Annotated in this window: 59 protein-coding genes and 1 pseudogene (1 of these 60 cut by a window edge); 16 read left to right on the forward strand and 44 right to left on the reverse strand. The window is 62.6% G+C overall.

The window, feature by feature from the left end; genetic code table 11:
- The 6 genes from LGM71_RS29370 to LGM71_RS29395 form a co-directional block, all read right to left on the reverse strand.
- On the reverse strand, nt 1-66 hold the 5' end (the start) of the coding sequence (locus LGM71_RS29370) for a hypothetical protein (RefSeq protein WP_226117844.1). Its footprint begins 276 nt before the window's first position; 66 of the gene's 342 nt are visible here — the first part of the coding sequence; it begins with the start codon at nt 64-66; the stop codon falls past the left edge of the window.
- Nucleotides 67-238: 172 nt separating this feature from the next.
- Complete coding sequence (locus LGM71_RS29375) at nt 239-1144, reverse strand: hypothetical protein (protein WP_226117846.1); 906 nt, start codon at nt 1142-1144, stop codon at nt 239-241.
- Between the two features lie 147 nt (nt 1145-1291).
- Nucleotides 1292-1447, reverse strand: a complete 156-nt coding sequence (locus LGM71_RS29380) for a hypothetical protein (RefSeq protein WP_012367340.1) — start codon at nt 1445-1447, stop codon at nt 1292-1294.
- Between the two features lie 17 nt (nt 1448-1464).
- Entirely contained in the window at nt 1465-1815 is a 351-nt protein-coding gene (locus LGM71_RS29385; protein ID WP_226117848.1) for a type II toxin-antitoxin system ChpB family toxin, read from the reverse strand.
- A complete protein-coding gene (locus LGM71_RS29390; protein ID WP_226117850.1) occupies nt 1809-2060 on the reverse strand; it encodes an AbrB/MazE/SpoVT family DNA-binding domain-containing protein in 252 nt (83 codons plus the stop codon). Before LGM71_RS29390 ends, LGM71_RS29385 begins: the two co-directional genes overlap by 7 nt.
- A 202-nt stretch (nt 2061-2262) precedes the next feature.
- Complete coding sequence (locus LGM71_RS29395) at nt 2263-2943, reverse strand: tyrosine-type recombinase/integrase (protein WP_226117852.1); 681 nt, start codon at nt 2941-2943, stop codon at nt 2263-2265.
- 159 nt (nt 2944-3102) lie between these two features.
- Between LGM71_RS29395 and LGM71_RS29400 the strand changes: the two genes are divergently transcribed.
- The 5 genes from LGM71_RS29400 (at nt 3103) to LGM71_RS29420 (ending at nt 9797) form a co-directional block, all read left to right on the forward strand.
- Nucleotides 3103-3429 carry an H-NS family nucleoid-associated regulatory protein gene (locus tag LGM71_RS29400; protein ID WP_226117854.1) on the forward strand — a complete coding sequence of 109 codons (327 nt, stop codon included), beginning with the start codon at nt 3103-3105 and terminating at the stop codon, nt 3427-3429.
- Nucleotides 3430-3535: 106 nt separating this feature from the next.
- Nucleotides 3536-4453: an SOS response-associated peptidase family protein gene (locus tag LGM71_RS29405; RefSeq protein WP_226118139.1), complete on the forward strand. Its 918-nt coding sequence runs from the start codon at nt 3536-3538 to the stop codon at nt 4451-4453.
- 72 nt (nt 4454-4525) lie between these two features.
- Complete coding sequence (gene imuA, locus LGM71_RS29410) at nt 4526-5242, forward strand: translesion DNA synthesis-associated protein ImuA (RefSeq protein WP_226117856.1); 717 nt, start codon at nt 4526-4528, stop codon at nt 5240-5242.
- On the forward strand, nt 5163-6641 hold the full coding sequence (locus tag LGM71_RS29415; protein WP_226117858.1) for a Y-family DNA polymerase: 1479 nt from the start codon (nt 5163-5165) through the stop codon (nt 6639-6641). Before imuA ends, LGM71_RS29415 begins: the two co-directional genes overlap by 80 nt.
- Nucleotides 6642-6647: 6 nt before the next feature.
- Complete coding sequence (locus LGM71_RS29420; protein WP_226117860.1) at nt 6648-9797, forward strand: error-prone DNA polymerase; 3150 nt, start codon at nt 6648-6650, stop codon at nt 9795-9797.
- Nucleotides 9798-9832: 35 nt separating this feature from the next.
- On the opposite strand, the gene LGM71_RS29425 is transcribed toward LGM71_RS29420, so the two are convergent.
- The 3 genes from LGM71_RS29425 to LGM71_RS29435 are packed head-to-tail and all read right to left on the reverse strand — an operon-like array spanning nt 9833 to nt 15291.
- On the reverse strand, nt 9833-11164 hold the full coding sequence (locus LGM71_RS29425; RefSeq protein WP_226117862.1) for a type VI immunity family protein: 1332 nt from the start codon (nt 11162-11164) through the stop codon (nt 9833-9835).
- Between the two features lie 39 nt (nt 11165-11203).
- Nucleotides 11204-12499, reverse strand: coding sequence for a VRR-NUC domain-containing protein (locus LGM71_RS29430; protein WP_226117864.1), 1296 nt, complete (start codon nt 12497-12499; stop codon nt 11204-11206).
- A gap of 26 nt (nt 12500-12525) precedes the next feature.
- Nucleotides 12526-15291: a type VI secretion system Vgr family protein gene (locus tag LGM71_RS29435; RefSeq protein WP_226117865.1), complete on the reverse strand. Its 2766-nt coding sequence runs from the start codon at nt 15289-15291 to the stop codon at nt 12526-12528.
- A 630-nt stretch (nt 15292-15921) separates the two neighbouring features.
- Between LGM71_RS29435 and LGM71_RS29440 the strand changes: the two genes are divergently transcribed.
- From LGM71_RS29440 to LGM71_RS29460, 5 genes are all read left to right on the forward strand, one after another.
- The gene (locus LGM71_RS29440; protein ID WP_226117867.1) at nt 15922-16221 is read left to right on the forward strand and encodes an H-NS family nucleoid-associated regulatory protein; all 300 of its coding nucleotides are present in this window, start codon (nt 15922-15924) and stop codon (nt 16219-16221) included.
- 91 nt (nt 16222-16312) lie between these two features.
- Nucleotides 16313-16705, forward strand: a complete 393-nt coding sequence (locus LGM71_RS29445; protein WP_226117869.1) for a DUF2471 family protein — start codon at nt 16313-16315, stop codon at nt 16703-16705.
- Between the two features lie 173 nt (nt 16706-16878).
- The gene (locus tag LGM71_RS29450) at nt 16879-17808 is read left to right on the forward strand and encodes a tyrosine-type recombinase/integrase (protein ID WP_226117871.1); all 930 of its coding nucleotides are present in this window, start codon (nt 16879-16881) and stop codon (nt 17806-17808) included.
- 70 nt (nt 17809-17878) lie between these two features.
- Entirely contained in the window at nt 17879-18358 is a 480-nt protein-coding gene (locus LGM71_RS29455) for a hypothetical protein (RefSeq protein ID WP_226117874.1), read from the forward strand.
- Nucleotides 18359-18575: 217 nt separating this feature from the next.
- Nucleotides 18576-18740, forward strand: coding sequence for a hypothetical protein (locus LGM71_RS29460; RefSeq protein WP_226117876.1), 165 nt, complete (start codon nt 18576-18578; stop codon nt 18738-18740).
- Between the two features lie 183 nt (nt 18741-18923).
- Here the strand turns inward: LGM71_RS29460 and LGM71_RS29465 are convergent.
- The 3 genes and pseudogenes from LGM71_RS29465 to LGM71_RS29475 form a co-directional block, all read right to left on the reverse strand.
- Nucleotides 18924-19033: pseudogene (locus LGM71_RS29465) on the reverse strand (IS5/IS1182 family transposase); the annotation flags it as partial.
- Nucleotides 19021-19653, reverse strand: a complete 633-nt coding sequence (locus tag LGM71_RS29470; protein ID WP_226117886.1) for a TetR/AcrR family transcriptional regulator — start codon at nt 19651-19653, stop codon at nt 19021-19023. The gene LGM71_RS29470 and the pseudogene LGM71_RS29465, both read right to left, overlap by 13 nt.
- Before the next feature lie 99 nt (nt 19654-19752).
- Nucleotides 19753-19935: a hypothetical protein gene (locus LGM71_RS29475; RefSeq protein ID WP_226117888.1), complete on the reverse strand. Its 183-nt coding sequence runs from the start codon at nt 19933-19935 to the stop codon at nt 19753-19755.
- On the opposite strand from LGM71_RS29475, the gene LGM71_RS29480 reads away from it, so the two are divergent.
- Both LGM71_RS29480 and LGM71_RS29485 read left to right on the forward strand, forming a co-directional pair.
- On the forward strand, nt 19934-20827 hold the full coding sequence (locus LGM71_RS29480; protein WP_226117890.1) for an NAD(P)/FAD-dependent oxidoreductase: 894 nt from the start codon (nt 19934-19936) through the stop codon (nt 20825-20827). The two genes, LGM71_RS29475 and LGM71_RS29480, sit on opposite strands and share 2 nt — an antisense overlap.
- 94 nt (nt 20828-20921) lie before the next feature.
- Entirely contained in the window at nt 20922-21785 is an 864-nt protein-coding gene (locus tag LGM71_RS29485; RefSeq protein ID WP_226117892.1) for a class I SAM-dependent methyltransferase, read from the forward strand.
- 729 nt (nt 21786-22514) lie between these two features.
- On the opposite strand, the gene LGM71_RS29490 is transcribed toward LGM71_RS29485, so the two are convergent.
- From LGM71_RS29490 to LGM71_RS29525, 8 genes are all read right to left on the reverse strand, one after another.
- A complete protein-coding gene (locus LGM71_RS29490) occupies nt 22515-23861 on the reverse strand; it encodes a hypothetical protein (protein ID WP_226117895.1) in 1347 nt (448 codons plus the stop codon).
- 71 nt (nt 23862-23932) lie between these two features.
- The gene (locus LGM71_RS29495) at nt 23933-24130 is read right to left on the reverse strand and encodes a hypothetical protein (RefSeq protein ID WP_226117897.1); all 198 of its coding nucleotides are present in this window, start codon (nt 24128-24130) and stop codon (nt 23933-23935) included.
- A gap of 15 nt (nt 24131-24145) precedes the next feature.
- On the reverse strand, nt 24146-24328 hold the full coding sequence (locus LGM71_RS29500) for a hypothetical protein (RefSeq protein ID WP_226117899.1): 183 nt from the start codon (nt 24326-24328) through the stop codon (nt 24146-24148).
- A gap of 79 nt (nt 24329-24407) precedes the next feature.
- Nucleotides 24408-26729 carry an AAA family ATPase gene (locus LGM71_RS29505; protein WP_226117903.1) on the reverse strand — a complete coding sequence of 774 codons (2322 nt, stop codon included), beginning with the start codon at nt 26727-26729 and terminating at the stop codon, nt 24408-24410.
- The gene (locus tag LGM71_RS29510) at nt 26717-27373 is read right to left on the reverse strand and encodes a hypothetical protein (protein ID WP_226117905.1); all 657 of its coding nucleotides are present in this window, start codon (nt 27371-27373) and stop codon (nt 26717-26719) included. Before LGM71_RS29510 ends, LGM71_RS29505 begins: the two co-directional genes overlap by 13 nt.
- Before the next feature lie 66 nt (nt 27374-27439).
- Complete coding sequence (locus LGM71_RS29515; RefSeq protein ID WP_226117906.1) at nt 27440-28807, reverse strand: metallophosphoesterase family protein; 1368 nt, start codon at nt 28805-28807, stop codon at nt 27440-27442.
- A 171-nt stretch (nt 28808-28978) separates the two neighbouring features.
- Nucleotides 28979-30289: a hypothetical protein gene (locus LGM71_RS29520; RefSeq protein WP_226117909.1), complete on the reverse strand. Its 1311-nt coding sequence runs from the start codon at nt 30287-30289 to the stop codon at nt 28979-28981.
- Entirely contained in the window at nt 30286-30552 is a 267-nt protein-coding gene (locus tag LGM71_RS29525; RefSeq protein ID WP_226117911.1) for a hypothetical protein, read from the reverse strand. Before LGM71_RS29525 ends, LGM71_RS29520 begins: the two co-directional genes overlap by 4 nt.
- 619 nt (nt 30553-31171) lie before the next feature.
- On the opposite strand from LGM71_RS29525, the gene LGM71_RS29530 reads away from it, so the two are divergent.
- The 4 genes from LGM71_RS29530 to LGM71_RS29545 all read left to right on the forward strand — a co-directional run bounded on the left by LGM71_RS29530 (nt 31172) and on the right by LGM71_RS29545 (nt 33473).
- Nucleotides 31172-31789, forward strand: a complete 618-nt coding sequence (locus tag LGM71_RS29530) for a DUF1845 domain-containing protein (protein ID WP_226117913.1) — start codon at nt 31172-31174, stop codon at nt 31787-31789.
- Nucleotides 31790-31961: 172 nt separating this feature from the next.
- Nucleotides 31962-32708: a hypothetical protein gene (locus tag LGM71_RS29535; protein ID WP_226117915.1), complete on the forward strand. Its 747-nt coding sequence runs from the start codon at nt 31962-31964 to the stop codon at nt 32706-32708.
- Between the two features lie 10 nt (nt 32709-32718).
- Nucleotides 32719-33126 (forward strand): bactofilin family protein, encoded by a 408-nt coding sequence (locus tag LGM71_RS29540; RefSeq protein ID WP_226117916.1) that lies wholly within the window; start codon nt 32719-32721, stop codon nt 33124-33126.
- Complete coding sequence (locus LGM71_RS29545) at nt 33123-33473, forward strand: hypothetical protein (RefSeq protein WP_226117918.1); 351 nt, start codon at nt 33123-33125, stop codon at nt 33471-33473. The genes LGM71_RS29540 and LGM71_RS29545 overlap by 4 nt, the downstream gene beginning before the upstream one ends.
- Before the next feature lie 52 nt (nt 33474-33525).
- On the opposite strand, the gene LGM71_RS29550 is transcribed toward LGM71_RS29545, so the two are convergent.
- From LGM71_RS29550 to LGM71_RS29660, 24 genes are all read right to left on the reverse strand, one after another.
- Nucleotides 33526-35232, reverse strand: coding sequence for an ATP-dependent helicase (locus tag LGM71_RS29550; protein ID WP_226117920.1), 1707 nt, complete (start codon nt 35230-35232; stop codon nt 33526-33528).
- A gap of 18 nt (nt 35233-35250) precedes the next feature.
- Nucleotides 35251-36147, reverse strand: a complete 897-nt coding sequence (locus LGM71_RS29555) for an ATPase (RefSeq protein ID WP_226118141.1) — start codon at nt 36145-36147, stop codon at nt 35251-35253.
- A 222-nt stretch (nt 36148-36369) separates the two neighbouring features.
- Nucleotides 36370-36807 (reverse strand): hypothetical protein, encoded by a 438-nt coding sequence (locus LGM71_RS29560; RefSeq protein ID WP_226117923.1) that lies wholly within the window; start codon nt 36805-36807, stop codon nt 36370-36372.
- Nucleotides 36808-36831: 24 nt separating this feature from the next.
- Nucleotides 36832-37437, reverse strand: coding sequence for a DUF4400 domain-containing protein (locus tag LGM71_RS29565; protein ID WP_226117925.1), 606 nt, complete (start codon nt 37435-37437; stop codon nt 36832-36834).
- A complete protein-coding gene (locus LGM71_RS29570; RefSeq protein ID WP_226117927.1) occupies nt 37427-37711 on the reverse strand; it encodes a hypothetical protein in 285 nt (94 codons plus the stop codon). The genes LGM71_RS29565 and LGM71_RS29570 overlap by 11 nt, the downstream gene beginning before the upstream one ends.
- Nucleotides 37668-38186, reverse strand: coding sequence for a hypothetical protein (locus LGM71_RS29575; protein ID WP_226118144.1), 519 nt, complete (start codon nt 38184-38186; stop codon nt 37668-37670). The genes LGM71_RS29570 and LGM71_RS29575 overlap by 44 nt, the downstream gene beginning before the upstream one ends.
- 10 nt (nt 38187-38196) lie before the next feature.
- Nucleotides 38197-40065: a conjugative transfer system coupling protein TraD gene (traD, locus tag LGM71_RS29580; RefSeq protein ID WP_226117929.1), complete on the reverse strand. Its 1869-nt coding sequence runs from the start codon at nt 40063-40065 to the stop codon at nt 38197-38199.
- Nucleotides 40062-41408 (reverse strand): type VI secretion protein, encoded by a 1347-nt coding sequence (locus LGM71_RS29585; RefSeq protein WP_413226926.1) that lies wholly within the window; start codon nt 41406-41408, stop codon nt 40062-40064. The genes traD and LGM71_RS29585 overlap by 4 nt, the downstream gene beginning before the upstream one ends.
- Nucleotides 41408-42421: a type IV secretion system protein gene (locus tag LGM71_RS29590; RefSeq protein WP_226117937.1), complete on the reverse strand. Its 1014-nt coding sequence runs from the start codon at nt 42419-42421 to the stop codon at nt 41408-41410. The genes LGM71_RS29585 and LGM71_RS29590 overlap by 1 nt, the downstream gene beginning before the upstream one ends.
- 7 nt (nt 42422-42428) lie before the next feature.
- A complete protein-coding gene (locus LGM71_RS29595; protein ID WP_226118146.1) occupies nt 42429-43151 on the reverse strand; it encodes a type VI secretion protein in 723 nt (240 codons plus the stop codon).
- Between the two features lie 17 nt (nt 43152-43168).
- Nucleotides 43169-45646: a VirB4 family type IV secretion system protein gene (locus LGM71_RS29600; protein WP_226117939.1), complete on the reverse strand. Its 2478-nt coding sequence runs from the start codon at nt 45644-45646 to the stop codon at nt 43169-43171.
- Entirely contained in the window at nt 45640-45951 is a 312-nt protein-coding gene (locus LGM71_RS29605; protein ID WP_012367167.1) for a VirB3 family type IV secretion system protein, read from the reverse strand. The genes LGM71_RS29600 and LGM71_RS29605 overlap by 7 nt, the downstream gene beginning before the upstream one ends.
- A complete protein-coding gene (locus LGM71_RS29610; protein WP_226117941.1) occupies nt 45944-46360 on the reverse strand; it encodes a TrbC/VirB2 family protein in 417 nt (138 codons plus the stop codon). The genes LGM71_RS29605 and LGM71_RS29610 overlap by 8 nt, the downstream gene beginning before the upstream one ends.
- A gap of 16 nt (nt 46361-46376) precedes the next feature.
- Nucleotides 46377-47507: a CpaF family protein gene (locus LGM71_RS29615; RefSeq protein WP_226117943.1), complete on the reverse strand. Its 1131-nt coding sequence runs from the start codon at nt 47505-47507 to the stop codon at nt 46377-46379.
- A 275-nt stretch (nt 47508-47782) separates the two neighbouring features.
- The gene (locus LGM71_RS29620; RefSeq protein ID WP_226117945.1) at nt 47783-49039 is read right to left on the reverse strand and encodes a DUF2201 family putative metallopeptidase; all 1257 of its coding nucleotides are present in this window, start codon (nt 49037-49039) and stop codon (nt 47783-47785) included.
- 7 nt (nt 49040-49046) lie between these two features.
- Complete coding sequence (locus LGM71_RS29625; RefSeq protein WP_226117947.1) at nt 49047-49973, reverse strand: hypothetical protein; 927 nt, start codon at nt 49971-49973, stop codon at nt 49047-49049.
- A gap of 100 nt (nt 49974-50073) precedes the next feature.
- On the reverse strand, nt 50074-51102 hold the full coding sequence (locus LGM71_RS29630; protein WP_226117948.1) for an ATP-binding protein: 1029 nt from the start codon (nt 51100-51102) through the stop codon (nt 50074-50076).
- Between the two features lie 118 nt (nt 51103-51220).
- Entirely contained in the window at nt 51221-51472 is a 252-nt protein-coding gene (locus LGM71_RS29635; RefSeq protein WP_226117950.1) for a DUF3717 domain-containing protein, read from the reverse strand.
- Between the two features lie 279 nt (nt 51473-51751).
- Complete coding sequence (locus LGM71_RS29640) at nt 51752-53272, reverse strand: hypothetical protein (RefSeq protein ID WP_226117952.1); 1521 nt, start codon at nt 53270-53272, stop codon at nt 51752-51754.
- A 79-nt stretch (nt 53273-53351) separates the two neighbouring features.
- Entirely contained in the window at nt 53352-53759 is a 408-nt protein-coding gene (locus LGM71_RS29645; RefSeq protein WP_226117954.1) for a hypothetical protein, read from the reverse strand.
- An 87-nt stretch (nt 53760-53846) separates the two neighbouring features.
- Nucleotides 53847-53978 carry a hypothetical protein gene (locus LGM71_RS33235; RefSeq protein WP_264160633.1) on the reverse strand — a complete coding sequence of 44 codons (132 nt, stop codon included), beginning with the start codon at nt 53976-53978 and terminating at the stop codon, nt 53847-53849.
- Nucleotides 53975-54448, reverse strand: coding sequence for a hypothetical protein (locus LGM71_RS29650; RefSeq protein ID WP_226117956.1), 474 nt, complete (start codon nt 54446-54448; stop codon nt 53975-53977). The genes LGM71_RS33235 and LGM71_RS29650 overlap by 4 nt, the downstream gene beginning before the upstream one ends.
- 8 nt (nt 54449-54456) lie before the next feature.
- Nucleotides 54457-54849: a hypothetical protein gene (locus tag LGM71_RS29655; RefSeq protein WP_226117958.1), complete on the reverse strand. Its 393-nt coding sequence runs from the start codon at nt 54847-54849 to the stop codon at nt 54457-54459.
- 90 nt (nt 54850-54939) lie between these two features.
- Nucleotides 54940-55401 carry a hypothetical protein gene (locus LGM71_RS29660; protein WP_226117961.1) on the reverse strand — a complete coding sequence of 154 codons (462 nt, stop codon included), beginning with the start codon at nt 55399-55401 and terminating at the stop codon, nt 54940-54942.
- Between the last annotated feature and the right edge of the window lie 129 nt (nt 55402-55530).

The raw sequence follows: 55530 nt of genomic DNA on the forward strand, positions 1-55530 counted from the left end.
CGCGCGTAGCTTGTCGAACGTCTCGCTCGCATTCATATCACTTGCCCTCCCCGGCGCGGCCGGCATTTTCCTATCGAACAGTGCCGTTCTTGCAGTGACCGCACCACATTCCTTTGCTCGCGCTGGACAGCGCCGGGCGTCCGCAATGCGGGCAGCGGATCGTGATCGCTCCGAGGTTCATCATGTTCTCCTAGTGGACGGATGCGGGATATACGAAATCCGCGCGCGCCAACGATAGTCACGCGAGAGTCGTGAGGTAATCACTGAACATTCGCACATCCTCACCACTCGACACAAGGTGCGAAAGGCAGGACAAGTGCTCGACGCTAAGCAACCTGCGCCCGGACGTCACAACATCCTGGGCGCGTTGCAGCTTCTCCTCCACAGTGCCAACCCACTTCACCCAATCAGACAATTGCTGGTACGTCATCGCGTCGATGTCAAGGTCGGCCAGCTCCTTGCACTTCTCTTCCAGGTCCAGCACGAGGATCTCCCTGAGGTCATTCTCCCGGTAAAGCACTTGCAGATTCGTAATCTGTCCCACCGGCTCATCCACGTAGTGGGGACGCGGCAGTCCCCGCCCGAGTCGTGCCTCTTCAGCATTCACCTCGTCCTTGGTGGCCTCTCGTGAAATCGTAACGATACTCGCCCCCGTCTTGACCATTTCAATGACGCGTCGGACGATCTCCCCCGGACATCCCTTGTTGAGTTCGAGAAGCGGACGCGACCGCTTGTACACCCAGTCGGCACCACGATCGCCTCCCCGAACAGAGTCGATTCGCTGCAACACTTCGTCGAGACTGAAGTGGAAACTCCAGAGCGCCTCGCGGTTCTCCTTCTCAGTTACGTCCCGCTCGAACTGACGGGACATGTCGTTGAAGTCAACGCCGAAGTGCTTCTTTCCGCAGTCCTTTCCAATGTTCGTTTCCAGGCCACTCTGGGTAACGACAATATATCCACGGTTGTGGGGGGTGTGACAGCTCGCCAGTCCGCACCGCAGCTTGTCCTTGAAAGCGTAGCGCCCGATGATAGCCTTCAGTTCGTGTTGTTTGGGATCAAGGTTGTCGGTGAAGCCGGCCCGCTCAATAATCGAGGCCCAGTCGTCCACGCGAACGAGCTGCTTTTCGGTATTGATTGTGATCAACGCGCTGTTCCTCTATATCAGTCTGGTTATCGGTTAGTGGCCAAGAGCGCGGAGGACCGGCCGCATCGGCAGATCGAATGCTCCGACGACGCCTTGTCTAGTTCAACGCTACTTAGAATCTATTGCAGTTTTCCGACGGATGGAACTTCAACGCCATTCGGGTGTGTGACCGTTGAAACCGCAACGGTCGCAGGTCCAGAACTGACCGTTCCCGGACGTTTCCATGACGCTGCCTTCGACGTGTCCGTAGCGCTCACAAACCTCTTGCGGCGTGTGTGTCAATTCATAGAGCCACTTGAACATTGCTGCCTCCTGTTTTCCTACTCGATTGTCGTTTGCAACCGAGCCAGCGCATCGTCGACCACCTCGGCCGGAGCCCGCTCGATCTTGCGTGCACCCCGCGCGTCCAGATCGAGCATCCGGACCATGTTCACCAAGGCCACGCCCTGCGTCTCGGTGCCCGAGCCTGAGAGCGGCACGGCGAATCCTGCGAAGCGCGCAAACTCCCCACCCTGCGTGATCGGCGCAACGAGCGCCACCCCCAATGCATTGAATGCGGCGGGAGACAGCACGAGCGCAGGACGAAAATCGCCCTGCTGCTCGCGGCCAATGGTCGGGTTCAGGCTCACGCGAACAATGTCGCCCCGATCAAACTTGACCCGCCTCACCATGCTTCACGACCTACCGGCTTGATCTCACCCCATGCAGCCATGTCCGCCGGGAAAGGCGCGCTCGCGTCGCACTGAGCGACCAGATCGTCCAGTGCGTACTTACGGCGCGCGGGGGTCAGTAATACGCCGTCCGGCCGCACGTCGGCGTTTAGGGAGCCGCCGACCGAGGCGTGCATCTGCTCGAGTAACACGGCGGGGAGTCGCACCGCCGCACTGTTGCCCCATTTCTGAATTTTGAGTTCCATCGTGTCTCTCCGAATGTTGATCCATTGTAGAAACAGTACCTCGATACATCAAGAAAAATGTATCTACTTTGGATCTACGTAGGGCGAGGGGGAGCGCTCCGCATGCATGTCAAGTTATCGCCTAGGCGAGGCCAATCCTGAATGGCTCCAGTGAGGCGAGTGCCAGAGGCATTCGCGCGGCAGCCGGACTTTGCTCCGACAGTCAAATCGCCTCCTCCAAGAGGCGGCTGAGCACCTCTCGATCCACATCAATATAGCGCCGGGTGTCATCAATCGATTCATGGCCGAGCAGCAGCTGGACCTGCTCGATTGTCGCGCCACGACCGAGTAATCTGGTCGCAAAGGTACGTCGCCCGCTGTGGCTGGAGGCCTTGATGTCAGCCGCTTTGTAGAGGCTCGTCACATAGGATTTAAGTGAATCCGCCGCCCAGTAGTCCATCAGCTGTCCGTCGGCCGAGAAGCGCTTTTTACGATTCAGAGAATACGGATATCCCTTGCGGCTCAGGATCAACGGAAGGTCAGGGATCAGACCGCGAAAGCGAGATTTGTCCAGCGTGGTGCCGAGCTCGTGCGTGACTCGGAATGCCAGATACCGCTCGAGCGCATCGACCAGCGTTCGAGCCGTGAAATACATGGCGCGCTGGCGGCAGCCCTTGGTAATCGCCGAGCGAAGAGAAACTTCAGTGCGAAGCGCACCACTGCGAAACATGACATCCGCGACCGTAATTTGCGCGACCTCAGTGATTCGCATGCTGACGCTTAGGCCGAGCAGCAGGATCGCGGCATCGCGCGCCGGATGCCTGCTTGTCGCTTCAGTTACGCGAATCAGATGACGGATCTGGCCGGGCGACAGAACGGCGGCTCGTTTTGGGACGTTGGGCATGATGGCTCTCTGAACAGGATGGAAATCGAAATCGTTCAGAGAGAAAACCGTGCGGGCTCTTTTTCGAGCCTACCACGCTGTCCTACAACGCAACCTCGGAAAATTCGGCGCGGCGCTGACTATCCATTACCATCCTGTTGCAATAACTCGACAACGATCGTGACAACTGAACTACAAGACCTACAGGCTCAGCTCCGCGAATTGAGCATTCGACTCGCAGACGTGAAGAAGGACGAGAAGCGGGCGTTTTTGGCAGGTGTTCAGGAGCGCGTTGCGCTCTACGGCATCACCGAAGATGAACTGCTACGCGCGGCTGGCTTCCGGAAAGCGCGCAAACCGCGGGCGCAAGCGAAGTACTACGACCCCTCTTCGGGTAAGCAATGGTCGGGATTTGGGCCGCGACCGAAATGGCTGGAAGGCAAGAATCTCGACGACTACTTGATCGAGCGTGCGCCGAAACCGTGGTGGCCCGGTGAAGATGTTTAGCTGGCGGCCTGTTGGGGGGGCGATCACAGAGATTCCTCACTCCATGTCTTTTGCCCGGATCGCAAGTTGCGGTACGCTCGTCTGCAACGGCTTTCATGGGGCGACGATGTGCTACTCAGCCAAGATCCAAGCCAACTATCGTGAGTACGTGCGGCGGTACGGCGCCGACATGGACATCGAGACGTTCCGCCGGCTGTATTTTGCGCGCGCGGCGGCCACGAACATCCGGATTCCGAAGGCGCTCGACGCGGCTTTCCTCGAGGCACCTGTCAGCGACGACATCACGACCGCGATCGCGGACTATCAGCAACGCCGCACGGCCGAGCTCGAGGCCGAACTTTTCGCGCAGCGAGCACGGCTCGCGGCGGCGGAACGCAAGCTGCAGGTAAAGGTCACGAAGTCCGCCAACGAGGAGGTCCGGATCTCCACCGACAAAATCGCCGCGGCGCAGCGCGGCCTCGACGATCTCCGCCGGCGTAAGCTGAAAGAAAGCGACGCGCGGATCTTCCCGGGCTGGTACGCGCCCGTGCTGATCGAACTCGACGGCAAGCGCCTCGTCGTGCCAATGCGATATAGATGCCGCCTACCCGGCTGGACGGAGGCGGATGAGCGCATCAAAAATGGTACATATAATGCCCGCGCCGACGCGCTCCGCACGGCGTGGCGCAAGGTATTCGGCTTCACGCACGGCCTGATTCTGGTCGACGCGTTTTTCGAAAACGTCGACCGCGATGGCAAGAAGGTCGTGCTCCGCTTCGACCCGACACCCCCGAAGCCCATGCAGGTCGCCTGCCTGTGGACGCGCACCGAGATCCCGGGCGGCGACGACTTATGGTCGTTCGCGGCGATCACCGACGACCCACCACCGGAAGTGGCGGCAGCTGGCCACGACCGGTGTATCGTCCCCATTAAATCCTCTAACGTGGACGCTTGGCTCGCACCGAATCCAAGCCGGCGCGCGCAGCTGCGCGAGATCCTCGCCGATCGCGAGCGGCCCTACTACGAGCACCAGCTGGCCGCGTAAACGCGGGGGTTGGAGGGGCGGTTATCTCTGGCATATACTGTATAAACGTACAGTGTTTGCGTAACCGACCCCATGCGTCCCGCCCTCGCCCATCCTGAAGCCATTCACCCCGCTCTCTGGCGTGTCAGCCAACTGGCCCGCTCAAGCGTGCGCGGCATCGATACGGGCCATCCGGAACTGACGGCCGAACTGCCGGGCGGTGGCTGGCCAGCCGGCGCGCTGGTCGAACTGCTCGCGCCGCAGCCCGGTATCGGCGAGCTCCGGCTGCTGGCGCCCGTGCTTGCGCGCGCGGCCGGCAACCCGATCATGCTGATCCAGCCGCCGCATGCGCTGCAACCGCTGGCGCTCGCGTATTGGGGTATCGATCCGTCCGGCTTCGTGACGTTGCCGGCGCCGCGCACGGCCGACGCACTGTGGGCCGCCGAACAGGCGCTGCGCGCCGGCACATGCGCGGCTGTCCTGCTCTGGCAGCCGCATGTCCGTGCGGACGCATTGCGGCGGCTCAATCTTGCCGCGCAGAGCGGCCAGGCGCTGTTCTATCTCTTCCGGCCGGCGGCCGCCGCGCGCGACGCGTCACCGGCACCGTTGCGGCTCGCGCTTGCGCCGAAGCGCGACGGCATCGACGTCACGTTCGTGAAGCGCCGCGGGGCGGCACGCGATACGCCGTTGTTCGTTCCCTTGTCCCCTTCGCCGATTTTGTTGAACCGCCATGCAAGTCTGGATCGGCGTGCATCTGCCGCACCTCAACCTCGAAGTGTTCCGGCCGCAATCGCCGGCGCCGTCGCCTGACGATGCGCGCGGGCTCGTCGTGCTCGAGGGCGGTCGCGTCGTGGAGCTCGATCGCGCCTCGCGTGCGCTCGGCGTGGTCGCCGGCATGCGCCGCGGTGGCGTGCTGTCCCTCGCGCCGGACGCGCAGATCCGCGAGCGTGACGCCACGCGCGAGCGCGAGCTCGTGCTCGGCGTGGCCTATGCGCTCCTGCAGTTCACCCCGAGCGTCGTCGACGCCGAGGAAGCCGTGGTGGTGCTCGACGTGACGGCCAGTCGGCGCCTATTCCACGGCATCCGCGCGCTGCGCCAGCGCGTGCGCGACGTCGTCGCATCGTTCGGCGTCACGGCGGCGGTATCCGTCGCGTCGTCGGGCCCGGCCGCGTGGATGGTCGCCCGCGGCCTGCGCGGCGGACTAGCGCTGTCCCAACGATCGCTGCGCCGCGCGCTTGCGCGCGTGCCGCTCGTCGTTGCGCCGGCCGCCCGGCGCTACGCGAATTGGTTTGAGGATCTCGGCTGCGAAACACTCGCCGATCTGCAGCGCTTGCCGCGCGCCGGGCTGAAAAAGCGCTGCGGCACGCAGCTGCTCGACTGGCTCGACCAGGTCGCCGGCACCGCGCCGACGGCATACGACTGGATCGAAATGCCGCCGTCGTTCGACACACGCGTCGAACTGATGGATAGTGTCGAGCACGCCGAGGCGCTACTGTTCGTCGCGCGCCGGCTGATCCTGCAGCTGACCGGCTGGCTCACCGCGAAGCAGTTGGACGTCGCCGCGTTCGCCCTGCTGCTCGAGCACGAGCGCGGCCGTGAGGCGATCGCGCCGACCGAGATCGAAATCGCGTTGGGCGCGCCCACTCGCTTCGAGGAACACCTGACGCGGCTCGTCAAGGAACGGCTCGGCCACGTCGAGCTCGCCGGCCCCGTGATTGCGGTGCGCCTGGTCGCACGCAGCGTGCAGGAGGCGGCCGCGCCGAGCGACTCGCTGTTTCCGGAGCCCGGCGGAACGCCGCAGGATCACGCGCGGCTGCTCGAACTGCTGACTGCGCGGCTCGGCGCCGAGAACGTGCTCGTCCCGGCTCCCATGGCCGACTACCGTCCTGAGCCGGCCGCCAGATGGGTGCCGATGCGCGACGCGCCGAAACCCGCACCGTTGCCGGCGGATTTGCCTCGCCCTGCCTGGCTGCTTGCCAAGCCCGTGCCGCTGCTCACGCGCCAGCATCGACCGTTCTACGGCACGCCGCTGCGCATGGTATCGCCCGGCGAGCGCATCGAAGGCGGCTGGCAGGACGGGCAGACCGTGACGCGCGACTACTTCGTCGCCGAGGACGATAACGGCATCTGCTATTGGATCTACAAGGAGCGGCCGACAGCCAGCGACGAAAGCGAAGCGCGCTTCTTCCTGCACGGCCTGTTCGGCTGATCTGTCATGGACGCCGGCAGTTTCGGCGCCTTGCCCGCCTACGCGGAACTTCAAGTCGCCTCCGATTTTTCGTTCCTGCACGGTGCGTCACGCGCCGAGGAATACGTCGCGCGCGCGGCGCAGCTCGGCTACAGCGCGATCGCGATCACCGACGAATGCTCGCTCGCGGGCGTCGTGCGCGCGCACGTCGAAGCGAAGGCCGCGAACATGCCGCTGATCATCGGCTCGCACTTTCGGCTGACGGCCGCGGACGGCGCGCCCGCGCTCGCCTTCACTGCACTCGCGATGAATCGGGACGGTTACGGCAACCTCTGCGAATTCATCTCGCTCGGTCGCATGCGCGGCAAGAAAGGCACGTACCGGCTGGCGCCGCTCGATATCGAGCACCCGGAAGCGCCGTACACCCACCTCCGCGGCCTGCCCGACTGCATCGCGATCCTGTCGCCCGACTTCCCGGCCAACGAGCAGCGGCTCGACGCCCAGGTCGAATGGATCGCGCGCGTGTTCGGCGAGCGCGCATGGGTCGCGCTGACGTTGCACGCCCGCGCGATGGACGACATCCACCGCGGCGTGGTCGAACGCGTCGCTGCGCGCCACGTCGTGCCGGTGGTGGCCACCAGCTGGCCGCTCATGCAGTTTCGATCGCGCAAGCCGCTGCAGGACGTGTTGACCGGGATCCGGGTCGGCCGGCCGGTGTCCGAGTGCGGGTACGAGCTCGCTCCGAACGCGGAGCGGCATCTCCGATCGCGGCTGCGGCTCGCCAACCTCTATCCGGCCGGCGCGCTCGAGGAAACCGTGCGCGTCGCGCGGCGCTGCACGTTCTCGCTCGACAACCTCAAGTACGAGTATCCGGACGAACTGGTGCCGGCTGGTACCGACCCGGCGACCTATCTGCGCGAACAGACCTATATCGGCGCGCGCCAGCGTTTTCCTGCTGGCATCCCGGTCGACGTGCAGGCGCAGATCGAACACGAATTGCAGCTGATCGCGGATCTGAACTACGAGGCGTATTTCCTCACGGTGTACGACATCGTCCAGTTCGCACGCGAGCAAGGCATCCTGTGCCAGGGCCGCGGCTCCGCCGCGAACTCGTCGGTCTGCTACTGCCTCGGGGTGACCGAGGTCGACCCGTCGCGGCAGTCGATGCTGTTCGAACGGTTCATCAGCAAGGAACGCAATGAGCCGCCGGACATCGACGTCGATTTCGAGCATCAGCGTCGCGAAGAGGTCATGCAGTACATCTACCGCAAGTACGGACGCGATCGCGCAGCGCTGACGGCCGCCGTCACGACGTACCGGCCGCGCAGCGCGCTGCGGGAAGCCGGCAAGGCGCTCGGCGTCGATCCGGCGATCGTCGATCGCGTGGCGAAGCAGCATCACTGGTTCGACTCACGCACCGATCTGCTGCAGAGGTTTGCCGAGGCCGGCCTCGATCCCGAAGCGCCACTCAACCAGCAGTGGGCCGCGTTTGCCGCGCAGCTGCTCGGCTACCCACGGCACCTGTCACAGCACTCGGGCGGCTTCGTGATCAGCCGCGGCAAGCTCACGCGCCTCGTACCGGTCGAGAACGCAGCGATGGAGGATCGCTCGATCATCCAATGGGACAAGGACGACATCGAGGCGCTCGGCATCCTGAAGATCGACGTCCTGGCGCTCGGCATGCTGTCGATGGTGCGCCGCGCGCTCGACATGATCTCGGAGAAACGCGGCGATACGTTCGAACTGCAGGACATCCCGGCCGAGGACAAGGCGACCTACGACATGCTGTGCGACGGCGACAGCATGGGCGTGTTCCAGGTGGAATCGCGCGCGCAGATGTCGATGCTGCCACGCCTGCGGCCACAGTGCTTCTACGACCTGGTGATCGAAGTCGCGATCGTGCGGCCGGGCCCGGTGCAAGGCGGGATGGTGCATCCGTTTCTGCGCCGGCGCCAAGGACTGGAGCGCGTCACCTTTCCGTCGGAAGGCATGGAGAAGGCACTGGCGCGCACGCTCGGCGTGCCGATCTTCCAGGAGCAGGTGATGCAGGTCGCGATGCTGGCCGCCGGCTTCTCCGCCGGCGAAGCCGACCAGCTGCGCCGCGCGATGGCGGCATGGAAGCGCAAGGGCGGACTGGAGCCTTACCACGAGCGTCTGGTGAACGGCATGCTCGAACGCGGCTACGACCGCGAGTTCGCCGAATCGATCTTCGCGCAGATCAAGGGCTTCGGCGAATACGGTTTCCCGGAGAGCCACGCGGCCAGCTTCGCGCTGCTCGTCTACTCGAGCGCGTGGCTGCGTCGACACGAACCGGCCGTGTTCCTGACCGCCCTGCTCAATAGCCAGCCGATGGGCTTCTACACGCCGTCGCAGCTGCTGCAGGACGCGCGGCGCCGCGGCGTTGAGGTGCTGCCCGTCGACGTCAACGTCAGCACATGGGATTCGGCAATCGAAGGGCCGACGACGTCGGCGCCCGTGCGCCTCGGATTCTCGCTGTTGCGCGGCATGCGCGAGGTCGTCGCCGGCCGCATCGAGCTCGCACGCGCTGCGCGGCCGTTTGCCGACGTCGCGGATCTCGCGCGTCGGGCGCAGCTCGATCGTCACGACCTGCAGGTGCTCGCGCGTGCGAACGCCCTTCGCTCACTCGCCGGCGGCAACCGACGTGCGGCGCTTTGGCTCGCGGCCGCTGCCGTGCCTGACCGAGATCTGCTGCGCGGCACCGAGCGCGACGATGCCGTCCCGGCGCTGCCTCAAGCGTCCGAAGGCAAAGAGATCGTGACTGACTATCGCGCGATGGGCTTCACGCTCGGCCGGCATCCGCTCGCGCTGCTGCGCGATCGCCTCGCGCTCGATCGCCTGCAGTCGGCCGAGCAGCTGGCGACGTTGCGCAGCGGCCAGCTCGCGCGCGCGTGCGGATTGGTCACGGTGCGGCAGCGGCCGGGCACGGCGAACGGCGTACTGTTCATGACGCTCGAAGACGAGACGGGCCAGGTCAACGTGATCCTGTGGCCCGGTCTGCTGGAGAAGTTTCGGAAGGAAGTACTTGGCGCATCGCTGCTCGCTGTCTACGGCGTGTGGCAGGTCGAGGGAAAGGTGCGGCACCTGATCGCGAGCAAGCTTGTCGACCGCTCCGAACTGCTTGGAACGCTGCCGACGACAGCGCGCGAGTTCTGCTGAGTCTCGCAGCATTGGCGGCCAGATGCACCGAATTGTTACTCTTGGTTCGGCGACCAGTTCCAGTGCGTCTTGCCCCACGCGCTGCCCTCGATCACCGGCATGATCTCGCCAGCCTCAAAGTATCGCCGGCTCTCGGCCTTGGCCGGCGTTTGCCACCATCCAGCCACCGGACACGCGTTCCCACCCGGCACGCTTGCATAGCCCGGACTATCGTTTTTCGCGGACGGCACGATCGTCGGCGGATCCGGAATCGGTTGCGCGCCCGGCAGGTCGAAGCGAGCAACCCATGCGCGCGCGTTCTTTGTGTCGGCGCTGGGTAAGTCTGGAATGTACGTATGCAACGCGTCCGGCTTCGGATCGCGCAAGATGCGCAGGACACTGTTCACGAACACATACGGCTCGGGAGGACCTTCCTCCGGTGCGCCGAGGCGCGGAAAATCGCCGGCGCGAATGAGCAGGCTCGCGTTCAGGCGCTCGATGTTGATGTCCGAACGATTCAGCTGTTTCCGCACCTCCGCTTCGCCGCCGAGCCGCTCAATGAACAGCTCGCCTAGGATCGTGTACCAGTTCACGCCTTTGATGAAACCCCATCGGGCGACCTTGGCGCCCGGGTGCAGCCCCGGATAGAACGCTGTCATGGTAGACGTCGACTCACCTTCGTACGACGATGGATCGTATTCACGCGCCAGCAAATGTGCCGTGCTATCGATGTCCAGGCCACTGAAGCGTTCTGCCAGTGCCCATTCCTGTGGCATATACCGGTGGTAGCTGAACGGCAAGATTGGCGCCAGGCCGCCGTAGCCGCCATGAACATTCAATCGCTCGCACACAAAGCGAAGGAAACCCTCGTACAGAGCAAGGCCGTCTGCGGTCGTAACGAGAGCCATCGGGACGTTGAATTTCAGCATCGACAATCCGGACTCCTGCCCTTTGGGCGCAGTCCAACCTTGAGGCGAGACGTAGTCCTCGGGATTCGCCATGCTCGTGAGGACTTGCACGTTATATTCCGCAGCAGTGTCCTGATCGGTAGCGCTCGATCGAATCACGCTAACGGACAGATACGACGGTGTGTCCTGAATCGCCCGACGGATCTTTTCGACTCCCGCGGCATTTCGCTTCGAAAACTTGCCGGTGTCCGTGTCTTTCCCACCACGCAAGTGCGAACCAAAAAGCGCATCGAAACGGTCGAAGCAGTCGAGAATCGCTTGCCGGCCATCGGGGCGCGAGCCGCCATCAAAAAAAACGGTGCCAATTACGCCCGGCAGCAAACCCATCCGCTCGCCGTCGAGGTGTAGGTGCAGATGTTCGTGATAACGCGAAAGCGCTTGTGCGGGTGTGAGAATCGGTTTCGCGCTCTGATCCGTCATCTTTGCTTGTCCTGAGTGAGGTGGTTCATATGATACCGGTTAGCCCGCCGCCAGAGCGGGGGCAATCGCCACCGACGCCGCTGCTTCTGCCGTGGTGATTCCGAGTAGCGCAGCAAGTGCCGCCACCGCCTCAGCCCCGGCAGCAATAATGGCCACGAGCGCCGCCAAAATCGCCAGCAATGCCTCGGCGATCACGATTGCGATCGCGACGGCTGCGACCACGATCACGATGACGACCAGCGCCTTCACAATCGTTATGCCGACCTGCCCCCAATCGATAGCCTTGAGGGTTTCCCATGTCAGGTCCGCTTCTCGCTTGAGTGCTTCCCAACCGGCCTTCAGTTGTGCGGCCGTATACGCGGCGATTCTGCGGCCCTGTTCGTCAAACCACTCCCATGTTTCTGTTGCCTTGTTGAGAACCCAACGGCCTGCAGTGAACAGCCACGGCGCATGTTCATGCAGGAACCGGCTGGTTTCTTCAGAAACGTAGGCATATCCACGCTTCGTCGCGTCCCACAACGCCGCCGCGCCTTCTCCGACCGCTTCGCCGGCTTCTTCCCCATGACGTTCGACCCAGTTCCACCAGTCCTCGTACCAGACGGGATGAGGGATAGGCTCAACTGTCCGGATAGGCACGCGCTCACGCTTCTTCTGCTGCTCCGTTTCCCGCATCGGTACATCTTTGAGCACGCGTTGCCGAACCTTTTCGAGTTCTCCATTGCAATCGCTGACGTCGATGACGGACATGCGCTCTTTGAATTCGCCGGCGATCAGTTGATAGTCAGCCTCCTGACCCGGGCCCCAATCGTCACCAGGAAACTTGATCTCCACAAGGCGCAACAGATTATCAACGTGAGGGCCGCCTTCGCGGTCGATGACACCACGGCCGGGCCACCGATCCATCGGACGCTCTACCACAACGACGTCGGGTCGACGCAGAGCGCCAGGTCTCCGACCGGGCGGGAACGGGTTCGTACTGTGACGCCTGCCGCCGGGTTGAGGCATTGCCTCGTCGCTGAGAAATGGAATGGGTGGCACACCGCCACGGGTGAGACGGCTCTCCCACATGTCGAAATTTACTTCTGCCTTGTAGCGCCACCAAAACTTGGCAATCCGCTCTTCAACCCTGATCGCTTGCGTTACGACGATCTGTTTGAGAAAAGTTGTGGCCGTAGATCCATCAGACAACCGAATCGACCCAATCCTCGGAAATTTCAGTGCGAATTCGACCTTCTCCTGAAGGTACCCTTTTGCGCCCGGCGGCAAGATTGCATACTGCGGGACACGCTCCTGAACGGTTTCGCAGGTACCTGCCGGCTGAAGTGATCCGCCCATGGTCTTCTCCTTGCGTCGACGAAGGCTTACGCGCGGCTGTTCGCGTCGCCTTCTTTCACATAATCGGAATAAATGTCGGGCTGTCCGCCGCCCGCAAATTTCCACGGTTCGGTTTCAACCTTCTCCTGTTCGAGCGCGCGCAGGTTGACGGTCTGCGCTGATGGCGTGAACACGGGGATCGTCTCGCCCAGATCATTCGTATGACCGAGCACCGTGCGCCCGGACGGCAGCTGGAGCTCATATGCGTGCTGCATCATCGGCGAACCATCGACCTGACTCTTCAGGATGTATTGCGCTTGATACGACGGCTTGAACTGCGGCATCGCGTAGGCCTGACTCGTCGGCCCGCTGAAGCTGTGCTGAGCGCCCTTCACCTCGATCTTGCCGGGTGCATGGATCTCGATGTCACCGCCCTTCAGACGGATGTAGGCTCCACCTGACGTCAGCAGGACTTCCTTCTCTGCCGCAACCTCAATCTTGTCCGTTGCCGACAGCACCTTGACCGACTTCTGCGCCACGATCTCGATGTCGGCTTTGTGAGCCTGAATCTCGACCTTCCCTTTCGCGGCGAAGAGCTTCATGCCCGCGTTCTGAACGAACAGGCTGATCTTGTCCGCGATGCTGGCGATCAACGACTTGCCGGCGGCGATGTGCGTGCTCTGCCCGCTCACCAGGTTCGCGTGCATATCCGCGATCAAGTGAGCAGATTGCTGCGTCGACAGGCCGATCCCGGCCGGACTGCCGAACAGCATCACGGGCTCCTTGAACGCGTTCGCCGACCCCGTGCCCCCGCCCGCGGTACGCCCGCCCGACGCCTCACCGGACACGCTGCTCTCGGTCGCGTCGGTGAACGCGCGCATGGCATCGTGGCCGGTCTTGAGCGAGTCCGCCTGGTGCTGCTCGGCAAGCTCTGACATCGATTCGAGCAAGCCCTCCGCGTTGACGAGTTGCTGTTGCGCCTCGCGCACGTCGAGCGGCTGGCTCGTCGCCGATTTCGGATACGTGGTCACATAGAGGCCACTCGTCGCGCGCACCGCACCATACGCATCCGTGCGCAGGTCGAAGCCGGTGCCAAGGTATGCACCGCGCGTGTTGCCCTGCTGGTTGATCAGATAGCCTAGGTGCAGGATGCTGTTGCCGGTACTGCTCATCAGCTGGGCACGGCTTTGCCCGGTGGCATCGTCCATCACCAGCTGGTTGAATCCGGCGCCCGAATATTCTTTCGATCGATAGCCCGACAGAATTCCATCGCTGTGCCATTGCGGCTTGGCCGCGCCGTTATACACACGGCCCATGACGAGCGGCCGGTCGCAATCGCCGCCGACGTGATCGACAAGCACTTCTTCGCCGATTCGCGGAATGTGCACGCTCCCATAGCCGCCACCGGTGTCCGCCTGTACGACGCGCACCCAGCACGATGCCCCCTGATCGCCCGGGTTCACGCGATCCCAGACGAACTGGATGCGGATCCGATTCAGTTCGTCGGTGTGCACCTCCTCGCCCGACGGCCCGACGACGAGTGCCGTCTCCAAGTGCATCTTCGGCTTTTCATGCTCGAATGGACTGCGGTATGGCACGGTCACGCGCTGGGCTTCGACTTCGACGAGAAAGTAGCCGACGCACCCGTCCGCGTGCGGCACCTCGAACGATGCGCTATCCGATCTGCTCGCACGCGCCTCGGCCAAGTCCCGGTGCAGGCTGTGCGGGAAATTCGACGCGGGGGTGACAGGCAGGTTGTTCTCGATCCACCACGACACGGCGATCGTCGCGAACTCGCGCTGTTCGACGCTATCGCCGTCGTGCGCCGGGTGATCGCCCAGCTCGAAACGCCGGCCGGCATCGAGCCCACGGACCCCGCCAACTCCGTGGAACCGCTTCGCGCGCGACTCCCATTCCTCCATACGGATGCGGGACAGCCTGTCGCCTCGCTGCTGCTCCAGATACGTGTACGCGCCGGTGTATTCGTAGACTTCCAGCTGGCTCGGCAATGCGCCCTGGTTTCCGGTGGCCGGCACCGACGTGCCCTTTGGATTTGAACGAGCGGCCGGATTCTTGTAGTCGAAGGTCCGGGTGGTCAGCGCAACGCTTTGCAGGGAGCGCGTCCCGGACCACTGCGTGAGCGCGTCGACCTCGCTTTGCGTGCCCGACCGATAGAACATCACCGTTTTCGGCGACAGCGCCGGGAGCGCGTCCAGCTTGTCCGTGATCACCAGGGTGTGCGATTTGCCGTCGTCGGCCTGGTCCCAATAGCTGTAGAGACCCTCGTTCTCGAGCAGGCGATGCACGAAGTTCCAGTCGGTTTCGCTCTGACGCGTGTACGAGCGGTTTGCCAATGGTTGTGAAAGCATGAATCGGAACCGGCCGCGCGCCTCCGGATGCTGGTTCAGCACGTCGGACACGATGTCCTCGACCGACTTGTCGATCCAGATCCGCTGGTCGCGCCGGAACTTAAGCACGTGCATCCATGCGTGTAGCGTGATCTGGTATGTCGTGAGGCCGCCGTCGGCGCCCAGCCTACGCGCGGTATAGACATAGCCGTGGATCGGGCGATATCCGCCGCTTGCCTGCTGGATCCAGAGGGTCACAGGCTGCGCGATGAGTTTCTTCAATTCGATCGAGCTGTCAGACGACACCACGTCGAGCGTGAAGATGTAGTCGCGGCCGATCGTCGCCCGACCGACGGCCCGTTGCACCACCAGGGTGTTCGGCCTGAGCGGGGTATCGAGCTTCAGCAACCGATCCTGCTCACTCAAGCCGCCGCGCAACGCGGCAGCAAGGTTCTGCACGTTCATTGGTAGCCTTTCAATTATATTTCAGCGCTCTCGGATAGCGTCTGGTAATGCTCGCGGTGATATTACTCGTTTTGTGAGGGCGAAAAATCTGTCATGACCTTTCGTCCTGGAAGCAGACATGTGACGATGAGCGGGGCGAAAGCCATCATGACATTACCGCAACTCCATAGCACGAAGTCGGCGCAAGTGTGAATGAATGTCAAGGACGTCGATCGATTAACGGACAGCCCCGACATAAATCGTACATGCGAACCGCCCGATAAATATTCAAACCGCGATCGCGGAAGACGCAGGCCGGAACGCGAGAAGTGCGTTGACCCGGCACAGCCGGCCTTCTCAGCACATTCGGCTCACTATAGCAATGACTATTCATCGATCACCAATTTTAGGAGGCGTTTGATTCGAGTATCAAACGTCGAATTCGACCTGTGATTCGCTCTCCGATAATGCAACCCCGAGAAACAATTGATTGCATTGTGTCGTTATTGGCGCCCGGATTATGATCAATTGATTCTGGTGGTGACGTCGACTAAATGAGCGTCGCCGTGTGCTGCGCTAGCGAATACTTGACTTCCCTCTAGGCCAGATAACGTGGTCGTTGCCTATTACGTAATCCACTCAGGAGAAACGATGTCCACTTATCAAGCTCTGCTCGCACGACGTGATGCCCTCGACGCTCAGATCAACGCTGCAAAAGTCAACGAACGAAATTCAGCGCTCGCAGAAGTCCGACGTCTCGTTGGTGGTTTCGATATTTCCGTGCGGGAAATCTTCGGAGCCAGTCGAACGCAGAAGGGGCAACGGCGTCAGGCAAAGTACCGGGATCCCGAGACCGGCGCCACGTGGAGCGGACGCGGCCGTCGGCCGGCCTGGATCGCAGGCAAGGACCGCGTGCAATTTGAGATCGCGCCCGCCACCACCCGGGCTTGAACTGCGCCACGACGCTGGATATATTTACAGTGCCTAAACGCGGCTGGTGTCTCTGAAGGCGCCTGCCGGTGACCCTTACACCCCTCCCCCTATGGAAAACCCAGATTCCGTTGCGACGGCTGCCCCGGGAATCGATCCCGTGCTTTTTGAGCACGCGCTAGAGCGCGCCACGGAAGACCTGCGCCGTATCGCAACATCGATCGCAGATCGCTATCTGAAGGCTGGACTGGCGAGCGCCCTGAGCTGGTCCGTCCTGCTCGAAATCGACGAACAAGCCTTTTCGGATCTTGCGTTCCAGAGCCGGAACGAAGCGGCAGTCGTCGATGCCCTTGCGCGGATCGGCCCAGCGGCCTTGCCGGGTGTCGATCTGAGCGGCCTGATCGACTGGACGTTGGCGGACGCATCACTTCCGATCGTCTATCTGAGCGTTCGAGAACGGTTGTCGGCGGCCGATCTGTTCGACCGGGCCCAAGCAGCGGCATGAGCGGCCTGTCGGCACATTGGTTGGTGGGCGGCAACCTGGCCGGAGTCCAGGTTGTGCACGCGAGCGTCGCCCGAGTGACGGGCGCGGTACGCCCCTCCCTTCTGCTGGCAAAAGGCGCGAATCGTAGATTCGCGTTATGCTTGGGGTAGGTAATATCCAGTATATAAGATCGAATGGACGAACCGACTCTCTGGCTGTCGGCACCCACCGAGGCCTATCAGCAGTGGCAGCGCACCGAAGCCGCCGGCGCCGATCGGCGCGCGTTCTCGCCCCGGTCGATCGTCCAGCACGAAGCCATGTTCGAGCGTTTCATGCGCCATCTCGCGGCCGCGCAGCGGTCGCTGGCCACCTTCGGCCCGGATCACCTCGAATCGTTCTTTGCTGACCTGGACCGCCGGTGCACACCCGGTACCACGACGCGGCTTCGCTACCAGAAGCTCCTCGACCGGCTCGGCCGACACCTCGTCGACATCGGCGTGCGCAAGACGAATCCTGCGGCCGCCTATACTCTGACGCAGATGTGGCCGGAGGATGAGCCCGTCCCGGTGTATCTGCTCGAGGCCGACGATCACCGCCTGCAGGAGTCGGTCGCCACGCTCGATGGACTCGACGAACGCGCGATCCGCAATCGCGCTATCGTCGCCCTATTGCTTTCCACGGGCATCACCGCACAGGAGATCCGACAGGCACTGGCCGACAACCTTGACCTGTCGCCGGCGCGGCCGCACCTCGTGATTCCGAAGCGCGGCCCGCGCGAAGCCCGCCGCGTCAACGTCGATGGGTTTGCAGTACCGGCGCTTGTGCGTTGGCGAAACTGCGCGGCCGCCGCCGTCAGCCCACTGCTATTCCCATCGCCGCGCGCCGGGGGCCCCATGACCGACGAGATGCTCGGCCGCATCGTTCGGGACGAACTCCTTGCGATCGACGTCCGGCTCCCCGATATGAGTCCACGTACGCTACGGAATACGTTCGCACGGCGCTTGTTGCTCGCCGGTCGGAGCAACGACGACGTCATGCAACTGTTGGGCCTCACAAGCCAACGGACCGTGATCCGCATCCGCGCGACGCTACCATCGAGTCCGCAAACTGCCGACACGACTTGACTTCGTTGTCGCCTCGATAGCCTGAAAAAGCCAGCACCTTCGCTGGCTTTTTCGCTATGGGAGCATCGCTATGGACTACGCAACGCACTACACTGATCTCGTCTACCTCGTGAACGGGGACCTCGCGGTCTGCCGATATAGGTTGTTCCTGGTCAACACCGATCTCAAGCAGGTGATCGTCCAAATCGACAACCACCACGGCCCGAAAGACGCCCTGGTCACTGATTATCGAGCCCGCGACACGATCCTCAATCGGATCGCCGATCGCGAGCTCATGGGGATTCCGTTCGACATGCTGTGCGTGGCACTGACCAACGAGGGCACACACCACATCCTCTTCGTCGAGCCCGATCTCGAAGACTACGTGCACCGTGGCTTTCCCTACGAGAGCTCGCCTGAACGTGCAGCACGCGGCCGCCGTATCGAGCAAATCTCGATTGACTCGCGCAACCTGGTAATCGGTCGCGCGCGCGTCCAGACCGCGCACGCAACACCGACGCCGGCGGCCGCGGATCTCGCGTCCGTACTCGACCACCCTGTCGCAGGATAAAGCGGCGGCCCCGCCACAGTTGAAGGCGGGGCATTACGGACATGTAGCGCGTATCGGACCGCATGGCCGCGTCAGCGCGGTCCGTGTGACGGCTCAAAGAATGTTTCTTCGTAGGGGGTGAAACATTGAACCGTCGCGACGTACACGCATAATATGGCGCGTCGATACACGGGTAGGCCGGTACCGGGAGACGCCATCGTACCGACAGGAGAAGTCCATGTTGTCTCTGTTCACATTTGTAGGCGTCGTGTTGAACGCAATGAAATTCATCACCGATGTGCCGGTTCCCTGTTCCAGCGATGGACGACGCAAATTGGGTATCGCTATGGGCGCCGCGAGCCATATCTGCGCGATTGCACTCGCGTATGCGCAGATGCATTGATTGAAGTGACAGGCGCCGCCATTGCGCCGCGTCGAAGAAAAAAAAGGTTCTTCGTGGATTTCCGTGGGCGTCGCTTGCCGACCCTTCTCTGTCGTTCCACTCAGGCCGCAGTAGCGACCGCTATCGTGTGTAAAGCGGCCTCTGCCTGCCCGCGCGGGCGGCTTTTGCGTTCAGGCAATGAGCCTAGCCCGTCAGTCGTCCACGCATCATCCAGACGTTGCTCGGGGCGAACAGCGTATGCAATTGCTGCGTGTTCCTCATCGGCCGCGATAGCGCACCTTCAGATGCCACCGTGCGCGGCGATGAACATGGCGACGGCCGACCGGCAATAGGATTCGATTTCGTTGTCGTCCTCTGCTCTCGCCTCATCGAAGCGTGCGATAAGTAGGAGATCGGATCCTTTGAAAAGCGCGGCAAACAAGCGGGCGGACCGGAGAGGATCGGGTACGTTCAGCATCCCTTTCGCGTGCAGCTGAAGCAACACGGCCTCGATGTGGGCGATGACACGGGCGGGCCCGGCTTCGTAATGAAGCTTGCTTAACGACTTTTGATTCGTCATGTCGGCCAAAACCATGGCTTCGACACTGCGGACGTCCGGGCTCAACAGCGTGCGAAGCAGGGATGATCCCACCGCCATGAGCTGATCTTCGGCCGAACCGTCGACGCCTTCAGAAAGGGCCTGCGGTGCAAACTGATCACAGCGGGCCACCATGGCCGCGCTGAACAGCGCCTCCTTGTTCTCGAAGTGCCGATAGATGCTGAGCTTGGATATCTTCGCCCGCTGGGCGACTTTGTCCATGGTCGTCGCTTGAAACCCCAATTCCACAAAGAGTTCGCAGGCGGCGTCGACAATCGTTTGGCGAAGCGCCTCGTTGGCGGGCCGGCCGCGCCGGCCGTGGCTGTTTTCGGTCACGACAATTCCAGTACTTGACAGTATTCAAATTCGCGCATTAGGATACCATGTGGTATCGCAATGTGCACGTCAAGGGCAGGTTTGAACCGGTTGTCCAGATCAGGTTTCCCCGGGCCGCCCGGCGATATCGAGCGGCATTGTCGAGCCGGCCAATACAGCATGGGCAACTTTTTCGCCAATGCCGAAGCCCTGCTCGCTGACCGTCTCAAGCGCGTATTGCCGGACGATATTGCACACCACGCTCGGCCCACCCTCCCTCCACAACACGGAGCCCATCACCATGAATGACGTCATCATTATCGGTGGCAGCTTTGCCGGCCTCGCCGCCGCCCTGCAGCTTGGCCGTGCTCGCCGCAAGGTCACGGTTCTCGATACCGGCCGGCCGCGCAACCGCTTTGCAGGCCACTCGCATGGCCTGCTTGGCCACGATCACAAGCCGCCGCTGGACATCCTGGTCGAGGCGCGGCAGCAACTGGCGCGCTATCCGACGATCAGTCTCGTCAATGCCCGGGCCGAGAGCGTGTCTGGTGCCATCGACGATTTCTGCGTCGTCACTGACGATCACAAAAGCCTGAGGGCGCGCCGCTTGATCCTGAGCTATGGCGTCGCCGACCAGATGCCTGAAGTTCCGGGCTTTGCCGAAAGCTGGGGCACGTCCATCGTGCCCTGCCCCTATTGCGACGGCTTTGAAGTTGCCGGCCAGCATTGGGGCCTCGTCTGGTCCAGCCCGCAGTCGTACCAGTCTGCCAAGTTGTTCCGCGATTGGACTGACAAGTTGACTGTCTTCGCCGATGGGCATGACATTGCGTCCGATATTCAGGCCGATCTGGCGCGCCGCAACATACCTCTCGTCGATGGCCGGATCATCGAGGTCGCCCATCAGAAAGGCCATATCACCACCGTCAATCTCGATACCGCTCGCAACGTGGCGGTCGACGTCCTGTTCGCCAATCCGCGCAACAAGCCGTCGGCAAGCCTGCATGAATCACTGGGCCTCGCCACGGTGGATACGCCCACCGGCATCGTTCTCAAGGTTGACGAGCGCCGCCAAACCAGCATGCCCGGCATCTACGCCGCTGGCGACCTCGCCACGCCCTTCTTGCCATCGGTTACCCAGGCATCCTCGCAGGGCGCGATGGCGGGCATCTTCGCCCAGCAGTCGATGGTGGTTTGAGAGCACAGATTCCCTTCTCTTGTCGTCGCCGCCTTCGAAAAGGTTGGCGTAGATCGACGCGGTGATGGGTGGATCGTCGAGTCAAGGAGATGACATGGCAAAGCAAAGTGCGGATCAGGTGGGTGACTGGAATGGTCAAAGCGGAGAGCGCTGGGTCGCCAACCAGGCCCGGCTCGACGCTCTGGTGGCGGTGTTCGGCCAGGCCGCGATCGAAGCCGCCGCGCCCGCGACGGGCGAGCGCGTGCTAGACATCGGCTGCGGCGCGGGCGCGTCGACTCTGGCTCTGGCAGCCCGCGTCGGCGCGGGGGGCCAAGTACTGGGCGTGGACATATCCGAACTGCTGATCGATCGAGCGCGCGCGCTTGCGCGACACGATACGCCGGCCCTGTTTCAGGTGGCCGACGCCAGCAGCGCAGAGCTGCCCGAGGGCGCGTTCGATATCCTGTTCTCGCGTTTCGGCGTGATGTTCTTCGACGATCCGACAGCGGCGTTCGCCCATATGCGACGCGCACTCCGGCCGGGCGGCCGGGTCGCCTTCGTCTGCTGGCGCGGTGCGGCTGAGAACGATTGGATGCGCCTGCCGGTGGGCGCGCTCAAGGGCATCCTCCCGCCGAGTGCGCTGCCCGATCCCGAAGCGCCCGGCCCGTTTTCGTTCGGCGACCGGGAGCGCGTGGCACGCATCCTGACGACGGCCGGCTTTACCGATATCGCTATCTCGCCCTTCGACGCGGTCGTCCCATTCGGCGAGGGCGAAACGCGGGACGCTGCGATCGACGACGCAGTGAAGATGACGCTTGAGGTCGGCCCGCTCTCGCGTGCGCTCGCCGATCAGCCCGACGACATCCGCGCCCGCGCCTCGGCCGCGGTTCGTGCCGCCTTCGCGGGCCTCCCCGGCGACCGGTCGGTGATGATCAACGGCGCGGCGTGGATCGTCATGGCACGCAATCCGGCAAGCTGACAGGTTACGTCGACCAATGTGTCAAAACCGGCAACTCCTCGTGTCTCGGGGAGGGGTTACGTTGAGCGCCGAACGGCCGGAACGCGGCGCTGATTGGCCATTGAGGGCGAAAAGAGCAGTGACTCTTGATGGCCGCTGCCCGCCGGATGTGACGGACGCCTGTCAACCATAAGCGGAAGTAGCCTTCCCCAGAAGGCAGATGTCCGCATTTTGTATTACCCGCATTCAGGAGGAGTCGGTGGGACCAGTCCGTTGGGTTGTATTACCCCAAAGACATTGGCGTGCCAGTACATATGGGGAGCCGCAAACCACTTCTTGTTCTGGCCCGTCATGAACTGCGCCAACTGGGCCATAGGTATTCCATAGCGACTGAACAATGCCAAAACGTCTCTCAGGGAAGCCTCAGAAAGACGTGACCGGACAACGAGCGTATCTTGCTCCCATCGCAACACCCCTGGGATTTCCATCGCCCACTCAAAAAGATGCTTCTCGTCGAGTTGCGAGCCGAACCAGATACCCGAACAATCGAGACGGACCATAGGCACCTCACACGCTTCCTGTGACGGAAATAGACAAAGACGTGATATCAATTGTCAACGGTCTAGATGCCGACGTCGACTGGCCGTTCCTGGCCGAACACCGACGTTCCTCCCCGGCGTTCCCCGGAATTCCGCGATGAACCAAAAAAAAGCCCGGCATGATGCCGGGCTTGGTTCAGAAAGATTCGCGTCACGCCGCCTGCGAGAACAGGTCGACAGGTGCAAAATTCAGCATCGTGAGATGTTCCGTGTTCGAGATCGCATGATCGATGAGATGCCGATCGAGCTCGGCCGGAGTCAGGTTCAACCTTTCGGCGAGATTGGCGAAATACTGGCCTCTCCTCGCCATCTCCTGATACCGGCCGGCCATGCCATCTGGCAACCGCAAGTAGCCCTCGTTCAGCCAGAACCTGGCCGATTCCATCCCGGTGTGTTGCTGAGCCTTCAGGGACCATGCCGCGTCAAAGCTGCAGGTTACGAAAGCGCAGGCGGCCTCAACGTCGACTTCGAATTGATCACTCTCTTCGAAATAGACAATCTGCTCGCCAGACTTCGTGCGTGCGTACCGACTTGCACGATCCGGATGACGATAGCGGTTCCACTGCTCCGCAGCGTAGTCGCGAAGCCCATCCGTAGGCACCTCTGCATCGTACGCGCCGACGAAGAACCACCCATGGTGCGGAACGTCGATCTTCGGCAGTGGATCGAGGACTGGAACGTGATATCGCCGCCCGAGCCGACGCACGTCGAACCAAACCGAAAGCGCTGGAAAGGCGTGCGGCGCATAGTGGTGCATCGAGAGGTAGAAATCGATCGCCACCAGCTGCGCCGGCGTGATCATCTCGAACTGCACGTCGCAAAGCGCGCGGTTCTCTGGCGTGTCCGGTAGCTCACCCGCCGCCAACATTCCCTCATGCCGCTCGGCCCGTTCGACCTCCAGCACGTCGAGCGTCAGCAGGTACTGCAGCAATCGGACCCGTTCGGGATACGACAGGACGTCAGGCTTAACTGCCAGGTACCCGGCGTCGCTCAGCTTCCGACCGACGAGCTCTCGACGGCCGAGATCCCACTGCACCGCGACCAGGTAGTTCCTGAAGCGATTCAGGCCCTCAAGATGCTGGTGGCCAGGTTCCTTCACCATCGACTCCATCGACCGATCGCGCTCGCCAGTGACGCAACAAAATGCGCAACCGAATCGACTGCCGCACGCTGCACGCGTGCCGCCTTCTCCGAGAATCACACCGCACGCCCCCTCGTTTCCGGCGCGGTACAGCTCCGATAGGCGCCGTACCGACTCGCAGGACACCGGCGACGGGAAAGGCCTGGCGGAGTTCTCCGCGAAGAGCGCAAGCATCGACCACGCGCAGTCGGTCGACCATTCGGCAATCGGCGAAAAGGTCAGAAATCCATCCGCGTTTCGGACGGGTTTCAGCGCATTCTCGTTGCGAGCGGCCATGGCCGCTCGCAACGAGAATGCAACCGCGGCGCAACAAAACAGCGACGCCACTGTCGTGGCAAACAGGATCTGCTTCTTCATACGGGCCTCCAAGGGGGTATACGGGCAAAGGCCCCGCTCTCTTTCGAAAGGGGGGCCCGCCAATGCAAGGGTTATGGGTTATCGCAGCGCTTCGGCTGCCCGATCGCGAAGGTAAGAACTCGACCATCCTTGCAGATGACGAAGTCCGTTTCCTCCTCGATCCGGCGCTGCACTGTGATGGTCGGCCGCCAGACCGACCGCTGAGTCTCCGGCTGGCTCGCCGGACTCGGACCATGGGCCGCGATCAGAAGCATGATGAGATTCGACATTGCCGCTCTCCTCGCTCAGACCGCTTGCGACGGGGTCGCCGTCGCCGACAACGTGACCCAGCGACCATCGATCAACACGTCGCGCAGCTCCGAGCCATTCAGCGTGTAGACGTGCTCGACACCCACGCGCGGACGCGCCGGGCGAATTGCCACCGTGATACCGTTTGCGACGTTCGATTGAACCGATTTCAGTTGCATTGCGTTCCTCAAAAAAGAAAGGCGAGGAACGCCCCTGCGGGGACATTCCCCGCCAGGGTTCAAAGAAATGGACGCCGCCCTACTGGGCAAGCGCTGCTACATCGATCACTGCATCAGCTTCGGCGATCAGCTCGGGCGTCTGCGAGATGAAGAACTCCCGCTCGTAACCGCCCTGCTTCAACACCTCCCGCTTCATACGCATGAACTGCACCTTGCGCTGTGGATCCAGCGGGCCGTCCGACTCGTCGCTGAACAGCGACTGGTACGGCTGGCTCGCATTCCCCGCCATATACAACGCAATACCGCGCGTCAGGCACTCGTTGATCCAGACCTTCTGCCCACCGGACATGACCCCGACCGACTTGCTGCTGTCGCTGTCGGCGTCGTGCACGAGGATTTCGAAGCCCTCACGCAGTTCGCCGTTCGCGAGCGCACGCTGTGTCTGGATCTCGACCGTGAATCGCATGCCGTAGCACGCAAGCAAGAGGTCGTTCACCGTCCTCGTCAGGGCGGGACCGGCATCGTCGATCGTCAACGCAATTACGCCGTCGTTGCCGAGGGCTTTCGCCACCAGCTTCCAGTGCGCGATCTCGTCCGAGATGCGCGCCGCCAGCGACTGCGTTGCCGCCAGGCCGCCTAGTTCACGTTCCAGCGAACCAAGCTCGGTTTCGCGTGTCGCCTGACTGCGAATCAACGCTTCGATCCGCGCGTCGAGCACCGTGCCTGCGTCGCGGTGCGATGCAATCTGCCGGTCCAAATCCGCGATTGCCTGCGTGACGTCGACTGCGACGAGACGAGCAATTTCCGTCTCGATCTCACGCGACAGTGCAGCCAACCGGCCCATTTCCGTCTCACGACGTTTCTGGGCTTCACTGTCTTCGACGTCGAGCGCGGCAAGCTCAGCGCGCGCCGTCGCCAGCCCCGTATCTGCCGCTTCCAGCAACGGCTTGCGAGCCGCCAGGTCCGTCGCACGCTGCAATGCCTGTCGTGCCGCCGTGATACTGGCGCTCACCTGCTGAAGTTCAGCGCGTTTCGCGGACAGCGATGCGATTGCCGGCGCGAGAACATCCCGCTCGTCCCTCTGCGCCTTGTAGCGGGTGCGGAGATCCTTCAGGGAAACGGTCTGAACGTGCGCATGTTGTGCTGCATTGCGCGCTTGCACGAGCAACGGGCACGTGGCGTGAATCTCCATCCCGGCGCACGGCACCGACTCAACGACCGCGGCTTGCCCCTGCAGGTTCTTCAGCAACTCGGCTTTGGTCGCGCCTTCCGATTCGAGACCGGTCATCGCAGACTGGACCGTCGCCAGCCGAAGCTGCTTCGCATCCATGTCGGCGATGGCCTGCTGCAATGGCCCGAATTGCGCTTCCAGTTGTGAGACGCGAAGCTGCGCTTCGTCCCTCGCGGCGGCAGCACCAATAATGGCGTCGCGTTGCTTCACCACCGCTTCGTGGCCCGTCATCATCGTGCGAATCGCGGTGCGGCGTTGCGTAAAACGTTGCTGATCTGCCGCCGTATCCCGTTCGATGCCTTGCAGGGACGTGACCACTTCATTGCGCCGCACGTTGAGTTCGCGCAGTCGTGCTTCGACACCCGCGTTCTCGCCCTGCTTTGCCATGAGCGTCGCCCGCTGCTGCATCAGGCCGGCGAGCACGGCTTGCACCGACTCCCGTTCAGCGCGCGCCGAGACAATTGCCGCGGCATCCGCTGCGATCGACTTGCGCGTCTCGTCGGCGCGCTCACGCTTGCCGGCAAACGCCACAACGTCTTGCTGCACGGCATCCAGACGCCTGGCCAGCACTTTGGCGACGTCGGCCGCCTTCGCGGCCAACGCACGCAGATGGTCGATCTTGAGCAACTCGGCGAGCAGCGTCTTGATCTCGTTCGCGCCGTAGGACGCGAGCGGCCGCCGGTTCTGCGCGGAAAACACGCTGGTAAAGAACGATTCCAGCGAGCCGCAGATCGCTTCGACACAACGGTCGTAGGTCTCGCCCTTGCCGTCCGACACCGTGCCCTCCGGCAACGTCACCGGGCGCCACTCCCCGTCCATCGAGCGATAGAACAGGAAGTAGTCCGCCTTACCGGCTTTACCCGGTTTGCGAAACGCGAAGGTCGAGCGATAGCGGATACCGTCGTGCTCCCACTCGAACTCCTTGCGCGCCTGGACACCGCAGATGTGATCCCAATAGGAAAACGCATCGACGGACAGCTTCGATGCGCGCGACGGCATGATCCGGTACGGATGTAGGTTGTCCATGATCGTCGTCTTCCCGGCACCGTTCGGGCCGGTCAACGCAATCAGCCCGCGAGGCAAGGACTCGAGATCGAGTTCGACACAGTCGCGCTTCATCCCGTCTCGTACCCCATAGAACCCCTCGAGGAGCAATCTCAACGGACGCATGATTCCGCCTCCAAAAAAGAGATCTCCTGCAGGTATTCCGACGGCAGGAACGGAATGTCCTCGTCGTCGATCGGCAGCATTGGCTCCGGCCGGATGACCTTGGTACCAAGCGTGCCTGCCACGGCTTGCCGAACCGTGTCGCAAAGTTGCGCGAACGACGCGGACGCCTGCTTGATCAGCGCATCCCAATCGGTACAGCCGGTCAGGACCTGGAGCTCGCGCCCCGACCACTGACTGGCGTATCCCGAATTGAACGACCAAAGCAGGTTCTGCATCTGGACGTCGGGCACGACAGCGACTTCCGGAGAATCGACGTCGGTCGCATGCACGAGCACGAGGAAACCGTCGCGCTGCGCAATCGTGACGCCGCGACCGGAGCCGAAGGGCCGATGAAACAGCGCGGCCGTGCATCCGCCGTGGTCAACGAGACTCTTCTGCAACGTCTTTGCGTCGTTCGACGCGGAGAACTGCTGGACCCAACGGGCACCGGCGGGATAAAGGCCAAACATAGACACACTCCTGTGAAATGGACGGAGTGCGCCCGGTAGGGATCGCTCCCCGCCAGGGTAGATAAGAAAATGGATGCAGCGATGCTGCGTTCGATGCGCCTGACGGCGCGGGGTGAACCTCGTTTCGATAGCCACGTGGGCTATCGAAACACGGCGGTGTTCAATGCTCGGCGTCGTGCTGACCGTCGAGACAGGCAGCGCTCAGGCTGCGAACAGATCATCGTTGAGCCATGACAGCGACGGCTTCGATTCAGGCTCCGGCGCAGCTTCGAGACTGGCGGCGACCAGCGGGACGACGTTCTCCCGGCCGCCAGGAATCTCCGGTACCTCGATCGAATCGCAAACCTGCGCAATTCGATCAAACACCGACGCCGCGATCGCTTCTGCGTCGCCCGCCTCGAGCAGCTGCAGCCGCTCGAGAAGCGGGCCGGGGTCGACCGAAGTGAGCTCGCACCAGCGCGCGACCTTCGCATCGACCGTCACCGCCTTGCTGATCCCCTCCGCGCGGCTTCTCATCACCGGCAGGATGCGCGGCTCGAGCTTCAGGCCAGCGGCCGACGCGAACATCGATTCGATTGCCTTCCGGTCGACGAGCTGCTTGTGCTCCTCGTCGATCTGCCAGCGAATCCGGACGAACTTCCCGGCCGAATCCGCGGCAAGCGCCGCAAGCTGCGCTTCATCGGGCGGACCGTCGAACGCGATGCATACCATCTCGCGCGACGGCGTCGTCACCAGCTCGGCACGTGCTTCAGCTGCCAGTACGTCCCATAACAGGTAACCTTTGTCGCCTTCTTCGTCGTAGTGGAATCGCCCAATCGAGCCGGGATATCCCACCGCGCGCCCTTCGCGCAACCAGATCTGGTTCTTGTGGATGTGACCCAGCATGAACGCAGGACACTCCGCGTCGAACAGCGCGCCGAGGCTGAACTCGTGATCGAATCCCGCCATCGTCACGCCATGCTCGGTTGTGCATCCGGCCACTGTGCCGTGCGAAATCCCAATTGTCGGCACGCCGATCGCGCGCAAGCGGGCGTTATTCCTGCCCGCTGCAGCGAGGTACGTTCCGAGCACGTCGCCGAGCTGCGTCGATGCGGACAACGCACCGACCTTCAATGCGAGATCGGCCTTGTTCATCGTCGGCAGACAGGTGAAGACCGCGTCCGGATAGAGTCCGTCGAACGCAAGCATCTCTGCGTCGTCGAACACCGGACCGTCGGACGCTCGGAACTGCGTGCCGATGAGAGCAACCTGACCAATCCGATCTGCAACGAACACGGGATACCGCGCGCCCATCAACGCAAAGTTGGTCAGCGTGCCGGGCGGCTCATGCGAGAATGTGCCCTGCAGCATGATGACAGGCATCGCTTCGGCCAACCGGTGCACCTGTGTCGCGAGCGCATGCAGCGATGGCGCGTGTGCGTCGAGGCGATGATCGGTCGAGTCGCCCGAGATCACCGCCACCCGCGCCCCACGCGAGATCGCATCGCCGACTGCGAACGAAAAACAGCGATCGGCCTCTTCCAGGTTCTCCGGCGAATAATGCAAGTCAGAAAAATGCGCGATCTTCATCGCCGCCTCCAAAATAAATGGATAGTCAAAAGATGGCCGCTTGCGCGGACGATTTCGATGCGTGAATGACGCGGTCGAAAGCACTTGAGCAAAGGGGCTTTGCTGAAATGCTCTCGCAGTCGCTTGAAAGAAAAAACGCCAGCCCCGAAGGGCTGGCTGAAGGAGAAACCGTTATCGGCGGTTGAACGATTCGACTGCCTCGCTGATCTCGCGGTCGAGAACATCCGGCGCATCGAGGGCACCGGTCAGCCGTCCGATCATCTTGTCGACGTCTGCGAGCCGTTCGGTCCAGCCGCGCCCGAACTTGACGTGGCCGTAGACACGAAACTGCTCGCGGCGCGCGTCTGTGTTGACGCGAAGTCGCTGCAGCAGATCCTGCAGGCGATGCCGCTTCTCTTCGAGCGACTCCGGGGGCGGGTCATCGTGTTCATCGCGTCGAGCATCGCCGGCGTGTGTCGTCGGTTCTGCCGCGCCAGATGCCACCACACCGCTTCCGTCGGTCGGATGCAGCGGAATCACCGTGCCACCCGTTCCGAGCAGTGCGGCCACACCTTGCGCAACCTCGATCGCCGGCGCAGCTTCATCCGCACCGTCCAGCAGCGCCCCGATGTCGATATCCGCATCGAGAACCGTCAACATCTGAGGTTGACGCACAGCCTCGCCGTTCTCGTTGATCCGAGTGATATCGAATTCCCGCTTCGAGAGCCAGAAGCGCGTGCCCGTGAGCCTGCCACGCGCCAACTGCACGGTCTGCATCGCGGCGTAGGCTTTCTGGAGCACGTAGATCGAGTTCGTCGGCAGCTCGATCAGGCCGAGCCCCTTGATGTCGGGCACCGCGAACACGAAATGCGCGGAGAGATTGCACTGCCGACTCTGGTACTGCGGGCATTGCTCGGGATCACACACGCCGTCCGGGATCGCGTCGTCCTGCCGGAAAATCACGTCACGGCCGCCAAAATGGCGCGTGGCTCGCTGAGCGCGCGGATCGCGCTCGACCTTCGCGTAGGTCTTGCAGTACCGGATGCCGTCGGGACCATATTGCGAGAAGAACTTCCGGCCGGTGGTGCCCCACGCGGCCATTTCGTTCGGGAGGTTCTGCATCCAGTCGTTGAAGGCAAACAGCACCGGGAAACGGTATAGCCGCACGCCCTGCCCGCGGTCCTCGCCGTACAGCTTGAGAATTTCGTCGGCCACGTCCGGGTTGTTGAAGTCCGACCGGCGACACGTGAAGTAGTCGACGTTCTTCGGCGCCAGTGCGTTACGGAGCTGGCAGCGCGATTCGATCGCTTTGCCGATCGTCTCGAATGAGTCGCCGGCGGCGACCATCGTTTCGTACAGCCTGACCGCCCCCTGATTGGCACGCGCCTTGGACGTCAGCACCTTGATACCGGGCCGGATACGCCCGATCACCGGAGGGCGCATCGCGCGCTCTTCGACCAGGCTGCGCACAGGGCCGCCCAGCATAGGGACAACAGCGTTCATGAGGGTTTCCTCGCAAGAAAGTAAATCGCCTGAGTGCGCATCGCGCTCGCTGACTGCTCGAGCGAGCTGGCGGCCGCCTCTCCGCGGCGTTCGGCGATGTGGGAAAGAAAGATGCGGCGGTCGGGATCGCTGTACATCGCGAACTGAGCCACCTCGCACCGCGCGCGCCAGGCTGGCGACGCGGTATCGGCAGTTGCGCGCTCGTCGGCGATCGTGTTGCTGATCACGTTGGCGATGCGCGCGTCGAGACGGTTGGGAAGCATGTGAACCTCCAGGACAGGAACAAACGACGAAAAAAAGCGCGTCCCTCGGCAAGAGGAACGCGCTTTTCGGATTCGTGGAAATGACCCAAGCGCCACGTCCCTTCCGGGGACGTGGCGCTCAGGGAGCCGGTCGGCTCATATCGAGGACGTTAGGTCGTCCTCGCGCAGCATGGTCACGCTGCGCAACAGCCCATTTTCGGAAATACCACTCCGCCGCAGGATCACGGCTCAGTCGACTACGATCGTTCTACCCAGACTCTGGTCTGGAGAGAGACACCCGATGTCCGGACTCGAACGATGTCGCGGCGCAAATACATGCGGCCGGCGACGAGTTTTATGACTGAAAGATGGGGAGTGCTGGCTAGGCACTCATCAGCAGAAGATTCCACACCAGTTGCCGGCTGGTCGGAGCATGCCCATTGGCACGGCTTGTACAGAAGATGGACTTCGGGCTACGAAGTCTAGGTCGATGCGTCGTGGACGCGAGAAGTAGAGTCAGTATTGCGGAAATTTGCGACCGGAAAGGGTGGAAAGCTCACGAAAACAGGCCCGCTTTTGCCTGAATTGTTAAATCGGGTTAACCCAAAATCATTAGTGAGAGAGACCACCCGAAAACACCATGTCCGCCGTTCTCGAACCACCGCACGACCCGCAGCGGGACGCGCCCCTGCTCGACCCGATCGCCGTCGATCCCAATACGCGCCCGTCGAACGATTCGCTGTCCCCGTCGTCAACGGGACTCAAGCCGATCCAACGTCTGACGAGCGACAGCCGCATCGATCGAATCATCCCCGATTCCGACGCGGTCACCGTGCTGCGCTACAGCTCGCAGTTCGCCCGCAATTTCATTCGCGGCGACTACAACTTCTGCGCGTCGAAAATCGCCGTCGCGCGCGGGGGAAAAACGCATGCGCTCGAGTCCGCGCTGCGTGATACGTCGGACTGGCTGCGCAAGGCGCTGGTGTGGGTCGAAAAGCACGAGGCCCGGACGATCGCTTTCCCTGCCGAGCATATTGAACTGAAGGTCACGCGACCGCTCGCAGGTCTGCTGGTCCGTTGCCTCACCCAATACGACAAGCTCTTTGTGGCGACGATGGAAGCTGTGCTCGCCGAAAAAATCACCGCTCAGGACCGGGCCACCATCCTCGCGAACGCCGAGGGGCGGATCAAGCACATCTCGCTCGTGTGCGTGCCCGACAACGATCGCTATCAGGCAGACGGGACGCTGCGCGATTGAAGGTTCATCGCCCGATGAACTTGACTCGCTGCCGGAATGGCTACGCTGACAAAGACGACGTGCCCGGTCGCGATGCGCGGGTAGTGTCTCGCTCGTCGACCGCGCACGCGTGAGCAATCTCGCAATCTCGTATAAGCGTCCGCAACCGAGACGCCTTCACACGCGGAGAACCATGGACATCCGAGAAATTCAGGCGCTGCACGCCAAGTACGCTGCGCAACCGGTCGTGATCGACATCAACGGCCACGTCGAAGCCATGCCGGCACTCCCGGCTCCCGAGGGAAATCGCAAACGGATTGCACTGGCCCGCCTCGGCCGGTTCAACCGGCTGGTCAGGCCCGTCGCCATTGCCGTGGCAGCCGCCGCGCTCGCTGCGGGCGGCGGTGTGAGTGCCGCCAAGCTGTGGCGGGCTCTGCGCGCACCATCGCACGCCGAGCTGACTCACGAAGCCACTCCGCCAGCTCCCCGCCCCGCGCCGGCCGCCGCTTCCGCGCTCACCAGCACCCACTCCCTGACGGCTGCCGACTTCGATGGTTCGGCCAGCGCGCCAACGGGTACGCTGGCGAGCGTCGATCCGCGCTCGTTGACCGCCCGTCAGGATCCGCCACCCACCAATCCATCGCCGCGAGAGCAGGCCGCGCCGAGCGACTTGAACAAGGCTGCGGCAGCACCGATCCGTGCGCCGCGGACCGCGCCAGTCGCGCAGACCGCCGCGCCGACCGCAGCTTCTGCAACGACAGAACCGGCACCGCCACCGGCTGCCCCACCGAAGGCCGTTCCCCGGCATAGCCGCCGCGGCACGGCGCGGCCGCACGCCGCACCTTCAGAAAATGCCGAACCCGCCGCGCTGGCACCCACGTCGGCACCAGCGGCCAAAGCGCCGGCCGCAGGCAAGTCCGGCGACGTCCAACTCTTCTAACGAGGCGACCATGAAACCCAAAACCATCAACGTGACGCTGCTGGCCACCGGCCTGGTCGTCCAGGGCGATCTGATCCTCGACCACGGGATAAGCGCGTTCGCACTCGTGAGCGGCAGCATCATCTCGACGGCCGGCCTCCTGCATATCGGGCAAGGCGGAATGATCAAGGGCAAGGTGCAAGGCGAGATCGTACGCATCGACGGCGTCGTGGAAGGCGATGTCCATGCCCGTGACATGCTCGAGATCAACGGCGTGGTGAAAGGTAACGTCTACTACTGCGGCACGATCCGGCTTGGGCCGCAAGCCGCGCTCAACGGTCAGCTCAAACGCGTCCCGCGCGAATTGACCATTGAAGCGCCGACGGCCGGCGCACCCATCACCGACAACGCCAATACCACGGCACTCACAACGTCATGAACAAGGCGCGAAAGCCCTTCGGCACGATTGTCCGGCAGTCGGTATCTTTGGCAATCGTCATCGCGTCGCTGGCTGCTTCGGCGACCCTTGCTGTCAGCGGTCTCGCACGGCTATGGGGATCGCCCGGCAATATCACTACTGAGGCGATCGGGAACATTGTCCATTTCGTTGCTCACGTGATCGCCTGGCGAAACGAAGACGTAGCGGACATCTGGCTATTTCAAGTTCCGATCGCGTTGATTACCTACATGCTGATCATCGCGGTCCCGCTGGTCGTCGGGTGTTTAGCTCTTGAAGTGTGGGAACACTGCCACGGAAAAGCAGACGGTGTAAGCACGACGCCATAAGGCTTCAGATTCTGCGACTCGCCGCAGGTCGGCCACCTCGTGTGGCCGATTTTTATTCGACCCCGGACTCAATCACGAACCGCGAAACGGCGTTCTTCTGGATCGACGTGATGACAAGATTCTCCCGAGCGCGCGTCATCGCCACATAGAAAAGCCTGCGCTCCTCGGATTCCGGGCTCTTGTCGTCCGGCACGACGCCCTCCTCCGCGCGACTGATCCACACGTGATCCCATTCGAGCCCCTTGGAGCCGTGCATTGTCGTGAGCACCAACACACCGTCGCCGGGCTTGTTGTTATCCCGCTGCAAGAACTCAATACGATTGGTAAACGGGCCGTTCAGCCGGCTGATCACGTCATAGGTGCACTGGAGCGCGCGGATGGCCGCATCCCCTTTCGCGTAACCCATCATCCATTCGAACACGCCTTCGAGTGCGAGCGAATGGAATTCCCGTTCGCAGAGCGACTGCCATTCAGCAAGACGCTTCATGAACGCTCGATACGCGGTCGCCGTGTCCTCAGCCACGCCGAGCGCAACCAGATCCTGTTTCTGGCGCTGAACGAACTCGGCGCCCATGTCCCGATGGAGTGCGCGCAGATCATCCGAACTGATTCCCATGTATCCGAGCACCGCGTCGACACCGTTCTGCTTCCGACCTTCGACGATCTGGAGGAGATTACACATCAGTGCCGCCTGCGGCCGGTTGAGCACAGAACCACCGGACGCTCGGTAGTACGGCACGCCGTGCGACCGGCAGACCGATTCGATCGGATCGAGGTTGCGATTGGTGCGCGCGAGGATCGCACACGTGCGGCCTGCTGCCAGTTGCGCCTGCAGCGCATCGACTGCGGCAACGGCGTCTCCGTATTCGTCCTCGAAGCGCAGCGACGAGACTGCGCCGCCACCGCCGCGGTCGGCGTGCAACACCTTCGGAATCCGGTCGACGTTGTTGCGGATGACGCGGTCGGCCGCCGCCAGGATCTCCGACCGGCAACGGTAATTGCTGCCGAGCACGATCTTCTGCGCGTCGAACGTCCCGGAGAAGCTCTCCATGCCTCGGACGCCCAAAGCCGAGCGGAAACCGTAGATGCTCTGGTCGTCATCGCCGACCACGGTGACCTGCGCGCCGGCGCGCGCGTGCAGCTCGACCCACCGATATTGAAGCGGATCCGTGTCCTGAAACTCGTCGACGAGCAGATCCGTGAAGCGATATGGACGGATATCGCCGCTTTCCATGCCGGCCACGGCCAGCCGCAGCATGTCCTGGAAATCGATCTTGCCGTTGCGCTCGAGCGCCTCCTGATAAGCGGCATAGAGCTTCGCTTCAGACGATCCCGGCTCAGCCCGACCGAAGTTCGTCTTGATCCGCTCGATGATCGACACCGCTTCCTCGACCTTCCACTCGAAGCCGAGTTCCGCGATCACGCGCCCCAGCATGCCGAACCGGTCGCCGTCGGACGCTATATCGTGGCGCACACGGCCGGGCTGACCTATTTGCCTGAACGCCAACGAGTGGAACGTCCCGGCGATTAGCCGCCGCTTCGCGTCCGGCACGGCGATCGCCAGGATCCGCTCGCGCAGCTCGAGGGCCGCGTCCTTACTGAACGTCACCGCACCCACCACCGCGGCCGGATCCTCCAGTAGGCGCGCGGCCTTGGTCGCGATCGTCTTGGTTTTCCCCGCGCCGGGACACGCGATCGCGACGCAGTGGCGGCGCAGGAGTGCCACTTCGCGCTGTTGGGGGTTCAGCTCATCGAGCATGGCACTCACCGCGGACCCTTATCGACCGCGGACGGTCGTCATCAGGCGCAGGTGCGTCATGTAGCCCCGCACGCCGATCGGATGGAACTTGCGCAGGAAGCGCGACGTTTCCTCGTCGGCGTCCGACTGATCACGCACGCCGTTCCAGACCAGAAAGTCGAAGTGGTCCATCACCTGATCGTACTTCAGCATCACGGTGAGCAACCGCATCGAGAAACGCGAATACGCCTCGACCGTGATGTCCAGGGACGGTTTCGTAACCATCGGCGAGAACACGATGTCGCCGCGCTCGCGCATCTCGGTCTCGGTTCGCTCCCGAAAGCCGTGCGCCACGTCGAGCTGTTCATTGACGTACGCTTCGAGGTCGTTCAGCTGCTTATCGAAAAAGGTCGTCACCGTCTCCTGATCGTCGGCGCCGAACGTCGCCCGGCCGAATCGCTGCATGTTGATGCTCATCCGGTTCAGATACGGCCACCATTGCTCAAACAACGGCTTGAGCCGCGTGTGCTTCAGTCGAACGTCGGTCGACACGACCGCCGCGCCGGACAGTTGCTTGTTCATCAGCTCGCGGCCGATTTCGCGGCGGCGCTGAATGATGCGGACCCGCTCGGCCGGCGGCAGCTCACGGAACAGCTTGCGCGTGCGCGCGACCTGCTCGCGCTTCTCGTCGGCCTCGGCGGCACTGATCATGCCCTCCCGCTGCAGGGTGGCCGCATCCGATTCCATCTGCGCCAGCTCGTTCTCGAGCTCGACGTCGTCCGCACCGTCCGTCGTCGGCCGCGCAGTCGGATCGATGGAAGCGCTCTCGGCTCCGCCGGCGGCCTCAGTCCCGATCGGCCCGTTCGTCGGATGCTCTGCCGTCTTCTCTCGTGCCTCGTCATCGAGGACGTGCGTCTCGTTGTCAATCGTGGTCATCATGGTCCTTTGGATGGGGTGAGTAACCGCACGCGCGGCATGCGTCTATTCTTGCGAGGTGGCGGTCCGGAATCGGCCCGAAACATGGACGATTTCTGCACGCTTTCGTCGGAAGTCCTCGCGGCGTCGGCACGATCCATGTGGCGTCTCAAATGAAAATGCCCCTCAACCGGTTGAGGGGCATTTGGCAGAAAGCTCCACAAATTCGTATAGCTTTCTGTCCTATTCCGTCTTGGCCGCGCGCAGGTGTGGGAGGAATACCGTCTTACCCGCCCGAACCGAGCCGATCACCAACGTGTGGCCCACGTCGGCAGCGTGGACATTGAAGCGAAACGGCGTAATTGGCTTCACCTCCGGCGCTGTCCACGATGAAACGCCAGCGGCAACACATACGTCGACCGGCGCGTACTCGGCATCGGTATCGACCTGAACAAATGAGAGATCGGTCGGAAACAATTCCTCGGAATCGGCGATCGAGACGCCGCTAATTCGGTCGATGAACGCGCGCGCATCAGGCTCGTCGACGAACGTCCGAGCGGTTTGCCTAACCTTCACATGGGCCAAGACATCGCCTGAATCATGAGAAAAGAATGCCCGGCCGAAGAAGCCGTTGTATTCGAGTAACGTGCCTCTCGACGTCGAATGAATGATGACTCGCATGGTTCTCCTTTTCGAGGAACGAAGTTACTGGTACGACGATGCCGCCTTCCAGAGCAGCACACCGAGGCAACCGGCGATTGCGATCCAGTACGGCGCCAGCAACGGAATCGGCGCGATCAACACCGAGAACGCAACGCCGAACACCAGCAGAATGCCGTGACCCGCCAGGTGGAAGGAAACCGGGCTCACATAGCCCGCAGCAGCCGCGCGAATCTTCCGACGCACTGTCCCGTCGACGAACATGGCAACGCAGAAGGCCAACGTACCGATTAGCCAGAGCTTCATGATCGTGAGCCGGTAGACCACGCGATAAACCAGCCGCCAGAAGTTGTGAACCCACGTGCTGGCCAGATTGGTCATCCCGCCATCATCTGCGTCCGCCCCCCGCGTGGTTTCGAGCGATGCCGCCACCACCCCAGTGTCTACGAAGTACCGCCTGAACAACCGGTTCGTGGTCGCCACAGCACGATCCGCCCGATCCTCGCCGATCGTCGCCACCACCGAGCGAGTTTCCGCTTCCGGGATCTCGAATAACGATCGATTCGGCACGACCGGCATGATCGCGACGGCTACGAGTGGCACGAAGAAGAACCAGACCTTCACATGCCGGACAAACCGGCTATCCGCCATGGCTGCCTCCCATCAGCGTCAGCAGGGAGGCAATCGCCCGACAGGCCAGGTAGCTCGGAAACGCGACGAGACCAAACAGCCCCACGTAGAAGTGAAGTGGGCGGCGACCGATGAACAGCGCGAGCGCATAGGCCAGCGCGTTTTGCCCCCGCGCGAACTCGGCCGGTACCGGCGCGTTCGCATCATCCTGGGCGGACGCGGTCGACATCACTCGGCGCGCAACGTCGTCGTCAACCCTGGCCAGCGTCCGAATCAGAAAACGCGTGAGCGACATCGTATCCCTCGAAGTAGAGTCGGAAGTTCTCGCCCGTCAGCGCACGTGCGGCGAGCTGGAATGCGGCGGAGCGCTGGCTGATGTTCTCCGGGCAGCGTTCGTCGACCACCTCGGTCGGCAGATGTGCATGACGCGCCTCGAACACCGTAACCGGCTCAAACATCGGTGACCACACATGGCAGCGCTCGCCGTCGCGCGCAACGTAGCGTCTGGCATAGAGCAGGTGCGCCGACGCGAACATCCCCTGCATGAACGCAACGTGCGGATCGCCTGTTTTCCGTACGCGCCTGACCCCATCGAGTCCCTCCGTGAGCATCTCCTTGACGAGCGGGCCTGACTTGCCGATGAACTTCTCACCGATGAAGTCGGCCACGCGCGTGCACGCGAGCTCCAGCTCCGGCGCCAGCGTGAACACTGGGATCAGGCGGGCCGAAAGCTTATGGTCGCGGATGATTTTTTTGAAGACGACAGACATGCTTTGGTTTTCAGCCATTTAGGATTGGAATGCGTCCCTGATACACCGCGCCACCCGAAATCCGCATGAAGTACTGCAGGTTCGGAAGGCTCTGTATCAGGCGGGATGGAATCAGCGGTACTTTCTCCAGTTGGAGCGAGCGAGACACCGATCCCGTAAATTCACCGACGTGCGACTCGCTACCCGTGCTGGTCGAACTCGACATCACCAGGTTGCGGATCGCCGTCTCCCCGACCTTGTCGGAGAACCAGTCCGCCGTGTCGGTGTCCTCTAAGCGTAAGATGATCTGGTTGTTCAAATTGCCCAAAACCTGCAGCATTTTTGCGGCATTTCCGAGCTTCGCCTCGATGTCCGAGCGCGTCTGGAATGCCACGAACGCCTTGAAGCCTGCACCACGCCCCTTGTTCAGGATCTGGATCACCTGTTCGTTGATCGCCTCCGCGACCTCGTCGATGATCAGCACGACTTCAGGCGGCGTCTCGTAAAAGTTGTAGATCGAGCCGCAGACCGCCGACACGTCGGCGAGCAGCATCGACATGATCGCCTTCGCCACGATGCTGTTCGACAGCGAGTCGGCCCCGACGTGAAGCACCGCCTTCTGGCGAATGATCTTCTCAATGGTCCAGATCTCGCGCTCGTCCTCGAAGTCGTCGACCTTCGGCGCCAGCATCAGGCCGGTTTCGCCGGTCGCGAGCATCTGCAGCAGCGGGAGCGCCGACGCGATGATCCGCATGTAGTGTTCGCGGTCGTGCGTGTGCGTCGAGATCAGGCCGTCGATCGCCTCGTGGCCGCGATCGAGTGCCGCGAACCGTGCCTGGTACAGCGCGACCATGCCATCCACTTTGGAGACGCCGGGCTTGTTGGCCATCTTCACCGTGTCGGCTACGACCTGCGTTTCCCAATCCGTCAGGCCCTGTTCGAGGAAGAAGCGCTTCAGCGCCTTCTCCAGCAGCGTCGCGATGCCCGACTGGGCATACTTGAGAATCGACCGCAGGTTCGGCTTGTCGCCGATGTACAGCTCGCCGTTTACCGAGCGGCTGATGAACAGGTACGCAAAGTCGCGGAACGGCCCCTCCTCCATCAGCTGCGCGATCCGGCTCGGGATCTCCGAAGGTTGCGACCAACTATCGAGCGGCTCCAGGCGAATCGATTCCGAGGGCTTTGCCTGATTGAAGTACAGGAACTTCCGGCCGGCCCGCTTGCACTCCCGCTCCACCCGGAGCTTCCATTCCTTGTCGTTTTTCGGATCGAAGTCGAGCAACACATCGCCGAGATGGATCACCTGAGTGGAAATGCACTCGTAGGTACGGGTCTTCCCCGCACCAGTCGTGCCGCCCACCGCGGTGTGGCCGCCCATCGCCTTGTAATGGAACGGCACGAAGCCCTTCGCCGGCTCAAGCCCGTGGATCCATGAGACCCCTTGAGGCATGCGGTCCCTGATACTGTCCTTCGGGGCAAAGAGCCGCTCGATCATCTCCTCGAACTGGCGTCCGGTTTTGGTTTTCGGCAGCCACTTCGGAAGGCCCGGGATATCCGTCGACGGCATGCGAAGAATGTCATGCGCAATCTGGCAGTGCTTCTGTGTCCACTCAAAGCCCGTGCCGAGAAACATCGCATTCGCTTCCGATTTCATGCGCGACTGGATCGCAAGCAGCTTGGGCACCGCGAGCGTCGTCAGCCATTTCGTCGAGATGGCCATGCGGAATTTCAGCGCGCGCCAGACCTGCCCCGATCGAATTGCAAATGCCACCAGGGCGATCAGCGCGAATGCCCACGCATGCGGCATCCCGGACAGGGGCAACATGACAATCGCGAGCAGCCATACGAGCGCGGCCCTGAGCTCGTAGATCGGCCGAAAATGGTTGATGTAGCCGTTCATAGGCCGCGCGCCTGAATCAGCTCACCGGCGCGCGGTGCTAGCGTGACTTCCATCGGCTCGTTGACAAGCAACAGACTCCGGCGACGCATGTGCTCGATCAGGGTGTCGCTCGCGATGCCGTAGCTACCGATCAGGCGCTTGGGCAGCACCAGGCCCAACTCACTCCACCGCACCTTGGCCTTCCCCGCCTGAACGTCCTGCCCGAGGGCGCGGAAGAAATCCACGATCATGCGCGGCGCGCCCTTGAGCACCGCGTCGAACGCTTCCGGGGACGGCTCAACGCGACGCTCCGGATCGATCACGGCTGACTGTGGTCCGGATTGCGCCGGCTGCACGGCCAGCTCACGTGACTCAGCAGGCGTCGGCGCGCCCAGTTGAGGTGGGCTTGATGGCGGCTGCGGACTTGGCACGCCGACCACGCTTGTCGTTCCCCCTTCCGCGGAGGCCGCCGCTTGCGCGGTCGGGGCGGTCGGGGTGCTCGGGGCGGTCGGCGTAATCGGTGACGGCGCGCGTCCTGCCGCCGTCGGAGTAGCGGGCGCCGGCGCGGCAACCGTCGACGAGGCAGGTGTGGCGGCCGGCGTCACCGCCGGCTCGAGCTCGCCCGCGACGTGGATCGCTGACGGCACGGCAAACTTCACCGGCTCAAACACGCCACGCTGCGCTTTCCGATCGAATTCGGCCGCCGTCGAAATCGCCTGGCGGACCACCCGATGGGTCAACGATTCGACACCGACCGGACTTGCAGTCGGGTTGATCGACCCGAACACCTCGGCCAGCACCTCCGCATCCAGGCCCGAGAGCAGTTCACTGCCGACCAGCGCCTGCGCGAGCATGCCGGTGCGCATCCGCTCAACCGCAAGCGGCGCCGACCGGCGCGATATCCGGTAAGGAAGATCCCCCAGCCACGGCCCGGCCGCCCCGTGAATCGACGGATTCCAGACCTGCTGATCGGCCTCGCGCACCACCTCGAAATGCCGATAGGGCTCATCCAGCCACGAGCAGATTGCAGCGAGGAACACCCCATAGTTGTATTGCGGCTCGATGCGCCGCCGGCGTTCCGACGGCAAGTTTGTGCCGAACTTCTGCCCGCCGGCCAGCCGCATCGCGTAGAAGGCCGTCTCGATCGTGCAGCGGAATGCACCACCAGGCTCCCGGTACAGCTCCGGATTGAGCGGAACGGACGAGAACCAATCGGCGCACCGATGCACGAGCGTGAGCCACTTGCGATCGAATTCCGCTTGGCTGACTTCGTTGGCGCATTGCGCGATCAGATCGATCCGCCGTTCGTTGTTCGCGACCAGCACACTGCGATCGAGCGACTGAAAGAGACGTAGCTCGCTCATCATGCCAAGCCCTTCGTCGCAAGCTTCGTCAGACTCTTGAATGCCCCGCCGCTCGCATTCGCGCCGCCGCCGAACATGGAGGCGAACTTCGGAACCTCGAACGACAGAATCAGGACGAAGATCGACAGATCGAGTGTCAGCGATCCGGCATACGGTGTGGTCAGCCCCTTCGAGATCGCGTTGGTAAGCGCGCTCGTGATCGTGGTCGTCACCAAGCGCTGAAGGATCGCCGCGACAACCATATACATGCCCGCACTGATCATGTAATCGAGCCAGGTCTTGAAGTAGCCGCGCGTGAACTCCGACATACCTAACGCCAAGGCGATCTTGCCCATCACGATGCCGACGGCCATCTGAATGGTGCCCAGCGAAATGAAGAAGAGAAATACGAGAGACGCGATCATCAGAAAGCCCCAGGCGAACAACAATGGCATCAGATTGATCGCCAGTGCGATGTAGCTCCACCAATGCGCGGCCTGGAAAGCCTCGATAACCGCATCGAAGATCGAGCCTGCGGATTTGACCATCGCGGACGGAAGCGACTGTGCATCCGTGCCGGACACCGCTACCGCCATATCGTTAAACCATTTATAGAACCCGGGCGCCCAGGTGGCGTACATCAGGAAGATCGAACCGAAGATGCCGAGAATCGCCAGGTCCTCAATCAGCGACTGCCACGCCGCCACGGGATCCCTGGTTGCGGCATACCGAACTCCCGCGAGTGCAACTGTGATGCCTGCCAGCCCGCCAGCCATCTTGTTCGCGTGCTGATCGAGCGGTTGACTAAGCGTCACCGCGAGGTCGATCAGATCCTTCATGATCTTCGCGATCTCGTCTATCGCCGCCATTGCCCCCTTCGCCACCTCGCCCGGTTGGTAGCTCGAGCTCCATCCCGAGGTGCCCGATGGCAAATCGAACGCGTACGCGCTCGAAGCCGTGGCGACACCGATCAGCATCAGCACGAGCAGCGTCAAGGCCCCGCGGCGCAACCGCTTCGCAGAATCGTTGGCCATCACCGACTCAGAACCCATATGCCGACCGCTCGGCCTGCTGCTTCGAAATGAAGCGGTTCGCGTCCGCCGCCTTCTCCTTGTCGTCTTCAACCTGCTGCGCATCTTTCTGCGAGTCGCGTTGCGCCTTCGCTGCGTTGAGTTGAAGAATGTCGGCGTTCTGGCTCGTCACGATGTCGAGATAGTGCGTCGTAATCTCCGCCGTCGCCTGCGCCGTCGGCGACAACGACAGTTGAGATTGCAACTCTTGACGGCGCTTCGCCAGATCGTTCGTGTGCTGCATGATGTCCGATCCCATCTGGAACAGGTTGCGCACCACCTTGTCGTTCTGCTGATAGAGCGTGTTCATGTCGGCGAACCACTGCTCATTGGTCTTGCCAGAACGGCTCACCAACGTCTGCACCTGCGAAACCCATTGGCCACCCTGCTTGAGGTCACCGTACAGGCCGTTGAGGGTGCCGACCAGATTCTTTACTTTGTTGATGTCGCCGGTGATCTGCTCATACGCGGCCTTCCACGCGGCTGGATCGAGGTTCTTCGCCTGCAGCAGCTGGTTCGCCATCATCTGGTACTGGTAGATGATGTTGGTGTTCTGGTAGATCTCACCGCGCACCGCCTTCGCGGCCGTAATGACGTTCTGCGCGAAGTTGGTCGGATCGAACACGATCATGGCCGAGGCATGCTGGGCCGAGAAAAGGGATGCTGCGACGACGGCGGCACGGAGGAGGCGCATTTTCAAGGGATCACCTATCAGTCGAGAGTCAACATTTCTTGGAGGTACTCTTCACGCCAGTGCGGCGAGCCGGAGTCGTGGTGTTTGTCGAGCACCCGTTGGGCGGCGCCGTCGGCGCGCAAAACGGCAAGTGCTTCTTTCGGGAATTGCGCTTGGAGCATCCGTGCGTGATCAGGCGTCACCCACAGGTAATCGCGGTTGGGTACCGCGTCGGCAATCATGTCGATCAGGTCGTCAGTCAGGCCGAACACATCCCGATAGAGGTGCTTGTTGTTACGCGCGTCCCGGTTAGGCAGGAAGAAGAAGTTCGGGATGTTCTCCTTCAGAATCTCGAAGTTCTTCACGCGGGCAAGCTGCCCGAGCGACTGGGTCGCCATCACAAGAGTCCCGTTCAAGCCGCGAATCGTGACGGCCCACAGTTCCAGGCGGGCATAGAAGCGTTCGTACTGGAAGAAGAAGCCGCACTCTTCGACCTCGATGATCGTGAAGCGCTTCCCGTCCAGCCATTGCGAGATGCGATAAAACGCGTAATCCATGAATAGCGCGGCGGCGACCGGGTACTTTTCAAACAGGTCCCCCATCTCGATCGCGATATCGTCCGACAGCGAGAACGCATCCTCGACGTGATCGAAGAAGCGACCGTTCTTTTCACCTTGCGTCCAGATCTGGAGCCGCTCACGCAGCTCGATCGGCAACAACGTGTTCAGCATCGACAGCGTCCAGAGTTCGCGGTCATACTCGCCGCCGCCCAGCGTTGCGACAGCCTGATAGATATCGGTCTGCTGCTGCGGCGTACAGTGGAAGTCCTCATCCTCGATCGCCATCTGCACCCATTCCGCCACATAGGTCCAGTGCCGCTTATCCGCCAGCAGCGAAAGCGGGTTGACCGGCGTGGCCGCGCCGAACCGCCCCGTCGCATCGACAAAGCGACCGTTCGCCATCACCGTCGGAATCCGCGTCGACCGGTTCTTGTCGAACTTGATCCGGCGCGGGTTGTGGCGCCCGGACTGCGACACGAGAAAGTTCAGGAAGATCGTCTTGCCCGCGCCGATCGGCCCGACCACGAGCGTGTGCGACTTCCCGCCCGGTTGGTGCAGCGTCACGCGCTGCAGCGTGCGGTGACGCGTGGGCAGAACGGTAAGCGGCCCGGTCTGCTCGCCGGTCTGTTGGGTCAGCCATTGGTTGACCGGACTGCCTTCCTCGACCCCGCGCAACGGCGCAATGTCGGAAACGCACGGTGTTTCGACGAACTGCAGGCGCTTTTGCTGATCCCACCGTCCGGGCAACGTGGTCGCCCATGCCGCCGGGATGTTGCGGGTCTCCAGGATGACGCCAAACCCCGCATTGCCGATGCGGCCGACGACTTCACGCGCGTTGTCGTCGCACTCCTCAACCGTGTCCCCATAGATGACCACCGAGATGTTGGCGAACCCATACTGCGTCCCATCGGCCACAAGCTTCGCCAGTGCGTTTTCAGCCTCTTCGGCGAGGATTTCACGCCCCTTGTCGTTCTTTTCCGCCTCCTGCTTTTCATCCTTCGAGAAGAAGCTCTTCAGGATCGCAAGCGGGTTGAACGCCGCGACCTTGTAGAACTTGCGCATCTTCTCGATGTAGACCCGCGCCTTGTGGGTCGACAGGAAGCGGAACATGACGCAGATGTCGAGCTCTGCATCGACGTCCGCCAGGACATCGAGGGCGGCCTCCTGAAACCCCATCCATTCCTTCACGGACACGATCTTCGCGTACCGCTTTCCGTACGCTGACTCGAACATCAGGTGCTCCGTGCCGTACGTCACGAACGTCTCGGTCAGATGGGTGTCCAGCATCGTGACCGGGTAGCGAACGCGGCGCGGCGGAACGGAGGGGTTCGCCGTCTGGTGCAGGAACGCCATGGCATTCTGCAGTTGCAGGCGCTTCATCTTGAGGCGCGTCACACCGCCCTTGAAAGCATCGATCACCCCCTCGAACCGCTTGATGTCGGACGTGATCCGTTCCATGTCGAACGCGAAGGCGCTGCGTGCAAACAGCACGTCACGGAGGGTTTCCCATAGAGCGACCGGCACCGACTTGCCGCCGACCGTCATGTGGTAAGCGACTTTCTCGAAGATCTTGTTGATCCCGGTCTCGGGCGTATAAGCGAGCGCCAGCGAATGGGTGTTGCGGAAGAACTTGCCGCTGCCGACGTGTGCGCGATTGATGGCATCGATGCGCTCGTCGATCCGGGACGAGAATCCACCCTGTATGTCCCCACGGACACGCCGATGCGACAGTCGCCACCACGCCGTTACCCGGTGGTCGAAGTTCTTGCATGCATGATCGAGGTTGTCTCGCGCTGCCGAAATATCAGCCTTGTTCGGCGAGTCGGCGTCGATCCCGTCGAACGTGAACACCGTCAGCAGCGACCCATCCTTGTCCAGGACAAGCTCCGGGGTGACCATCGTCGCCCACGGCGCAATCTCCTGCACCGGACCGCGTTTGATTTTCGAACTCAACATTGCAGATCCTGATCGAACCCGTAGGGACGCTTAAACCGAACCGAGAACTTCGTCGTGGGGAGGGGCTCGTGTACGTCCGGATAGCGGTTGTAGACGATGAGCACCTCCTTCCACCACGGATCGGTCGACGACAGCCATCGGAGCACCCAATGGATGCCAATTCCGACGACGAGGAACGCGGGCGTCATCGCGCTGTAGCAGAGCAGCGTCGTGATCGTCCCGTTCGCGATCGCGAGTCCGCGCTCCGCCCCGCCTAACTGGCGGGGCAGCGACAGCGAACGGCTGACTTTTTTCGGCTTACGCACAGGTGTAGTCGATGTGCATGCGGTTCTTCACGATCGGAATCGCACACGCCGCGACACCGAGTCCAATGAAGACGGTCGCGAGAAACTTGACGATGTTGCTCTCGGAGTTCGCGATCATGATTGCGGCCATGATGATCACCACGATGCCGATACAGAACAGCACCGGGCCGCTCACATAGGCCTGAATCAGACAGATCATCGACGCGGCGTTGCCGAGATCGCTGAGATCCACTGCATGCGCCGCCGGTGTGGCAAACGCGATCGCGGCTGCGATCAACGTGGAGCGGATCTGCCCGCGACCGAACAGGTAGTGCGCCGCGCTGCGTACTTTGGCAGTCGCCGGTCGAAGGAAGGCGCTGACAATTTTGGCGAGCGGCGAGTGAACAAAAGCGTTGAACAACTTCTTCATTGGAAACCCCGTATGGTTAAAAAACGCGCTCGAGGACGTAGTCCCCGTTTTTGAAACCCTTGATGGCGAGCACTTCCGACACGTGGCGCAGCTCGCCCGTGCGACGCAGGTGCACGACGTAGTGAAAGCAATCGGCGATGGCCTTGCGCATGTCGGCAAGCTCCCAGCGGCTCCCCGTGGGGATACCAAGCATCGCCAGACTCTCGAGACGACTCAGCGCGCCGCGCGCATCGTTCGAGTGGATCGAGCCCATGCCACCGTCGTGGCCGGTGCTCAGTGCCTGAATAAAGTCGTACGCTTCGCCGCCCCGAACCTCACCGACGATGATCCGGTCGGGCCGGAAGCGCAGACACAGCGCGACCAGGACCTGCGTGGTCACGCCCTTGTCGGGGTTCGACAGCAGCCGCACGCGATTCGGCGCGGACAGTTTGAGTTCCATCGTGTCTTCGATCGTGATGACACGCTCCTCTGGCGGAATCTCCGCATTCAGCGCGTTCAGGAAGGTCGTCTTGCCGGTCGACGTGCCGCCTGCCACCAGGACGTTCGCTCGCGATCGAACGAGCGCCCGGAATGCTTCTCCCAGGACCTCGTCATGCGCACCTGGTGGAAAGATCGCGCGCTCCACCACGCGGCGAGCGTGGACGAGCGAGAACGCGCCCATGCCAACGTAGTCGGCCAACGACAGGTTCGATTCCCGATGCTTCCGGATCGCAAGCGCATGCCCGTCGATCGCGGTCGGCCGCATCACTGAGGCGATCCGGAGATTCTTGTGGCCGCCGTTGATGATCCCCTGCGCGGTACCGGCTTTCGCGGACTTCTCGACCGACGACGCGAGCGACAGAATGGCGCCCTGCAGCTTCGCGGGATTGAAGCGCATGTCGAGCTTGTGCATCTCACCGCGCCGCTCGATCCAGACGTTGTCGTAGTCGTTGATCATGATTTCAGCGACGTCGGGTGCATCCAGCGGACCGGTCAGCTGGTCGAGCGACGCGAAGAACAGCTTCACCGCGTTGTCTTCGAGCGGACGGACCTTGAGCAACTCCTCGGCAGTGATCTGCGCGCTCGGGCGAGACGCCGGCGCATCAGGCACCGGACGGTCGACGCTCGGCTGATTCGCGGTTGGCGGATTCTGGGCAATTTCGGACATGCAGCTATTGTTCAAGCTGCGCGCGCCGCTGGCGGACCGAAAGAATGGCGAAATTCAGCAGCTTTCGTCGCACCCCAAACGGCGGCGTTTGCGACTGCTCAGGCCTGCGTTCGCGTCAACCGGTTGAGGGGGCTAACCGAGAATGCTCCAGAAAAACGTATAGCTTTCTCCGGGTTCCCCTCCACCCTTCCATGGTTGCTGTTTCGCGCACGCGAAAAAAAACCCGGTCGCGAGGACCGGGTGGGTGACAGAAGATGGGCGCGTGACCGCGGCGCTCAACAGATAACCTCGACCATCTCACCGAACGGCGCGCGCCTCGCACGCTTGAGCGGCGTGGTCGACGCCCAAAGCACCGGATAGGACGGCGCCTCCTTCGGAAACGCGCCGTCCATATCGGTCAGGTAGACGAGAAACGCCGGATCGATCCCTTCCGCCAAAATGCGACGGAAGGGGTCGACGAACGACGTCCCCCCACCACCTTTCAACGGAGCGAGGTCGACCGGCTCGCCGCGCTCGAACACCTGCACCTGCGTGACGCGCGTGTCGCAGTCCATGACAACCAGACGGCGAGGTCGAACCGCATCGAACATCGACTCGATCTCGGCGGCAAACTGCGCCTGCGTCGCGTCCCACACCGACCCGCTGGCGTCGCGCACGAACACTGCGTCGCCTACCGCCGGCTCATTCAACGACGGCAGATACAGCCCTGCGTGAAGGTAGCGGCGATTCGGCTGCGCCCACGTGTACTCCGTCGGCGCCGCTTCCTGCGCAAACCGGTGCAGGAGCGCGCGCCAATCGACGGTCGATGCAACAGCTTGCTCGATGGCGGCTTGCAGCCCGCCGCTGAGCCTGCCAGCGGCCCGGGCAGCTTTCGCCGCCTGCAGGACCGCGACCTTCCACTCGGCCTCCTTCGCCGCCTTGTCGGGCCCCGCGTACTGGCGAACCTCGCCGCATGCGGGACCGGCATCAGGCTTTGCATCAGGCGTAGGGCTTGCGGCCGGAGTGTTCCCGCCGTTCGCGGGTTGTGGCGAACCGGGGCCGCCGGAACCGGCCGACGGCTGATTCCCGTCTGCTTTACCCGATTGCCCGTCGCCTTGCTTCCCAGCGCCTTGCTTGGCCTTCTGCCGTGCCTCGTTCTGCCGCACGCCGTAGATTTCCTCGGCCGACCGGCCCTTGAAGCGCGGGTCGACGAGTCCACCGGGCGGCAACTGCAGCCCGGCGTCGAGCACGATCGGATTCACGGCGTAATCGCATGCTTCATTCCAACCCTTGTGCTCGCGATAGCCCTGACGCCAACAATGTCCGTTCGCGACGTGCCACACCTCGTGGGCGAGCACGCCGCGCACCTGCAGGTCGTTCAGGTCAGCCGCGTACACCGGGTTGTAGCCCAGCGATTCGCTGTCCGTCCAGAACGTTTCGCAGGTCGGATCCTCGACAACCTTGAGCCGAAGCGCCAACGCCCCGATGAACGGGTGGTCGAGGACAAGCGCCGTGCGCTGCTTCGCGATGCGTTCATAAAGTCGCGTGTCCATGGCGACCTCATGCGGCAAAGCGCAGCGGCGGAAGCTGGATCGCCTGATCGATCACCTGATCCGCGATCGGCGCCGGTGCGCCGCCCATGAAGGCCGCCATCAAGCCTTCGATCTCGGTCGCCTTGGCAGCGACTTGCGCACGCAGCACGTTGGATTCCTTCAGTTCCGCGCCGGTGTGGGTGGCCAGATGCGTCTTGGCCTGCTCGAGGATATGCGCCAGCTTCGGATCGTTGCTGAAATTCAGCTTCGGCAACAGCTCGCAGAGCTCACGGACATGGTTGGCGACGTCCATGCGAACGTTGCTGGATGCGTACAGACGGTTCGCCATCGTCGACACGGCCTCGTACAGCCGGCCGACCAGATCGTTGTTCGCGGTCTTGATCGACTCGAACACGTGCTGGTCGATCTCGGTACGCAGGTTCGTCAGCACGTCGCTCGGCAGATCGACCCCGAACTGGCTCGCGTCCGGGAACGGCAGCACCGACAGCTTGATGCCGAATTTTCCGGACAGCTCGGCCAGCGACGGATAGTCGGCCTCGTTGTACAGGCCGTTCATCTCCGCGCGCGCCTGCTCCTTCAGATCCAGATAGTTCGTCAGGAAAACCGACACTGCGAGATCGAACTCGTCCTTCACCGCGCGCATACGCTCGGCCACATCCATGTAGATCATGGTCGGCAGCAGGCGCACGCCCAGTTGGTCGTACTTCAGCGTGCGGCCGTAGTAGTAGGAACGGATCCGGTTGCCGATCGACAGCACTTCGGCGTAGCTCGGCGCGTGCTCGGGCAGCAGGCGCTTGTTGAATCGGCCAATGCCGCGCGCGTGGTGGCTCTTCTCGACCTCCTCGGTGACCTTGCCGTCGTAGCGACGGGCGACCCACGTGGAAATCGTGACGGACGACAGCATGACCTTGGACTTCAGATCGGTAATGTTCATGGAATGACTCCAGATAGAAACTGAATGGATGAGACGAAAAAAAGCCACGGCGCGCGAGCGGGCCGTGGCAACAGGAACTACGATGGAAGGTAGGTGGCGATCAGTCTTCGCCGCGGATGATCTTGCCGATCTCGCCGCCTTGCGCGCAGACGAAGGCAGGATGACTCTGCAACTCCGGCTTGCGCACGGTCGCGTCGCGCACCAGGACCGCCGTGAATTCGCGGTGGCCGGCGTTGACGAGGCGATCCGCGTACCGCAGGACGCGGTCGAAGTTGCCTTCGCCGGCCTGGCAGGCAAGCGCCGTCGTCAGCGCATACAGCACGCTCGGCTCATCCGGAATCGGCCCGAGATCGGGGTTCATCAGAATCGCGTCGACAGACGGCAGCGCTCGGTAGATCGAGAGAAAGCTGACGAACTCCGCCGCCGCGCCCTCGCCGACCGCGCCGCTGACCGCATGGGTCAGCAGGTGCGCGGGAACGGACGGGAACACCCTGGCAACGAAGCCCCAGCTGCGCGGGCTCGGCGATGCCTCGATGTCTCGGCTCGTTTTAACGACCGAGAGCAGATCGGGCCGGAACCGGAGAAATGCGATCAGCTCCGGCGGCACGTTGTGTGCAACCGCCCAGCGTGTCCAGTCGTTGATCGTCGGCTCCAGTTCAACCACAGCGGCGAAGCGCGAGATCACCGGATCGAGAATCCCGGCCACACCGGCGTTATCGCCGCGCCGGTTGGTAGCAGCCACGAACGTCACCTGATCCGGCAGCTTGTGCTCGCCGATCCGACGGGCGAGCAGCAGTTGCATCTTTGCGGCCTGCACGGCCGGCGATGCCTGCCCAAGATCGTCGAGAAACCAGAGCAGCGGCCGGCGCGCGCTCAATGCGCGCTCGAGGTCGCCGAACGGCAGGAACCGCGCACGTTCGCCGTCCGATGACGGGAACGGCAGGCCCTTCGAGTCCGTCGGATCCTCGACCACCGGATGGCTGATGAGCAGATCGTGGTCGGTCGCGGTCGCAGCAGCTTCGACGATGTCGGATTTGCCGATGCCGGGCCGGCCACTGATCAGCACCGGGAAGCGCTTCGGAATGTAGATGCTGAGCAGCCCGGTGAGCTGCGCGGGGGAGAGTTTCATGGGGGTTCCTTGAATAGAAAGCCCCACGGGATCGCGCCCGGCAGGGACGTGACCCTGCGGGGCGATTGGAGATGCCGCGATGCGGCGTGTCGATGCGTCCGGAGACGCCGTTTGATCCTTAAGCGTGCGCTTGTGTGAGCGCGGCGGCCTGTCTTTCCGTCAACGATGACCGCGGCACGCATTTCGCGCGCGTGACGATCATCACGCCGTAGACGTCCGCGAGTACGCGGGCCTCGGGGCAAAGTACGAGCAGCTCGTCGGGGCCGATCGGCGCCGGCGAGCGATTGCGCCACACGTTGATGGCCACCTCGATCTCTGCGATCGAGATGACGTCCGGTGGGAAGCGGGGTGATACGTCGAGTTGGTTCATGGGTGACCTCGAAAGTGTCGCCCCGTGAACGACGCCCTGCGGGACGTAATCCCCTGGGGCAGGAAAAGGCCGCTTCGCGGCGGGTTCGATGCGTCGATGACGCGGTAAGTAAAGCCAGTGTAGGCGTCCCTGTGCCACACGCTGGCCGGAAAGGTCGGGAAAAGCGGGCGGCTTTGGATCTGCCACGCTGCGAATGGACGAAAAAAAACCGGCGCACGAGGCGCCGGTTGTTCAATATCGACTGACGGAAGACCGCTCATGCGAGAAGCAGGTCCCCGATCAAGCCGCGAGTGACGTCAGTCGGGAACGCGCATAGTCCAGCGTACCGTTCTTCGCGTGGAGCGTTCGCCCCTCGGTCGAACCAGGCCTCGCCAATGCGTAGCGCGTCGCCGCACCATGGCGAAAGCTGCGGATGTCGGAATACCCGTCAGCGATCGCGCGATCGACGTGCTCGACGCCCGTGATCACCGCATTATCGGGCGTGCGATACCGCGCACGCTCTGCTTTCGCCTTGGCGTCATTCGCGGCCTCTTGCGCACGTCGCCGTGCTCGAGCGGTGTCCTGCTTTGCCTCCCACTCGGCTTGTGCCGCCTCATCGAAGCCGCAGAACGTGAAGATCGCGCGCCGTCGGCGGGTCGAGTTCAATCCGCGCAACGACAGTCCAAACTGCTCTCGCAGTACCTGCTTGCTGTGGTCGTTCCAGCCATCAGGATGATCAAGAACCTTCAGCAGGGTGCTAACGTCGCGGGCTTCGACAGCGGCCGCGAACTGGTTCGGCCATTCGAACGTCGTACGCCCTCGATCCAGCGTCGCCAAATCGGTCTGCAGGTCATACTGCCGCTGCGAGATCAGCCCTTTCTGGCGATCGGCTTCGAGCCTGTCCCGCGACTTCTTCAGTACGGCATCCCCGATCAGCTCGCGCAATCGCGCAGCAACGGGGGACTTGGCGATGCCGACATCCACCGGGCGCTGGTATTGCTCCGGAAGATCCAGCTTGTGCACGAGGCCTGCCGCGTACAGCCGGTCGTCGACGTCGGTGTACGTGATGTCGGCCGGGGCAGACTTTAGCGCCGCGACGATATCGGTACCGAGCTCGCCGTCGATCTGCCGCTTTTCGTGCCGGAAGATCGCGACCGCGTTCTGCATCACGCCGTACGGAAGCGAGTTGCGCAGAGCCGGCACGTCCAGGAGAACCGGGAACCACTGCAGATCGTACCGGAAGTGCTTGGCGTCGCCGCGGTAGTCTGCGAGCACCGTGTCCGGGATCGGCTGATCCCGAAACAGCGCATGGGCGACATGCACCTCGTGCCGGCCGTTGACCCCACCCGAGAGCGAGAGCCGCGGCCCTTGCGACGTGTAGCCGAACAGGGTGTCCGCGACCTGGTCGCAAACATCGCCCAAGTGAAAGCGGTGGCCAGCGGCTCGTGCTGCCTCTACCTCCGCCTCGAGCTGTTCGCCCGACAGCAGCCAAGCCGGTCTCGACGCGAGCTCGAACACGAACTGGAAAATCTCCCAGCGCTTGCGAGTGACCTGCCAGGGCTGCAGCGCCTTCCCGTCTTTGCTGAACCAGCGGTCTCGAAGCTCGGTAAAGAGCGACGTGAAGATTGCGTGGGCGGTACCCGGCTGGCGGACGGTCAAGATGCCGTTATAGCGCAGAATCGGCAGCGGGGTGCCCCCATGAATCAACGAGATCTCTGGCGTTTCGTACGCAGACAAGGTCGCGTCGTGGAAGAACACGTGGAACGCGTGCGCGAGGGTCTCGACGTGAATCACTTCGTTGGGAGTGTGAATCGTATACATCAGTGGTTGTCCTTGCAAAAAGGGGCAACCACCCCATCCGGGCAGTTGCCCCGGATTGGGAGAAAGAGAGGGTGATGCGTCAGTCGATATCGAGCAGGTTCGATACCACCGCTGCAACGGCCCAGCCATGGGAACGTGTCAGCGTCTTTATGCGAATGAGCGGTTGTGTTCGCCAGTGGCCGATGCCGCGCTCTGCTGAAAGCCAGACAGTGTCGATATGTACGATCCACCCTTCCGACTGACCACGATGGATCGACACTGAACTACGTCGCCGCCCACCATCAACCGGCCAGTTGGTCCAAGGCTTCGCACCAAAAACGGCCTCGTTCGCATACCGCGACTGATTCGCAACGGTCACCCATTCGGGCTCGAGACCGGCGGCTCGTAACGCCTGCCCCACGTAACGAGCGACCTCTTCGACCGTCTTGCCGGCGAATTTATGCATATCCAGCGGCCGCGATACCGGCTGCTCCAGAACTTCAAACATGGAAACCCCAAAATAAAAAGGGCCGCACCGTGAGGTGCAGCCCTTAATTGGACAGAAGCCGCCGAGGTCGGCGGCCGTCAGTTCGATTTAATGCGTGTGGTGACGCAGAGAACGACGTTGGTCGCGCTCCGCCTTGCGACCGCGTTCGCATGCGACGATGCCGTAGCCGCAGAACACCAGCGTCAGAAGCAGTGCAACAGGACCGAAGTACATTTTCATTCTCCGTTCATGGAATCCATGCCTATAACGTACGTTATCACACCAATCACGACCAGAGCGGCGACGTTCATCGCGGCCCAGATAGAGAACTCCGCGATGGCGTGCACGTAGCCGACTAACCCGACGATCGATGAGACCGTCAGCGTGTGACAGAAGCGCCCGAACTGCTGCCGCTGGTCCTTCGACCAGGACGCGCGCACGAGCCGGGCGCTCAATCTCGATCGCGGCTCCGCCGCAAGTTCGGTTACCGACGCAACGTCGAAGCTATCTGCCGTCCCCTGGACCAGGGTTGCCTCAAACCCGCCCCAAGTCGCCGTAACGACCGGAGGAGGCTCCATTTCCTTGACCGCGATCAGCAGCTCTCGCATCTGCACGGAAATGAAAACGATCTGCTCATCCGAATCGTACGATCCGCGATCAACGACCGTCAGGCCCGAAGGAAATTCGACACGCACATCAACGAATTCCATCGTGCCTCCTATCGCCGATCGCTATCGAGACCATCCACGAGCCGAAGGCCGCCAAGCAAGGCCTGGTAGCCCTCGTCCGTGTCGAGTTGGGCGAGCGGCACGACGTTGTCGCCGCCGCCTGACAGGTCGCGATGACCCCGCCGCGTGCGGAACGACACCGCGACGCGTTGGCGGGATGCCGTATCCGCGATTTCGAGCAACATCCGGCTGGTGCGCAGGGTGACGCGGCAGCCGCGGCCTGCTTTCGCCGGCTCCGCCACCACCTCGTGTTCACCCGCGCGCAACCTCAGGTCGCGCGCGACGCGATGCAGCATGCGCTTCGCGTGGTGCGTCAGTGCCGCGTCGGCCGCGGCGCCAGCCGCGCGCCGATCGGCGCGAAGAACTCTCGGTACCTTGAACATCTTGCCCTCGGAATAAAAAAAGCGAGGCCCCCTTTCGGAGGGCCTCGCTATGAATGGGAAAGCCGGCGATCGCCGGAATCGAAAATGGGCTCAGCGCGTGACGCGCAGCCCTGAATTGCTGCTGACCAGCATCACACGGTCGCCCGTGGTGAAGCGCTGGTCGTCCGTTTGCACCACGACCAACACTCGGCCGGCGGCGGTACGAACAACGATCTCGACACCTGCGTGACGCTGCAGGACTGCCGATACCTTCTGCGTGATAAACCCGGCGCTCGCGCCGGCGATGGCACCGGCGATATAGCGGCCGTTACCGCCGCCGATCGTGCGCGAGCCGAGAAACGCACTCACACCCGCGCTAAGCAGCGACGACAGGCCTGAGTTGTCGGAGCCGCTGTCGATCGTGATGGTCCGAACGCTGACGACCGTGGCCGCCTCGATCGTTCCCGCGTGCTGAACGTCATAGCGCTGGTAGACATCGGGCGAACCGAAGTCGTACGACGCACACGCAGTCAGGGACGAGAGCAGCAGGACAGTGATGAGAAGCTTGAACATGACGATTGCCTCAAAAAAAGAGGGCAATCGCCCGTCAGGGGGATTGCCCTGACAGGGAAGCCGACACGTTGTCGGTGAGAGAAATGCGCACGGGCAGAGCCGGTGCGACTGGGTCGATGCGCGGAAGCG

Origin of the sequence: Burkholderia sp. AU33545 (genome assembly GCF_020419685.1) — a bacterium.
In the GTDB taxonomy this organism is placed as follows: domain Bacteria; phylum Pseudomonadota; class Gammaproteobacteria; order Burkholderiales; family Burkholderiaceae; genus Burkholderia; species Burkholderia diffusa.

Excerpts from the sequence above, each read along its gene's own strand:
- LGM71_RS29380 (WP_012367340.1), bottom strand. The coding sequence starts at position 1,447 with ATGTTCAAGTGGCTCTATGAATTGACACACACGCCGCAAGAGGTTTGT.
- LGM71_RS29385 (WP_226117848.1), bottom strand. The coding sequence starts at position 1,815 with ATGGTGAGGCGGGTCAAGTTTGATCGGGGCGACATTGTTCGCGTGAGC.
- LGM71_RS29390 (WP_226117850.1), bottom strand. The coding sequence starts at position 2,060 with ATGGAACTCAAAATTCAGAAATGGGGCAACAGTGCGGCGGTGCGACTC.
- LGM71_RS29395 (WP_226117852.1), bottom strand. The coding sequence starts at position 2,943 with ATGCCCAACGTCCCAAAACGAGCCGCCGTTCTGTCGCCCGGCCAGATC.
- LGM71_RS29405 (WP_226118139.1), top strand. The coding sequence starts at position 3,536 with ATGTGCTACTCAGCCAAGATCCAAGCCAACTATCGTGAGTACGTGCGG.
- imuA (WP_226117856.1), top strand. The coding sequence starts at position 4,526 with ATGCGTCCCGCCCTCGCCCATCCTGAAGCCATTCACCCCGCTCTCTGG.
- LGM71_RS29415 (WP_226117858.1), top strand. The coding sequence starts at position 5,163 with ATGCAAGTCTGGATCGGCGTGCATCTGCCGCACCTCAACCTCGAAGTG.
- LGM71_RS29420 (WP_226117860.1), top strand. The coding sequence starts at position 6,648 with ATGGACGCCGGCAGTTTCGGCGCCTTGCCCGCCTACGCGGAACTTCAA.
- LGM71_RS29425 (WP_226117862.1), bottom strand. The coding sequence starts at position 11,164 with ATGACGGATCAGAGCGCGAAACCGATTCTCACACCCGCACAAGCGCTT.
- LGM71_RS29430 (WP_226117864.1), bottom strand. The coding sequence starts at position 12,499 with ATGGGCGGATCACTTCAGCCGGCAGGTACCTGCGAAACCGTTCAGGAG.
- LGM71_RS29435 (WP_226117865.1), bottom strand. The coding sequence starts at position 15,291 with ATGAACGTGCAGAACCTTGCTGCCGCGTTGCGCGGCGGCTTGAGTGAG.
- LGM71_RS29440 (WP_226117867.1), top strand. The coding sequence starts at position 15,922 with ATGTCCACTTATCAAGCTCTGCTCGCACGACGTGATGCCCTCGACGCT.
- LGM71_RS29445 (WP_226117869.1), top strand. The coding sequence starts at position 16,313 with ATGGAAAACCCAGATTCCGTTGCGACGGCTGCCCCGGGAATCGATCCC.
- LGM71_RS29450 (WP_226117871.1), top strand. The coding sequence starts at position 16,879 with ATGGACGAACCGACTCTCTGGCTGTCGGCACCCACCGAGGCCTATCAG.
- LGM71_RS29455 (WP_226117874.1), top strand. The coding sequence starts at position 17,879 with ATGGACTACGCAACGCACTACACTGATCTCGTCTACCTCGTGAACGGG.
- LGM71_RS29460 (WP_226117876.1), top strand. The coding sequence starts at position 18,576 with ATGTTGTCTCTGTTCACATTTGTAGGCGTCGTGTTGAACGCAATGAAA.
- LGM71_RS29480 (WP_226117890.1), top strand. The coding sequence starts at position 19,934 with ATGAATGACGTCATCATTATCGGTGGCAGCTTTGCCGGCCTCGCCGCC.
- LGM71_RS29475 (WP_226117888.1), bottom strand. The coding sequence starts at position 19,935 with ATGGTGATGGGCTCCGTGTTGTGGAGGGAGGGTGGGCCGAGCGTGGTG.
- LGM71_RS29485 (WP_226117892.1), top strand. The coding sequence starts at position 20,922 with ATGGCAAAGCAAAGTGCGGATCAGGTGGGTGACTGGAATGGTCAAAGC.
- LGM71_RS29490 (WP_226117895.1), bottom strand. The coding sequence starts at position 23,861 with ATGAAGAAGCAGATCCTGTTTGCCACGACAGTGGCGTCGCTGTTTTGT.
- LGM71_RS29495 (WP_226117897.1), bottom strand. The coding sequence starts at position 24,130 with ATGTCGAATCTCATCATGCTTCTGATCGCGGCCCATGGTCCGAGTCCG.
- LGM71_RS29500 (WP_226117899.1), bottom strand. The coding sequence starts at position 24,328 with ATGCAACTGAAATCGGTTCAATCGAACGTCGCAAACGGTATCACGGTG.
- LGM71_RS29505 (WP_226117903.1), bottom strand. The coding sequence starts at position 26,729 with ATGCGTCCGTTGAGATTGCTCCTCGAGGGGTTCTATGGGGTACGAGAC.
- LGM71_RS29515 (WP_226117906.1), bottom strand. The coding sequence starts at position 28,807 with ATGAAGATCGCGCATTTTTCTGACTTGCATTATTCGCCGGAGAACCTG.
- LGM71_RS29520 (WP_226117909.1), bottom strand. The coding sequence starts at position 30,289 with ATGAACGCTGTTGTCCCTATGCTGGGCGGCCCTGTGCGCAGCCTGGTC.
- LGM71_RS29525 (WP_226117911.1), bottom strand. The coding sequence starts at position 30,552 with ATGCTTCCCAACCGTCTCGACGCGCGCATCGCCAACGTGATCAGCAAC.
- LGM71_RS29530 (WP_226117913.1), top strand. The coding sequence starts at position 31,172 with ATGTCCGCCGTTCTCGAACCACCGCACGACCCGCAGCGGGACGCGCCC.
- LGM71_RS29535 (WP_226117915.1), top strand. The coding sequence starts at position 31,962 with ATGGACATCCGAGAAATTCAGGCGCTGCACGCCAAGTACGCTGCGCAA.
- LGM71_RS29540 (WP_226117916.1), top strand. The coding sequence starts at position 32,719 with ATGAAACCCAAAACCATCAACGTGACGCTGCTGGCCACCGGCCTGGTC.
- LGM71_RS29545 (WP_226117918.1), top strand. The coding sequence starts at position 33,123 with ATGAACAAGGCGCGAAAGCCCTTCGGCACGATTGTCCGGCAGTCGGTA.
- LGM71_RS29550 (WP_226117920.1), bottom strand. The coding sequence starts at position 35,232 with ATGCTCGATGAGCTGAACCCCCAACAGCGCGAAGTGGCACTCCTGCGC.
- LGM71_RS29555 (WP_226118141.1), bottom strand. The coding sequence starts at position 36,147 with ATGACCACGATTGACAACGAGACGCACGTCCTCGATGACGAGGCACGA.
- LGM71_RS29560 (WP_226117923.1), bottom strand. The coding sequence starts at position 36,807 with ATGCGAGTCATCATTCATTCGACGTCGAGAGGCACGTTACTCGAATAC.
- LGM71_RS29565 (WP_226117925.1), bottom strand. The coding sequence starts at position 37,437 with ATGGCGGATAGCCGGTTTGTCCGGCATGTGAAGGTCTGGTTCTTCTTC.
- LGM71_RS29570 (WP_226117927.1), bottom strand. The coding sequence starts at position 37,711 with ATGTCGCTCACGCGTTTTCTGATTCGGACGCTGGCCAGGGTTGACGAC.
- LGM71_RS29575 (WP_226118144.1), bottom strand. The coding sequence starts at position 38,186 with ATGTCTGTCGTCTTCAAAAAAATCATCCGCGACCATAAGCTTTCGGCC.
- traD (WP_226117929.1), bottom strand. The coding sequence starts at position 40,065 with ATGAACGGCTACATCAACCATTTTCGGCCGATCTACGAGCTCAGGGCC.
- LGM71_RS29585 (WP_413226926.1), bottom strand. The coding sequence starts at position 41,408 with ATGAGCGAGCTACGTCTCTTTCAGTCGCTCGATCGCAGTGTGCTGGTC.
- LGM71_RS29590 (WP_226117937.1), bottom strand. The coding sequence starts at position 42,421 with ATGGCCAACGATTCTGCGAAGCGGTTGCGCCGCGGGGCCTTGACGCTG.
- LGM71_RS29595 (WP_226118146.1), bottom strand. The coding sequence starts at position 43,151 with ATGCGCCTCCTCCGTGCCGCCGTCGTCGCAGCATCCCTTTTCTCGGCC.
- LGM71_RS29600 (WP_226117939.1), bottom strand. The coding sequence starts at position 45,646 with ATGTTGAGTTCGAAAATCAAACGCGGTCCGGTGCAGGAGATTGCGCCG.
- LGM71_RS29610 (WP_226117941.1), bottom strand. The coding sequence starts at position 46,360 with ATGAAGAAGTTGTTCAACGCTTTTGTTCACTCGCCGCTCGCCAAAATT.
- LGM71_RS29615 (WP_226117943.1), bottom strand. The coding sequence starts at position 47,507 with ATGTCCGAAATTGCCCAGAATCCGCCAACCGCGAATCAGCCGAGCGTC.
- LGM71_RS29620 (WP_226117945.1), bottom strand. The coding sequence starts at position 49,039 with ATGGACACGCGACTTTATGAACGCATCGCGAAGCAGCGCACGGCGCTT.
- LGM71_RS29625 (WP_226117947.1), bottom strand. The coding sequence starts at position 49,973 with ATGAACATTACCGATCTGAAGTCCAAGGTCATGCTGTCGTCCGTCACG.
- LGM71_RS29630 (WP_226117948.1), bottom strand. The coding sequence starts at position 51,102 with ATGAAACTCTCCCCCGCGCAGCTCACCGGGCTGCTCAGCATCTACATT.
- LGM71_RS29635 (WP_226117950.1), bottom strand. The coding sequence starts at position 51,472 with ATGAACCAACTCGACGTATCACCCCGCTTCCCACCGGACGTCATCTCG.
- LGM71_RS29640 (WP_226117952.1), bottom strand. The coding sequence starts at position 53,272 with ATGTATACGATTCACACTCCCAACGAAGTGATTCACGTCGAGACCCTC.
- LGM71_RS29645 (WP_226117954.1), bottom strand. The coding sequence starts at position 53,759 with ATGTTTGAAGTTCTGGAGCAGCCGGTATCGCGGCCGCTGGATATGCAT.
- LGM71_RS33235 (WP_264160633.1), bottom strand. The coding sequence starts at position 53,978 with ATGAAAATGTACTTCGGTCCTGTTGCACTGCTTCTGACGCTGGTGTTC.
- LGM71_RS29650 (WP_226117956.1), bottom strand. The coding sequence starts at position 54,448 with ATGGAATTCGTTGATGTGCGTGTCGAATTTCCTTCGGGCCTGACGGTC.
- LGM71_RS29655 (WP_226117958.1), bottom strand. The coding sequence starts at position 54,849 with ATGTTCAAGGTACCGAGAGTTCTTCGCGCCGATCGGCGCGCGGCTGGC.
- LGM71_RS29660 (WP_226117961.1), bottom strand. The coding sequence starts at position 55,401 with ATGTTCAAGCTTCTCATCACTGTCCTGCTGCTCTCGTCCCTGACTGCG.